Source organism: Methylorubrum salsuginis, assembly GCF_900114375.1.
In the GTDB taxonomy this organism is placed as follows: Bacteria; Pseudomonadota; Alphaproteobacteria; order Rhizobiales; family Beijerinckiaceae; genus Methylobacterium; species Methylobacterium salsuginis.
In genome coordinates this window covers 1-55,602 of sequence record NZ_FOSV01000008.1, presented here as the reverse complement: position 1 = coordinate 55,602, position 55,602 = coordinate 1, and the positions used below count along the sequence as shown (strand labels likewise).

Annotated in this window: 52 protein-coding genes and 1 tRNA gene (1 of these 53 only partly in view); 26 read left to right on the top strand and 27 right to left on the bottom strand. The window is 70.7% G+C overall.

Going from position 1 to position 55,602, the window contains the following annotated elements; all coding sequences use genetic code 11:
• A protein-coding gene (locus tag BM140_RS11605) for an FAD-binding oxidoreductase (protein ID WP_207549453.1) crosses the window boundary here: on the top strand, positions 1–567 show its end. Its footprint begins 951 nt before the window's first position; only the last 567 of its 1,518 coding nucleotides appear in the window; its start codon lies beyond the left edge, outside the window; its stop codon occupies positions 565–567.
• On the opposite strand, the gene BM140_RS11600 is transcribed toward BM140_RS11605, so the two are convergent.
• Both BM140_RS11600 and BM140_RS11595 read right to left on the bottom strand, forming a co-directional pair.
• A complete protein-coding gene (locus BM140_RS11600; protein ID WP_091945885.1) occupies positions 517–966 on the bottom strand; it encodes a response regulator in 450 nt (149 codons plus the stop codon). The two genes, BM140_RS11605 and BM140_RS11600, sit on opposite strands and share 51 nt — an antisense overlap.
• Before the next feature lie 85 nt (positions 967–1,051).
• A complete protein-coding gene (locus BM140_RS11595; protein ID WP_091945882.1) occupies positions 1,052–2,155 on the bottom strand; it encodes a PAS domain-containing protein in 1,104 nt (367 codons plus the stop codon).
• Between the two features lie 466 nt (positions 2,156–2,621).
• Here BM140_RS11595 and BM140_RS11590 point away from each other — a divergent pair, with 466 nt between their 5' ends.
• Together BM140_RS11590 and BM140_RS11585 are read left to right on the top strand one after the other, a co-directional pair.
• On the top strand, positions 2,622–4,037 hold the full coding sequence (locus BM140_RS11590) for an AmpG family muropeptide MFS transporter (RefSeq protein ID WP_091945881.1): 1,416 nt from the start codon (positions 2,622–2,624) through the stop codon (positions 4,035–4,037).
• Positions 4,034–4,960, top strand: coding sequence for an EcsC family protein (locus BM140_RS11585; RefSeq protein WP_091945878.1), 927 nt, complete (start codon positions 4,034–4,036; stop codon positions 4,958–4,960). Before BM140_RS11590 ends, BM140_RS11585 begins: the two co-directional genes overlap by 4 nt.
• A gap of 4 nt (positions 4,961–4,964) precedes the next feature.
• On the opposite strand, the gene BM140_RS11580 is transcribed toward BM140_RS11585, so the two are convergent.
• Positions 4,965–5,276: a cupin domain-containing protein gene (locus BM140_RS11580; RefSeq protein WP_091945875.1), complete on the bottom strand. Its 312-nt coding sequence runs from the start codon at positions 5,274–5,276 to the stop codon at positions 4,965–4,967.
• 41 nt (positions 5,277–5,317) lie between these two features.
• Entirely contained in the window at positions 5,318–6,541 is a 1,224-nt protein-coding gene (locus BM140_RS11575) for a hypothetical protein (protein ID WP_091945872.1), read from the bottom strand.
• 79 nt (positions 6,542–6,620) lie between these two features.
• Here BM140_RS11575 and BM140_RS11570 point away from each other — a divergent pair, with 79 nt between their 5' ends.
• The 3 genes from BM140_RS11570 (at position 6,621) to der (ending at position 9,594) form a co-directional block, all read left to right on the top strand.
• On the top strand, positions 6,621–7,226 hold the full coding sequence (locus BM140_RS11570) for an NnrU family protein (protein ID WP_091945869.1): 606 nt from the start codon (positions 6,621–6,623) through the stop codon (positions 7,224–7,226).
• 189 nt (positions 7,227–7,415) lie between these two features.
• Complete coding sequence (locus BM140_RS11565; RefSeq protein WP_091945866.1) at positions 7,416–8,129, top strand: tetratricopeptide repeat protein; 714 nt, start codon at positions 7,416–7,418, stop codon at positions 8,127–8,129.
• 121 nt (positions 8,130–8,250) lie between these two features.
• Positions 8,251–9,594, top strand: a complete 1,344-nt coding sequence (gene der, locus BM140_RS11560) for a ribosome biogenesis GTPase Der (protein WP_091945864.1) — start codon at positions 8,251–8,253, stop codon at positions 9,592–9,594.
• Positions 9,595–9,696: 102 nt separating this feature from the next.
• Here der and BM140_RS11555 read toward each other — a convergent pair whose 3' ends face one another.
• From BM140_RS11555 to BM140_RS11545, 3 genes are all read right to left on the bottom strand, one after another.
• Positions 9,697–10,308, bottom strand: coding sequence for a phosphatase PAP2 family protein (locus tag BM140_RS11555; protein WP_091945861.1), 612 nt, complete (start codon positions 10,306–10,308; stop codon positions 9,697–9,699).
• Positions 10,309–10,361: 53 nt separating this feature from the next.
• The gene (locus tag BM140_RS11550; protein ID WP_091946157.1) at positions 10,362–11,417 is read right to left on the bottom strand and encodes an asparaginase; all 1,056 of its coding nucleotides are present in this window, start codon (positions 11,415–11,417) and stop codon (positions 10,362–10,364) included.
• Between the two features lie 190 nt (positions 11,418–11,607).
• A complete protein-coding gene (locus BM140_RS11545; RefSeq protein ID WP_165616439.1) occupies positions 11,608–12,405 on the bottom strand; it encodes an endonuclease/exonuclease/phosphatase family protein in 798 nt (265 codons plus the stop codon).
• Positions 12,406–12,575: 170 nt separating this feature from the next.
• Here BM140_RS11545 and BM140_RS11540 point away from each other — a divergent pair, with 170 nt between their 5' ends.
• The 6 genes from BM140_RS11540 to BM140_RS11520 all read left to right on the top strand — a co-directional run bounded on the left by BM140_RS11540 (position 12,576) and on the right by BM140_RS11520 (position 17,705).
• Positions 12,576–13,463 (top strand): N-acetylmuramic acid 6-phosphate etherase, encoded by an 888-nt coding sequence (locus tag BM140_RS11540; RefSeq protein WP_091945856.1) that lies wholly within the window; start codon positions 12,576–12,578, stop codon positions 13,461–13,463.
• On the top strand, positions 13,460–14,476 hold the full coding sequence (locus BM140_RS11535) for an SIS domain-containing protein (protein ID WP_091945851.1): 1,017 nt from the start codon (positions 13,460–13,462) through the stop codon (positions 14,474–14,476). The genes BM140_RS11540 and BM140_RS11535 overlap by 4 nt, the downstream gene beginning before the upstream one ends.
• Positions 14,473–15,648 (top strand): N-acetylglucosamine-6-phosphate deacetylase, encoded by a 1,176-nt coding sequence (gene nagA / locus BM140_RS11530; protein WP_091945848.1) that lies wholly within the window; start codon positions 14,473–14,475, stop codon positions 15,646–15,648. Before BM140_RS11535 ends, nagA begins: the two co-directional genes overlap by 4 nt.
• A gap of 181 nt (positions 15,649–15,829) precedes the next feature.
• Positions 15,830–16,042: a hypothetical protein gene (locus BM140_RS11525; protein WP_091945845.1), complete on the top strand. Its 213-nt coding sequence runs from the start codon at positions 15,830–15,832 to the stop codon at positions 16,040–16,042.
• Between the two features lie 400 nt (positions 16,043–16,442).
• Positions 16,443–16,571, top strand: coding sequence for a hypothetical protein (locus BM140_RS26575; protein WP_280142587.1), 129 nt, complete (start codon positions 16,443–16,445; stop codon positions 16,569–16,571).
• Positions 16,572–16,886: 315 nt separating this feature from the next.
• Positions 16,887–17,705 (top strand): Crp/Fnr family transcriptional regulator, encoded by an 819-nt coding sequence (locus BM140_RS11520; RefSeq protein WP_091945841.1) that lies wholly within the window; start codon positions 16,887–16,889, stop codon positions 17,703–17,705.
• Positions 17,706–17,753: 48 nt separating this feature from the next.
• Here BM140_RS11520 and BM140_RS11515 read toward each other — a convergent pair whose 3' ends face one another.
• The 5 genes from BM140_RS11515 to BM140_RS11495 form a co-directional block, all read right to left on the bottom strand.
• Positions 17,754–18,572: a DUF1194 domain-containing protein gene (locus BM140_RS11515; RefSeq protein ID WP_091945838.1), complete on the bottom strand. Its 819-nt coding sequence runs from the start codon at positions 18,570–18,572 to the stop codon at positions 17,754–17,756.
• 180 nt (positions 18,573–18,752) lie between these two features.
• The gene (locus BM140_RS11510) at positions 18,753–19,733 is read right to left on the bottom strand and encodes an FAD:protein FMN transferase (RefSeq protein WP_091945835.1); all 981 of its coding nucleotides are present in this window, start codon (positions 19,731–19,733) and stop codon (positions 18,753–18,755) included.
• 5 nt (positions 19,734–19,738) lie between these two features.
• On the bottom strand, positions 19,739–21,811 hold the full coding sequence (locus tag BM140_RS11505) for a 4Fe-4S binding protein (protein ID WP_091946154.1): 2,073 nt from the start codon (positions 21,809–21,811) through the stop codon (positions 19,739–19,741).
• 62 nt (positions 21,812–21,873) lie between these two features.
• A complete protein-coding gene (locus BM140_RS11500; protein WP_091945833.1) occupies positions 21,874–22,869 on the bottom strand; it encodes a YVTN family beta-propeller repeat protein in 996 nt (331 codons plus the stop codon).
• On the bottom strand, positions 22,866–24,110 hold the full coding sequence (locus BM140_RS11495) for an ABC transporter substrate-binding protein (protein WP_091945830.1): 1,245 nt from the start codon (positions 24,108–24,110) through the stop codon (positions 22,866–22,868). Before BM140_RS11495 ends, BM140_RS11500 begins: the two co-directional genes overlap by 4 nt.
• A gap of 233 nt (positions 24,111–24,343) precedes the next feature.
• On the opposite strand from BM140_RS11495, the gene pedF reads away from it, so the two are divergent.
• From pedF to BM140_RS11480, 3 genes are all read left to right on the top strand, one after another.
• Positions 24,344–24,763 carry a cytochrome c-550 PedF gene (gene pedF, locus BM140_RS11490; RefSeq protein WP_091945827.1) on the top strand — a complete coding sequence of 140 codons (420 nt, stop codon included), beginning with the start codon at positions 24,344–24,346 and terminating at the stop codon, positions 24,761–24,763.
• A 2-nt stretch (positions 24,764–24,765) separates the two neighbouring features.
• Entirely contained in the window at positions 24,766–25,632 is an 867-nt protein-coding gene (locus BM140_RS11485) for a substrate-binding periplasmic protein (RefSeq protein ID WP_114435991.1), read from the top strand.
• 321 nt (positions 25,633–25,953) lie between these two features.
• The gene (locus BM140_RS11480; RefSeq protein WP_091945823.1) at positions 25,954–27,741 is read left to right on the top strand and encodes a PQQ-dependent methanol/ethanol family dehydrogenase; all 1,788 of its coding nucleotides are present in this window, start codon (positions 25,954–25,956) and stop codon (positions 27,739–27,741) included.
• A gap of 152 nt (positions 27,742–27,893) precedes the next feature.
• Here the strand turns inward: BM140_RS11480 and BM140_RS11475 are convergent, their stop codons facing one another.
• The 3 genes from BM140_RS11475 to BM140_RS11465 all read right to left on the bottom strand — a co-directional run bounded on the left by BM140_RS11475 (position 27,894) and on the right by BM140_RS11465 (position 30,430).
• Positions 27,894–28,547 carry a pyridoxamine 5'-phosphate oxidase family protein gene (locus BM140_RS11475; protein WP_091945819.1) on the bottom strand — a complete coding sequence of 218 codons (654 nt, stop codon included), beginning with the start codon at positions 28,545–28,547 and terminating at the stop codon, positions 27,894–27,896.
• A gap of 186 nt (positions 28,548–28,733) precedes the next feature.
• Entirely contained in the window at positions 28,734–29,753 is a 1,020-nt protein-coding gene (gene ilvC, locus BM140_RS11470; RefSeq protein ID WP_091945816.1) for a ketol-acid reductoisomerase, read from the bottom strand.
• 32 nt (positions 29,754–29,785) lie between these two features.
• Positions 29,786–30,430, bottom strand: coding sequence for a TetR/AcrR family transcriptional regulator C-terminal domain-containing protein (locus BM140_RS11465; protein ID WP_091945814.1), 645 nt, complete (start codon positions 30,428–30,430; stop codon positions 29,786–29,788).
• 206 nt (positions 30,431–30,636) lie between these two features.
• On the opposite strand from BM140_RS11465, the gene BM140_RS11460 reads away from it, so the two are divergent.
• From BM140_RS11460 to BM140_RS26260, 3 genes are all read left to right on the top strand, one after another.
• Positions 30,637–30,711 (top strand) — tRNA-Val (locus BM140_RS11460).
• A 110-nt stretch (positions 30,712–30,821) separates the two neighbouring features.
• Positions 30,822–31,376 carry a tellurite resistance TerB family protein gene (locus BM140_RS11455; protein ID WP_091945811.1) on the top strand — a complete coding sequence of 185 codons (555 nt, stop codon included), beginning with the start codon at positions 30,822–30,824 and terminating at the stop codon, positions 31,374–31,376.
• A 78-nt stretch (positions 31,377–31,454) separates the two neighbouring features.
• The gene (locus BM140_RS26260) at positions 31,455–31,793 is read left to right on the top strand and encodes a hypothetical protein (RefSeq protein ID WP_244535394.1); all 339 of its coding nucleotides are present in this window, start codon (positions 31,455–31,457) and stop codon (positions 31,791–31,793) included.
• Positions 31,794–31,996: 203 nt separating this feature from the next.
• On the opposite strand, the gene BM140_RS11445 is transcribed toward BM140_RS26260, so the two are convergent.
• Positions 31,997–33,529, bottom strand: coding sequence for an acyl-CoA carboxylase subunit beta (locus tag BM140_RS11445; protein ID WP_091945808.1), 1,533 nt, complete (start codon positions 33,527–33,529; stop codon positions 31,997–31,999).
• Positions 33,530–33,878: 349 nt separating this feature from the next.
• Here BM140_RS11445 and BM140_RS11440 point away from each other — a divergent pair, with 349 nt between their 5' ends.
• The gene (locus tag BM140_RS11440) at positions 33,879–35,036 is read left to right on the top strand and encodes a 2OG-Fe(II) oxygenase (protein ID WP_091945805.1); all 1,158 of its coding nucleotides are present in this window, start codon (positions 33,879–33,881) and stop codon (positions 35,034–35,036) included.
• Positions 35,037–35,235: 199 nt separating this feature from the next.
• Here BM140_RS11440 and BM140_RS11435 read toward each other — a convergent pair whose 3' ends face one another.
• From BM140_RS11435 to BM140_RS11405, 7 genes are all read right to left on the bottom strand, one after another.
• Entirely contained in the window at positions 35,236–37,578 is a 2,343-nt protein-coding gene (locus tag BM140_RS11435) for a PAS domain-containing protein (RefSeq protein ID WP_091945802.1), read from the bottom strand.
• A gap of 177 nt (positions 37,579–37,755) precedes the next feature.
• Complete coding sequence (locus tag BM140_RS11430; RefSeq protein WP_091945799.1) at positions 37,756–38,568, bottom strand: ATP12 family chaperone protein; 813 nt, start codon at positions 38,566–38,568, stop codon at positions 37,756–37,758.
• A gap of 50 nt (positions 38,569–38,618) precedes the next feature.
• Entirely contained in the window at positions 38,619–39,320 is a 702-nt protein-coding gene (locus tag BM140_RS11425; RefSeq protein ID WP_091945796.1) for an HAD-IA family hydrolase, read from the bottom strand.
• Positions 39,321–39,336: 16 nt separating this feature from the next.
• On the bottom strand, positions 39,337–39,684 hold the full coding sequence (locus BM140_RS11420) for a hypothetical protein (protein ID WP_091945793.1): 348 nt from the start codon (positions 39,682–39,684) through the stop codon (positions 39,337–39,339).
• 213 nt (positions 39,685–39,897) lie between these two features.
• On the bottom strand, positions 39,898–41,283 hold the full coding sequence (locus BM140_RS11415; RefSeq protein WP_091945791.1) for an RluA family pseudouridine synthase: 1,386 nt from the start codon (positions 41,281–41,283) through the stop codon (positions 39,898–39,900).
• Positions 41,284–41,441: 158 nt separating this feature from the next.
• Positions 41,442–42,686 carry an Hsp70 family protein gene (locus BM140_RS11410; protein ID WP_091945788.1) on the bottom strand — a complete coding sequence of 415 codons (1,245 nt, stop codon included), beginning with the start codon at positions 42,684–42,686 and terminating at the stop codon, positions 41,442–41,444.
• Positions 42,687–42,801: 115 nt separating this feature from the next.
• Positions 42,802–43,032 carry a hypothetical protein gene (locus tag BM140_RS11405; RefSeq protein ID WP_091945785.1) on the bottom strand — a complete coding sequence of 77 codons (231 nt, stop codon included), beginning with the start codon at positions 43,030–43,032 and terminating at the stop codon, positions 42,802–42,804.
• A gap of 287 nt (positions 43,033–43,319) precedes the next feature.
• Here BM140_RS11405 and BM140_RS11400 point away from each other — a divergent pair, with 287 nt between their 5' ends.
• Positions 43,320–43,574: a hypothetical protein gene (locus BM140_RS11400; protein WP_091945782.1), complete on the top strand. Its 255-nt coding sequence runs from the start codon at positions 43,320–43,322 to the stop codon at positions 43,572–43,574.
• Positions 43,575–43,580: 6 nt separating this feature from the next.
• On the opposite strand, the gene BM140_RS11395 is transcribed toward BM140_RS11400, so the two are convergent.
• Positions 43,581–44,204 carry a DNA-3-methyladenine glycosylase family protein gene (locus BM140_RS11395; RefSeq protein ID WP_091945778.1) on the bottom strand — a complete coding sequence of 208 codons (624 nt, stop codon included), beginning with the start codon at positions 44,202–44,204 and terminating at the stop codon, positions 43,581–43,583.
• 296 nt (positions 44,205–44,500) lie between these two features.
• Between BM140_RS11395 and BM140_RS11390 the strand changes: the two genes are divergently transcribed.
• Positions 44,501–46,198, top strand: a complete 1,698-nt coding sequence (locus BM140_RS11390; RefSeq protein WP_091945775.1) for a methyl-accepting chemotaxis protein — start codon at positions 44,501–44,503, stop codon at positions 46,196–46,198.
• A gap of 77 nt (positions 46,199–46,275) precedes the next feature.
• On the opposite strand, the gene BM140_RS11385 is transcribed toward BM140_RS11390, so the two are convergent.
• Genes BM140_RS11385 through BM140_RS11375 form a run of 3 tightly spaced genes read right to left on the bottom strand, consistent with a single transcriptional unit; the run spans position 46,276 to position 48,724 of the window.
• Positions 46,276–46,929: a hypothetical protein gene (locus BM140_RS11385; protein WP_131803797.1), complete on the bottom strand. Its 654-nt coding sequence runs from the start codon at positions 46,927–46,929 to the stop codon at positions 46,276–46,278.
• Positions 46,926–47,423 carry a CinA family protein gene (locus BM140_RS11380; RefSeq protein WP_091945770.1) on the bottom strand — a complete coding sequence of 166 codons (498 nt, stop codon included), beginning with the start codon at positions 47,421–47,423 and terminating at the stop codon, positions 46,926–46,928. The genes BM140_RS11385 and BM140_RS11380 overlap by 4 nt, the downstream gene beginning before the upstream one ends.
• Positions 47,420–48,724 carry a bifunctional 2-C-methyl-D-erythritol 4-phosphate cytidylyltransferase/2-C-methyl-D-erythritol 2,4-cyclodiphosphate synthase gene (locus BM140_RS11375; RefSeq protein ID WP_091945767.1) on the bottom strand — a complete coding sequence of 435 codons (1,305 nt, stop codon included), beginning with the start codon at positions 48,722–48,724 and terminating at the stop codon, positions 47,420–47,422. Before BM140_RS11375 ends, BM140_RS11380 begins: the two co-directional genes overlap by 4 nt.
• A gap of 126 nt (positions 48,725–48,850) precedes the next feature.
• On the opposite strand from BM140_RS11375, the gene dusB reads away from it, so the two are divergent.
• The 5 genes from dusB to BM140_RS11350 all read left to right on the top strand — a co-directional run bounded on the left by dusB (position 48,851) and on the right by BM140_RS11350 (position 55,297).
• Entirely contained in the window at positions 48,851–49,897 is a 1,047-nt protein-coding gene (gene dusB / locus BM140_RS11370) for a tRNA dihydrouridine synthase DusB (protein WP_091945764.1), read from the top strand.
• An 8-nt stretch (positions 49,898–49,905) separates the two neighbouring features.
• On the top strand, positions 49,906–51,042 hold the full coding sequence (locus BM140_RS11365; protein WP_091946145.1) for a two-component system sensor histidine kinase NtrB: 1,137 nt from the start codon (positions 49,906–49,908) through the stop codon (positions 51,040–51,042).
• 10 nt (positions 51,043–51,052) lie between these two features.
• Positions 51,053–52,516, top strand: coding sequence for a nitrogen regulation protein NR(I) (ntrC, locus tag BM140_RS11360; RefSeq protein ID WP_091945762.1), 1,464 nt, complete (start codon positions 51,053–51,055; stop codon positions 52,514–52,516).
• 155 nt (positions 52,517–52,671) lie between these two features.
• Positions 52,672–54,825, top strand: a complete 2,154-nt coding sequence (locus BM140_RS11355) for a methyl-accepting chemotaxis protein (RefSeq protein WP_091945758.1) — start codon at positions 52,672–52,674, stop codon at positions 54,823–54,825.
• A 205-nt stretch (positions 54,826–55,030) separates the two neighbouring features.
• Complete coding sequence (locus BM140_RS11350; protein WP_091945755.1) at positions 55,031–55,297, top strand: hypothetical protein; 267 nt, start codon at positions 55,031–55,033, stop codon at positions 55,295–55,297.
• Positions 55,298–55,602: the final 305 nt, after the last annotated feature.

Genomic DNA, 55,602 nt, shown 5'->3' with positions numbered 1-55,602 from the left:
TTCCTGACCGAGACGACGTTCCCGTACTACTATCAGGAGAAGTCGAGCTACATGCGCGCCGCTTCCATCGGCGACGAGGCCATCGCGGCGATGTTCGATTGGGCGGAGAAAATGCCCGCCACCTCGATGCCGGTGTGCTTCAAGTTCTTTCAGGTCGGCGGCGCCATCGATCGCGTCGGCCGGACCGACACCGCTTACGTGCATCGCGGGGCCGACTGGCTGTTCACCGTCGAGGCCAATTGGTGGAGCCCGACCGATTCCACGCTTCAGGTCGCGCAGGCGCTCGACTGGCAGCAGCGCTTCTACGACGACGTCAACCGCCGAACCGGGGCGGTGGGCGCCTTCCAGAATTTCTCCGATCCGTCGCTGGCCGACTGGCAGGGCGCCTATTACGGCGAAAACCTCGCCCGGCTCTCCGAGGTGAAGCGGGCGGTCGATCCGGGGATGCTGTTCACCTTCGCCCAGGCGATCCGCCCGGCCGAGACGGCCCGTATCGGCCGCAACCCGTCTCCGGCCCTACCCGGCGGCGCCCGGCGCGAGGCAGAAGCCGTCGAGCGTCTCCCCTGACGGCCCGTGTCCCGAGCGGCAGCGGGCGACGTAGTCCAGCGCGCTCGCCACGGTACGCTCGGAATAGGGCTTGGCGATCACCCCGACGGCGCCGGCGAAATCCGGCGGGATGCGCTTGGCGTTGGCCGTCATGAACACGACCGTGGTGCGCGGGTCGGCGCTGAGCGCGCGGGCCACCTCCACGCCGGTCGGGCCGTCGATCAGGTGGATATCGACCAGCGCCACGTCCGGCGCCGTGCTGCGCCCGAGCGCGATGGCCTCGGCGGAAGCCGAGGCGACGCCGACGCTGACATGGCCGAGGTCTTCCAGCAGGCATTCGAGTTCGAGGGCGATCAGCACCTCGTCCTCGACCACGAGGATGCGCAGGGCCTCGCCCGATGCCGGCCTCACCTCCGGCATCCCGCCTCTCCTTCCCCGTGTCGCCGCGGCACCGTTCCGCCTCCGGGAGGACATGGCACGAAGCGGTGCCCCGCGGAAAGGCCGGTCACGGCGCGGCCTCCGCCGGAAGGGGCACACGGATCGCGGCGCGGGTGCCGGGCGCGGCCTCCGACCACGCGATGGTGCCGCGCAACTGGCGCACCACCATCTCGACCAGCATCCGCCCGAAACCCGTCGGGTTGGGGACGCCCGCCGACAGGCCGATCCCGTCATCCTCGACGACGAGTTCCATTCCGGCGCCATCGCGCCGCGCGCTCACCCGCACCCGGCCGGCCCGCCCGCCGGGGAAGGCATGGCGGAAGGCGTTGCCGGCGAGTTCGTGCAGCATCAGGGCGAGCGGCGCCGCCATGGCGGCGGGCAGGGCCAGCGGCTCCACCTCGGTCTCGACCCGCGCGGCGCACGCCTCGTGCGCGGCGGCGAGGTCCGCGATCAGGTCGTCGGCGAAGGCGCTGACATCGAAGCGGGCGGCGTCGCCTTCCGAGTAGAGCATGCGGTGGGCGGTCGAGAGGGCACCGATGCGCTCGGCCATCGCCTGGAGCGCGTCGCGCGCCTCGCCCGGCGGCGTGCGGCGCGCCTTCAGCAGCATCAGCGAGGAGATGACCTGCAGGTTGTTCTTGACCCGGTGATCGACCTCGTGGAGCAGCGCGGTCTTCTGCTCCAAGGCGAAGCGCAGGTCGGCGGTGCGCTCGCCCACCTCCCGCTCCAGCGCGCCGTTCGTGTCGCGCATGGCGGCTTCCAGGCGGTGCTTGTGGGTCATGTCGGCCTGGGCCGAGAAGAAGTAGAGGATCGCGCCGTCCGCATCCCGCACCGGGTTGACCGTCATCCCGTTCCAGAACGGCGTGCCGTCCTTGCGGTAATTGAGCAATTCGCATTCGAACGCGCGGCCTTGCGCAATCGCCTCGCGCAGGGCCGCCAGCGTCGCCCGGTCGGTCGCCGGGCCCTGGAGCCGGCGGCAATTGTGGCCGTAGAGTTCGTCGCGCCCGTAGCCCGTCAGGCCCAGGAAGGCGCCGTTGGCCCAGACGATCGGGTTGTCGTCCCGGCGCGGATCGGTGACGACCATCGGGGTCGGGCTCGCCTCGAAGGCCGCCGCGAACACGTCGACGGTGAAACCGGGCGGGAACGCCGTCGCCTCTGTGGGAAAACCCGTCATTCCTACGCCGACGCGAAGCCTGCCGCTTCGCGAAGCGACAGGCGAACCAACGAATTCCGAAGCCTCCCGCAGGCGACCGGTTCCCCCCAACGGGGTTCGGTCGCTCCCGTTCCGGAGTGGACTTCACGCTTCCGTCAAGCTTGCCTTACCCTTAAGCCGGCAAGGGTTGGAAAAGCGTTTCGAAGGCCAGGGTCCCAAAGTCCGGCGCCGGTCGCAAGGGGGGGCAGGGCAGCGGGCCGTGGCCGGCGGCCCCGAGGCCGCCGCGATGGCCATCGAGGAGCGGCGGGAATACGCGCCGGCCGGCGAAAGCGTGGCGCCCGCGACCGGGCTGCGGGCCCGGAAGGGGCTGGCGGGCGTGACGTCGCCATGTTTTGTGCCGAGTCTCAACGAATGCGCAGGCGCCGGCCCGCGTTCAGGATGCATCGAACTCGGCCACCCACTGCGGGGCCGCAGGGAGTGTCACGCCATGGCGGCGGATTCAACGGCTTCGACGACGCAACGGCGCAAGCTGCGCCTGCGGGATCTCACCGAAGACCGGCGCGTGGCGCAGATGCTGGCGCTCGGCTTCTCGTCGGGCCTGCCGCTGCTCCTCGTGCTCGGCACCTTCACCTTGCGGCTCGCCGATTCGGGCATCGACATCAAGACGATCGGCCTGTTCAGCTACGTCGCGCTTCCCTATTCGCTGAAGTTCCTCTGGGCCCCCTCGATCGACCGGGTCGACGTGCCGTTCCTGGCCCCGCGGCTCGGGCGCAAGCGCGCCTGGATGGTGACGACCCAGATCGCCACGGCCCTGGCGCTGGTCCTGATGGCCTTTGCCGACCCGAAGGAGCAGCTTGCCCTGCTCGGCGTCGGCGCCTTCCTCGTCGCCTTCTGCGCCGCCACGCAGGACGTGGTGATCGACGGCTGGCGCATCGAGGCCGCGGGCACCGACCTGCAGGGCATCATGGCGGCGACCTCGAACCTCGGTTACCGGTTCGGTCTGATCCTGGCCGGGGCCGGCGCCCTCTACGTCGCGGCCTATGGCGGCTGGACGCTCGCCTACCTGTCGATGGCCGCGCTGATGAGCGTGGGCTTCGTCGCGGCGCTGCTGGCCACGCCCTACGACCGGCCGCGCGAGGCGGCGACCGGCCGGCGCGACCTGCCGGCCGCCATGCGCCGCGCCGTGCTGGAGCCGCTGACCGACCTGCATGCCCGCATGGGCAACGCCCTGTTCGCGGTGCTGGCCCTCGTCGCGCTCTACCGGATGCCGGACTTCGTCTCCGGCGTGATGGCGAACCCGCTCTACATCAAGCTCGGCTACGGCAAGGCGGAGATCGCCACCATCGTCAAGCTGTTCGGGATCTGGGTCGGGATCGCGGGCGGCTTCCTCGGCGGCTGGTCGATCGCCCGCCTCGGCATGTTCGTGACGCTGATCATCGGCGCTTTCATCGCCGCCGCCTCGCACCTGTCGCTGGCGTGGCTCGCGCTGGGCGAGCCCGAGCAGTGGCGCCTCGCCGTCGCGGTCTCGATCGAGAGCCTGTGCGGCTCTTTCGCCGGCATCGCCCTGATCGCCTACATGTCGAGCCTGACCACGCCGGGCTTCGCCGCCACGCAATATGCCCTGTTCTCCTCGCTCTACGCCCTGCCGGGCAAGCTGGTGGCCGGCACCTCCGGCTTCGTCGTCGCGGCCTACGGCTTCCCGACCTTCTTCGCGATGACGGCGGCGGTCGGCATCCCGGTGGTCGCCCTTTGCTTCGCGGTCGGTCGCATCCCGCAGCAGACGGCGCCCGAACGGACCGCCGAACCGGCGCCGGAGACGGGGAACCCGATTCCTCCCGTCGGTCTTGCTTCCCCCGAAGCGGAGCCCGATCTTCCGACCAAAGCCGCGAGGGCGCAGACGTGACCGACCTTGCCGTCACCGGACAGACACTTCCCATCCCGATCGAGGGCGCGACCCTTCCGCCGCTCTCCGAGGCCGACCGCGCCGCGCTCCGCCGCGCCGTGGACGTGCTGGAGCGGCCGGGGCTCGCGGCGCGCCTGTCGGCGGCGGCGGGCGCCCCGCTCGACCTGATCGGCCGGGCGCTGCCGGCCCCCGTCACCGAGGCGGTCGGCCGCTCGACCGAAGCCGCGATGCGCACGGCGCTCCGGATCGCGCTCGCCACCCTGCCGGACAAGGCAGTGAAGCCGTCGGGCTCGGCGGTGGAGCGGATCGAGGAGGGCGCGGGCGCGCGGCTCGGCCGCCTCGTGGGCTCCAGCGAGACCCGCCACAAGGCGCTCGCCGCCGTCTCCGGGGCGCTGGGCGGCGCCTTCGGGCTGGCCACCGTGGCGATCGAGCTGCCGCTCTCGACCACGATCATGCTGCGTTCCATCGCCGAGATCGCTCGCGAGGAGGGCGAGGATCTGAGCGACCCGGAAGGGGCGCTGGCCTGCGTTCAGGTCTTCGCGCTCGGCGGTCGCAACGGACCCGAGACGGCGCTCACCGAGAGCGGCTACTTCGCCGTGCGGGCGGCGCTGGCCAAGACGATGGCGGAGGCGACCCGTTACGCCGCGAACCGCTCGCTGCTCGATGCGGGCGCCCCGCCCCTGGTCCGCCTCACCGCGCAGATCGCCTCGCGCTTCGGGCTCGTGGTCTCGCAGAAGGTCGCCGCGCAGGCCGTACCGGTGATCGGCGCGCTCGGAGGCGCTGCGGTCAACACCGCTTTCATGGATCATTTCCAGGGCATGGCGCGGGCCCACTTCACCGTGCGCCGGTTGGAGCGGGCCTACAGCAAGGAGGCCGTGCGGGCGGCCTATCTGGAGGAGAAGACGGCGCTCGGCATCGCCTGACGCCTCAACCCGGCAGGTTGGTCTCGACCAGCACCGTCGCGGTGTCGAACGAGGCCGCGTGCCACGTGCCGGCCGGGAAATGGAACAGGCTGCCGGCCGCGAAGGCCACGCGCCCCTGCTCGGTCTCCAGAATGCCCGAGCCCTCGATCACCTGCACGAACTGCTCGTGGTCGTGGCTGTGGCGCGGCGCCTCGGTCCCGGCCGGAATCGCCACCCGCACGAGGCTTGCGCCGTTCCCTTCCAAGCTGCGCTTTCCCACGCCGGAAGGCGCGCGCGTCTCCGGCAGATCGGTCCAGGGCAGGCAGTGGCGGGTCATCGTGGGCTCCGAGCGCGACTGCGAAGTAGGCGGAACGTGCCTCAGGGCCAGACCTTGATCGCCACCGGGCGCCGCACGAGGTCGCGATCCGAGGTGATCGTGCAGCCCTCCACCTTGAGCGTCGCGTAGGTGAGGAGCGCCCGCTCGCCGACATCGTCGAAGTTGCGGCCCGCGGCCTCCGGATCGAGGAGCGACGGGTAGGCGATGAGGCGCGCGCCGGCCTTGCTCTCCACCTTGCCACCCACCTTGCACGGATCGTCGTAGAGCGTGGCGCCGGCCATCAAGAGGCGCGGCGCGTCCCAGGTCAGGAGATCGCGCGAGGCGGTCCAGTAGAAGCCGGATTCGGCGAAAGCGCCGCCCTCGAACGCCCCGCCCTTGGCCGCCATGAACACCGCGATCCACGCCCCCGTGCCGCGCTGGCGCACCAGCGCCCCGACCGGGCCGGGAAACGGCCCGACCGGGCGGCAGGTGTCGGGCCGCTTCACCGCCTTGCGATAGGGGTCCGGGAAGGCCGCGGTGAAGCCGGTGCCGGTCCAGGCGCGCCAGCGGGTGGGGTCGGCGGGGTCGTCCGAGCGGAACAGGCAGACGCCCGCGGGCTGGTCGCTGCCGGGCCGGTCCCAGCCGGTGGTCGAGGCCAGAAAAAGGCGCCAGCGCCCGTCGCCGACGATGTTGGAGGGGTTGAAGAAGCCGCGATGCCGGCCCTGCTCCTCCTCCTGCCGGAACGGCGCCCCGGCCACCACCGCGGGCGGGTGCGTCCGCGCGAAGGTCGCGCCGCCGTCGCGGGACTCCGCCGCCGTGATCGTGTTGTACCAGCACTCCATATACACCTTGGAGCGGCAGCGGCCCTCGTGCTCGTTGGCCTGGAACTCGTGATGGACGAGGGCCGCGACGCGGGCACCGTCCTCGGTCCAGGTGGCGGTGATCCACGAGCGGTCGTCGTAGAGCGCCGGATCGCCCTTGCCCCCGGAATCGAGCACGACGCGGCAATCGATCTTGAGCCGGTCGAAATCGGGCCCGCGCAGGGCCCGGTTGCGGTAGTGCAGGCCGAACAGCGCGATGCCGCCCGTCGCATCGCGGAACGCGCGGGCGGGGGCGTCCGGCACGTCGGCCCCGTCGCAGGCGTCGCGGGTCGCCGAGAAGATCAGGCGCTCGGGGCCCGTCACGGTGAGGGCCGAGAGCGGCGGCTCGGCGGCATGGCTCCGAAGCGGCACGAGGCCGCACAGGAGCGCGAGCGCCGCGAGGGCAGGGCGGGGCAGCCTGGACATCCCATCAGGATTGCGTTTTGAACCGTTACAGGAAGCTTGTCCGGATCGTCCGGCGCAGGCGCCGTCCACAGGCCGCCCCATGCTCGTTCTGATCCTCGGCCTCGTGCTGTTCCTCGGCACCCACGCCTTCTCCATGGCGCGGGGGAAGCGCGCCGAGGTGATCGGGCGCGTGGGCGAGCCGCGCTACAAGCTCGGCTACGCCCTGCTCTCGGGGCTCGGCCTCGCGCTCACGGCCTACGGCTACGGGCTGTACCGGCAGGAGGGGATGATCCCGGTCTGGTCGCCGCCCACCTTCACCCGCCATCTCGCGGTGCTGCTGACGCTGTTCGCCTTCATCAGCCTGGCCGCCACCTACCTGCCCGGCCATCTCCGCACCCGGCTGAAGCACCCGATGCTGCTCGCCGTGAAGATCTGGGCCACCGCGCATCTCTTGGCCAACGGCGATCTCGGCTCGATGCTGCTGTTCGGGTCCTTCCTGGCCTGGGCGGTCGCCGCCCGCATCAGCGCCAAGCGCCGGGCGCTCACGGCGGGGCAGGTCGCCGCGCAGCACGGCGGACAGGCCGCGCCCGCCGGCTGGCGCAACGACGCCATCGCGGTGGTGGTCGGCCTCGTGGCGTGGTTCATGTTCGGAAAGTACCTGCACCCGCTGCTGATCGGTGTCGCGGCCTGGCCGGGGCAGGCGTGAGGCCCGCGTTGTAGGCGCTCGATTTCCGAGCAGGTCGCCTCGGCCCCCGCCTCGCAATGACGGGGAGGGTGCGGACAGCGACACCGCAAAAAACCAAAAAATTTCGCCAAACCGGAGGCTCTGTGCTAGGCGCGGGCCGGACGACGACAGGCGAGGCGAGCGCGGCCCGCGAGGGACGCACGGATTGAAATGGCCGAGAACAACGAGTTCATCCGCGAGGTCGACGAGGATTATCGCCGCGACCAGTTCATCAAGATCTGGAAGCGCTATAACGCGCTGATCATCGCGAGCGCGATCCTGCTGGTCGCCGGCGTCGGCGGCTGGAACTACTGGCGCCATGCCCAACTCGTGCGGGCCGAGGCGACCTCGGAGCGGTTCGACAAGGCCAGCCGCCTCGCCAAGGACGGCAACACGGCGCAGGCCGAACGCGACTTCGCCGCGATCCAGGCCGAGGGCCCGGCGGGCTACGCCCTGCTCGCCCGCTTCCGCAATGCCGCCGAGACGGGCAAGCGCGACGCCGCCGCCGGCGCCGCCGCCTACGACGCGCTCGCCGCCGACAAGGACGCGGGCGATGCCCTGCGCGATCTCGCTCGGCTCCGCGCCGCCCTGCTGCGCCTCGACGGGGCGGAGGCCGACGCCGCGCTCACCCAGCTCCAGGGCCTCGCCACGCCCACCGGCACCTTCCGCCACACCGCCCGCGAGATGCTGGGCCTGACGGCGCTCCGCAAGGGCGACATCGAGGGCGCCGGCCGCTGGTTCGACCAGATCGCGGGCGACAACGACACGCCTCAGGGCCTGCGCCAGCGCGTCGAGATCTACGCCGCCCTGGTGGCGGGCGGCCCGGTCACGGTCACCGAGGCCAAGCCCGAGAACGCCGCGCCCCCGCCGCCGATCACCCGCTGACACCCGCCGCCTCGCGATGACGGAGGTGCATCCGGAGCGATATCCGCCCGCTCCGGGATGTCCTATCCTTGCACGATGACCCGCGCGGGCCCGTTCCGGCCGCGCCGAGAGACTAAAGATCATGGACCTGCCGACCGTCGCGATCGTCGGACGCCCGAACGTCGGCAAATCGACCCTGTTCAACCGGCTCGTCGGGCGCAAGCTCGCGCTCGTCGATGACCGCCCCGGCGTGACCCGCGACCGGCGCGAGGGCGACGGCTCGATCGGCGACGTCGCCTTCCGCATCATCGACACCGCCGGGCTCGAGGAGGCGGACGCCGACTCGCTGCTCGGCCGCATGCGCGCCCAGACCGAGGCCGCGATCCTCGAATCCGACGCGGTGCTGTTCGTCATCGACGCCCGCGCCGGCGTGCTGCCCGCCGACCGGCCCTTCGCCGAACTGGTGCGCCGGGCCGGCATTCCGGTCATCCTCATCGCCAACAAGGCCGAGGGCGGGGCCGGCATGGCCGGCGCCTACGAGGCGTTCTCGCTGGGCTTAGGCGATCCGATCCCGTTCTCCGCCGAGCACGGCGAGGGCCTCGGCTCGCTGCAGGATGCCCTGCGCGACGTGCTGCCCGAGCCCGACGAGGACGAGGAGGACGACGGCGAGGGCGGCAAGGGCCTGCGCGTGGCCATCGTCGGCCGCCCCAACGCCGGCAAGTCGACGCTGATCAACCGGATGATCGGCGAGGATCGGCTGCTCGTTGGCCCCGAGGCCGGCATCACCCGCGATTCGATCTCCCTCGACTGGGAGTGGCGCGGCCGCAAGATCAAGCTGCACGACACCGCCGGCATGCGGCGGCGCGCCCGCATCGACGACAAGCTCGAAAAGCTCGCGGTCTCGGACGGGTTGCGCGCCGTGCGCTTCGCCGAGGTGGTGGTGGTGCTCCTCGACGCGACGATTCCCTTCGAGAAGCAGGATCTTACCATCGTCGATCTCGTCGAGAGCGAGGGCCGCTCCCTCGTGATCGGCCTCAACAAGTGGGACCTCGTGGCCGACCAGCCCGGCTTGCTCAAGACGCTGCGCGAGGACTGCACCCGCCTGCTGCCGCAGGTGCGCGGCGTCTCGGTGGTGTCGCTGTCGGGGCTGGGCGGCGAGGGCATCGACAAGTTGATGCAGGCGGTGGTCGATGCCTCCGAGGTGTGGAGCCGCCGCGTCTCGACCGCGCGGATCAATGCGTGGCTCACCGACGCGCTCCAGCGCAACCCGCCGCCCGCGGTGTCGGGCCGGCGCATCAAGATCCGCTACGGCACCCAGGTGAAGAGCCGCCCGCCGCACTTCGCCCTGTTCGGCAACCAGCTCGACGCCCTGCCGAAATCCTATACCCGCTACCTCGTCAACGGCATCCGCGAGGCTTTCGACCTGCCCGGCACGCCGATCCGGCTGTCGCTGCGCACGACCAAGAACCCGTTCGAGAAGGGCTGATACGGTTTCGAGCGGGGACCGTATCGGCAAGCCCGCGCGGCCCTTGAGCGAAGCCCAAATCCGCCATCCCGAAGGGATCAACCGGATTTGGCATGAGCCCCCTCACGCCTCCCGCGTCTGCCATTCCGTGATCGCCCGGTCCGTCACCGCCTCGGCGGCCACGCCGATCGCCGCGCCCACCGCGACATCGACGGGGAAATGGGCGCCGCGCACGAGCTGCACCGCGATGACGCCCGCGGCGGTCGCGTAGGCCGCCCCCGCCAGTTCCGGCCGGGAGCGGGCCACGGCGCGGGCGACCGCGGTGCTGAGGGCGGCATGGCCCGAGGGGAAGGATTGCCACGGGCCGTCGTTCGGCCCCATCGGCCCGCGCACGTAGCGGCCGGTATCCATCAGGACGTTGGGCCTCGTGCGGTGGAGCGTGCGCTTCAGGCTGGTCTTGACGAGGCTCGCCAGCATGCCCGCGGCGAGCATCCGCCCCCCGGTCTCGGCGAGCGCCCGGTCGCGGGTGACGAGCCCCCAGGCCAACGTGCCGACGGACATCGCCAGCAGCGCCTCCCAGCTCCCGACCTCGCCCGCGGCGATGACCGTGGGCATCGCCGGGTGGTCCTTGGCCCCGGCGAGCGCGACCCCGGCACGGACATCCGCGGCCTCGATCGCGCCGACGGATTCCACCGCCCGTTCGGTTGCCGTGGTGATGTCGTCGCGCGCAAGCATGGCCCTCAACGCGCGAACCGCCTGGATCGATGCTGAGCCGTATCGATCCGTGGTTACCGGTCGAACAGCGCCTGCAACGCCGCGCGGTCCTTCGTGCCCGGCAGGGCGATCAAGGTCAGGATGCGGGCCTTGTCCGGGGTCAGGTCGCCCGCGAACACGGCGCCGGCCTTGCGCAGGGTGTTGCCGCCGCCCTTGAAGCCGTAGACTGGCAGCGCGCGCCCGTCATGGACCTTGGTGGCCACGATCACCGGCACGCCCTCGGCGATGACCTCGGCGATGGCGTCGTGCATCTCGGCGTTGACGTTGCCCCAGCCATAGGCCTCGACCACGATGGCCTCGGCGCCGCTCTCGGCGGCGTGGCGCACCTGGGAGCCGTCGGCGCCGGCATACATGGCGACGAGATCGACCCGCGGCATCCGCTCCGGCAGCGGCAGCGTCTGGCGGCGCAGGGACTTGCGGCTGAACACGACACGGTCCTCGTCGACGTAGCCGAGGATGCCGGCGTCCCCCGAATCGAAAGTCTCGACGTTGCTCGTGTGGGTCTTGCGCACCTCGCGCGCGGCGTTGATGCGGTGGTTGAGCGTCACCGTCACGCCCATCTCGGCGGCGCCGTCCGCCAAGATCTGCCGGGCGGCGTTGAGGAGGTTGCGCGGGCCGTCGGCGTCGGCGTCCGAGGCGTTGCGCTGCGCGCCCACCAGCACGACGGGTTTTTGGCTCGTCAGCGTCAGGTCGAGGAAATAGGCGGTCTGGTCGAGGGTGTCGGTGCCGTGTAGGACGATGGCGCCGCGGATGTCCGGATCGGCCAGGATCGCATCGATCCGGCGGGCGAGCGCGGGCCAGCGGTCCGGCCCCATATAGTCGCTCGGCACATTGCTGAACTCTGTCACCTGGATCGTGGCGATGTCCTTCAGCTTCGGCACCGCCGAGACGAGGTCCTCGCCCGAGAGCGCGGGGACCGGCGCGTGGGTCTGCGGATCGAGCTTCATCGCGATGGTGCCGCCGGTGGCGACGACCGCGATCTTGGGGGGCTCGGCGGCGGCGGGCCCGCCCCCGAGGGTGGCGGCGGCCATCAGGCCGAACGCGGTCAGGTTGCCGATCGTCTTGGTCATCGTCGGATCGCCGTCTTCGCTGCTGGTCCCGTCCGGACCGTCCTGCCGATTATAGCGCACCGGCAAGAATCCGGGTTTCGAAAGGACGAGTCCTTTCGTGGGTCCAGGGCAAAGCCCTGGTTTGGAGGGGAAACCGGGGCTCTGCCCCGGTGCCCCGCCAAAGGGATGATCCCTTTGGAATCTCCGCGACTTAGCTCTTCGACAACCGGATGTCGGCGAGCACCGGCAGATGGTCGGAGGCACGGCGGGGCAGAGGGCCGTCCACGACCGCGAGGCGCTCGACCGTCACGCCCGCGCCGACGAAGACGCGGTCGAGGCGCAGCAGGGGAAAGCGGCTCGGGAAGCTCGCGCGGCCCTCGATCCGCGCGGCGACGCGGTGCGCATCGGTGAGGTGGCGGGCGAGGCGGCGATAGGCGCGCGTCCAGCCGGTGGCGTTGAAGTCGCCGACGAGCACGGTCGGGGCGCGGCAGGCGGGGTCGGCGAGCCAGTCGGGGCCCAGCAGCGCCTCGGCTTGCGCGATGCGCTCCGCGCCGAGCAGGCCGAGATGGGTATTGAGCACCTGAAGCCGTGCGGCGCCGATCTCGATCTCGGCCCAGAGCGCACCGCGGGGCTCCAATTTCGGCCGCCGGACGAGGCCGGGCAGGGGGCCGGCGCGCCGCAGCCGCGAGGGCAGGCGGGTGAGGATCGCGTCGCCGTAGCGTTCCTCTTCGATGTGCAAGGCCGGGTGGAAATGCGGCGTCATGCCGAGAAGCCGGGCGAGCTCGTCGGCCTGATCGAGACCGTCGGTGCGGGCGCGCCCGACATCGACCTCTTGGAGCGCGACGATGTCGGCCCCGGTCGCGGCGATGACCGCGGCGATGCGCTCCGGCGCGACCCGGCCGTCGGTCCCGCGGCAATGGCGGATGTTGTAGGTCAGGAGGCGGACCCGGCCGACTCCGCGCTCCGGCGCGAGGACGGCGCCCCCTCCTGCGACTGCCCCCTGATCCACGCTCCCTCCCCGCCGGCTGCCGCGAACCGAACGCCGCGCGGGGCGAACCGATCCCTGCGACGCCCCTCGCGCCTTCCCCGCATCGCACCATATCGGGGCCTAGCGGGATCGCGATGCGCCGCCGCGACTTGTTGCGACGAGAGGGACGGACGGCCGGAGATGACGGGCGAATGAGGACCGAGGACGCCAGCGCCCGCTATGCCGACCTCGACGCCTGGGGCGGCGGCGACATCCTTCAGGCCCTGTGGGAGGGCCAGCTCGCCGCCGTCGCGGCGGTGGGTCCGGCGCTCCCCGCGATCCAGGCGGCGGCCCTGGCCGCGGAAGCGGGGTTGAGGGCCGGCGGGCGGCTCTCCTATGTCGGGGCGGGCACCTCGGCGCGCATCGGCGTGCAGGACGGGGCCGAGTTGCCGCCGACCTTCGACTGGCCGGGCGAGCGGCTGGCCTTCGCCATCGCCGGCGGCGAGGGCGCCTTGCTGCAAGCCGTGGAGGATGCCGAGGATTCGGGGGCGGAGGGCGCCGCCTGGGTGACGCGCAACGGGATCGGCCCCGGCGACGTGGTGGTGGGCTTGGCCGCCAGCGGGACCACGCCCTACACCCTGGCCGCCTTGCGCGAATCCCGCGCCCGCGGGGCGGTCACGGTCGGCATCGCCAACAATCCCGGCACGCCGATCCTGGAGACCGCCGAGCACGGCATCCTCGCGGCCACCGGGGCCGAGGTGCTGGCGGGCTCGACCCGGCTGAAGGCCGGCACGGCGCAGAAGGTGATCCTCAACCTGTTCTCGACGCTGCTGATGATCCGCCTCGGCCGGGTCTATCGCGGGCGCATGGTGGCGATGCGCCCGACCAACCGGAAGCTGCGCGCCCGCGGCATCGCCATGGTGGCCGAACTCGCCGCCTGCGACGCGAGCACCGCCGAGCGGGCCGCGGCGGAGGCGGGGGGCGACGTGAAGCTCGGCGTGCTGATCGCCACGGGGGCGAGCCGCGAGGAGGCCGAGCGGCGTCTCGCGCGCCACGACGGCAACCTGCGCCGGGCGCTCACGGAAGGGGACGGACGATGACTGCGACGCCCACCAGCATGGCGCGCGAGATTGCGGAGATCCCGCAGGCCGCCGAACGGCTGCTCGCTGCGGGCGAGGCGGCGCGCATCGCCGAGGCCCTGAATCCAAAAGACATTCCGTTCGTGGTTCTGTGCGGGCGGGGCAGTTCGGGCCATGCCGGCGTGGCCCTGCGCTACCTGATCGAGACGCGGCTCGGCCTGCCGGTCTCGGCCTCGGCGCCCTCCGTCGTGACCGGTTACGACCGTTCGCCGCGGGTCGCGGGCGCGTTGTTCGTCGTCGTCTCGCAATCCGGCCGCTCGCCCGATCTCGTGGCGGCGACGCAAGCCGCCCGCGCGGGCGGCGCGCTGACGCTGGCGCTCGTCAACGATCCCGACTCGCCCGCCGCGAAGGCGAGCGACCTCGTCCTGCCCATCCTCGCCGGCCCCGAGCGGGCGGTCGCCGCGACCAAGACGGTGACGAACTCGATGATCGCGGGCGCCGCGCTGGTGGCCGCCTGGGCGGGCGACCGGGATCTCGCGGACGGGCTCGCAGCCCTGCCCGGACGTCTCACGCAAGCACTTGCCCTCGATTGGTCGGCCTGGGGCGCCGACCTCGACGGCGCCCCCGCCGCCTTCGTGACGGGGCGCGGGCACGGGCTCGGCACCGTGCGCGAGATCGCCCTGAAGCTCGCCGAGACCCTTCGGCTGCCCGCGCTCGGCTATTCCGCGGCCGAGCTGCGCCACGGGCCGCGGGCCTCCGTCTCGGCAGGCACGCCCGTGCTCGCCCTGCGGCAGGCCGATGCGGTGGCCGACGGCATCGACGGGCTCGTACGCGACCTCCGCCGCGACGGCGTGCGGGTGCAGGCCTGCGGCGGACCGGCGGGCACGCTGCCCTGGCTCGGCGACGGGCATCCGGCCTGCGACCCCATCGCCATGCTGGTGCCGGCCTACCGCGCCATCGAGGCGGAATCCCGCCGCCGCGGCCTCGACCCGGACGCGCCCGCGGGGCTGACCAAGGTCACGGAGACCCTGTGACGGCACCGCCGGACCATGCCATCGCCGCCTCGCGCGTCTTCGACGGCGAGGTCTTTTTGCGCGATCGCGCCGTGCTGCTGCGAGGCGGCCGCATCGCCGACATCACCGAAGAGCCGCCGCCGGGCGTCTCCGTGACGCGCCTGCCCCCGGACGGGATCCTGGCGCCGGGCTTCATCGACGTTCAGGTCAATGGCGGCGGCGGGGTGCTGCTCAACGACGATTGCAGCGTGGAGGGCCTCCGGCGCATCGCCGCCGCGCACCGGTCCGGCGGCACCACCGGCCTCCTGGCGACGCTCATCACCGACACGCGCCCCGCCATCGCCCGCGCCATCGCGGGCGTCGCGGAAGCGATGGCGGCGGGCGTGCCGGGCCTTCTCGGCATCCATCTCGAAGGGCCGTTCCTCAGCCCCAAGCGGATCGGCATCCACGATCCCACCCGCCTCGCCACCTTCGGCGAGGGCGACGCGGCCCTGCTCACGGGCCTCGGCGACCGCGGGATCACCCTGGTGACGCTCGCCCCCGAAGAGGTGCCGCCCGGCGCGGTGGCCGATCTCGTGGCCCGCGGTGCTCGCGTCTGCGCCGGCCACACCGCCGACGACGGCACGGCGATCCGGCGGGCGTTTGCGGAGGGGCTCACCGGCTTCACCCATCTGTTCAACGCCATGTCGCAGATCGGCCCGCGCGAACCCGGCGCCGTGGGCGTCGCCCTCGCCGAGGCGGACAGCTTCGCCGGCATCATCGCCGACGGCCATCATGTCGGCGACCTCCAGCTCCGGCTGGCGCTGCGCCTCAAGGGGTGCGGGCGCCTGATGCTGGTCTCCGACGCGATGTCCCCCGTGGGCGATCCCGAAGCGCGCGAGACCTTCACCCTGTTCGGCCGCCGCATCCGCCGCGAGGGCGACCGGCTGACCGGCGCGGACGGGACGCTCGCGGGCGCGGCGATCACCATGGCCGAGGCGGTGCGCCACATGAGCGGGCGCGGCGGCGCCACCCTGGCGGAGGCGCTGACGATGGCCTCGCTGACGCCGGCCCGCTTCCTCGGCCTCGACGGCCGCCTCGGCCGGATCGCCCCGGGTTTCGCGGCCGACCTCGTCGCGCTGAGGCCGGACCTCTCGATCCACGCGTCCTGGATCGGCGGCAGGGACGGCCGGTCGGGGACGGGTCGATCGTGACTCGCGGCGCCCGCCTGAACCGGAGCGATCGCCCCGGCGGGTGATCCTTGGCCAGCCTCGGATTGCCCGCCGGGGCCGATCCGGAGCCACGGACATCGGGGCGCCCCTCGCCTTGCGCTGGATCAAGGCCGGTCACCCCGGCCCTCGTCACCATGGCCTCCGTTCAATCGGAGAGACGACGATGACGACGGTCGCGCGAACGATGTCGGGGATGACGGTGCAGGCCGTGCGCAGGCCTCGGGGGACCGGCCGCTGGGCGCCCCCGAGGGCGGCGAACGCGGAGGGCAAAATCGAGAACGGATTCCGGCATTGCACCATCGGCAGCCTGCAGGCGCTCGGCCTCGCCGTCACCGCGGCGATCCTGCTCACCGGCCTCATCTGGGTCGCCCTCTGATCCTAGAGCATCGTCCCGGATATCGGATCCGGGACGATGCTCTATGCTATTGTTTTGCATCGTCTTTTTCCGAAAGCCGGTGCCCACCTTTCGGGACGATGCTCGAGGCGCGGAGCCACGCCACGCGGTCCCGAATCCGCCGGATCAGCCTTCGTGGAATCCAGTGGCTGCCGGCTCGCCCCTCGAAGGCGTGCGGCCGGCGGGACACCGCGCCGACGCGTTCCGAGGCCGGCGGCATTGACCTGGATCAAGGCGTGGCCCGTGGGGCGATCCATGCTCCCTCTCGTCGCCCGGATGCCGGAGGCGGCGGCAAACGGGACGGCGACGGCGACCGGGGGGCTTCGTGGATCTCAAGGCTCACATTCAGGCCGCGCGCCGTACAGCGTGGCCGGACACCCCGATGGGCGTCTTCGCGCTCGACGGCGGGATCGGCGAGGGCCGCCGCCGGAACGTCACGCGGTCGGCGGGCCTCACCTTGGCCGTCTTGGGCTCGGCGGCGACGCTGACGCTGCTCTGGCTGGCGCTCTGACGCCCGTCGGCCGGGGGCCGATCGAGCGGGCGGGCGAGGACCGACAGGACTCCATGCCGGCACGCGATGGTGGCGCCGGATGTCCTGCCTTTCGTCCCGACCGGCACCGGCATGGGACGGCCGGCGGCCCGCTCCTTGCCTCGATGCGACCTGCGGCACCCGCTTCGGCCGTCGGGCCTACCGGCAGGCCGGCGCGTCCCGCCGCTTGCCCGGAGCCGTACCGGTTTTGATCCATCGCAAAGTCGAAAAGGCCCGCCGGCCTCACCCTGCGCCTCGCGCCCGGGTTGCCCCGAGGGTGGTTCCCAGGAAGACCCCATGCAGGTTCACGCGCAGGCCATGCTCGCCTGGCTCGTCCGACGTCTCGACGCGGCGGAGGTTCTCGACGCCGCCGCGCGCCGAGCCCTTCTCGCCCTGCCCGTGCAAGCGCGTCTCGTCGGCGCGCGCTCGCGCCTCGCCGATGGCGACGAGCCGAGCGGCGGCCATCTGATCGTGAGCGGCATCGCCTATCGCTACGAGATCCTGCCCGATGGCGCCCGGCGCATCCTCGCCCTCTACTTCCCCGGTGACCTCTGCTTTTCGCGCCTGCCCGCTCCCACCGGTTCGCCGGGCATCGTCGAAGCCCTGGGCGACGGGATGGTGGCCGACCTGCCGGCGCGCATGCTCCAGCCTCTGATCCACGCTCATCCGGCCATCGAGCGCGCCTTGTGGTGGCTGACGGCGGTCGAACTCGCCATCGTGCGCCGGTGGCTGGTTGTCGCCGGGCGCCTCGGCGAACCGCGGATGGCCCATCTGATCTGCGAGATCCTGGTGCGGTCGGGCGCCGTCGGCGGGGGCCGGACGGACCGATTGCCGAGCCGGGTGCGGCAGGGGCTCCTCGCCGACATCACGGCACTCTCGACCGTGCATGTGAGCCGGGTGCTGCAGGGGCTCAAGACGTCCGGCTTGATCGGCCTCGAGAAGGGCAGCATCGTGGTGCGGGACTACGCCGGCCTCGCGATCCTGGCGGATTTCGATCCGGCCTACCTGGGCCTTCCCGGATCGACGGTCGAGGACGGATGCGAGCCTGCCGCCGGGACGAACGTCCCCGTCGTCGTCCCCCTCTGCCGCGCCGAGGCGGGGGACGGATCGGGGTGAGGCCGAGCCGCGGACGAGAGCGGCCGATCGAACCGGAGAGATCGCTCCTCACCGTCCGGCGCGGTCGCCCGCATCGCTGACTTCCATCACGAACTTTCGCCGCAAGGCGCGCGAGAAGTCCCCGTAACCCGCCGCCACGAGGAGGAAGGCGCCGGGGCCGCCCAGAACGTGGTCGCGGTACCATTGCGCGAGGCCCGTGCGCTCCTGGGGAAGCGGCGTCGCGCGCAGGCCGTAACCGGGCGACCGGTAGGCGCCGGCGCCGACGACGTCGTTCTCGCCCGGTACGAGGATCGGCAGGCCGTTGATCGTGGCCTCGGTGGCGAGAAGCGCGTTGCGCTCGGCCTCCAGGCTGTCCGGATCGGTGCAGTTGTCGATCCCGTCCCCGGAGACGTCGACGACGATCCGCTGTGCCGGCGCCGGCATCGCCGGGATCACGCTGGCCGCAACCGTCCGGAACATCTGCCCAAGGCAGGTGAACTCACCCGATTGTCGGGGCGTGGCACGGACCTGCGCCGCGGCGGCGAGGGCGTCGGAACGGCTGGCGATGCGGCGCCAGTTCAGGGCGACGCTGGCACGATCGGCCCAGGTCACCATCGTGAACAGCGTGCCCCCCGGCCGCTGCGTCATCGTCGCGACAACCTCCGGATCCTCCAGCGCGGCGGCGATCCCTTCGAGCTGCAGCGTGAAGCGCCGGTCATCGACGGATTGCGAGACATCGACGGCGACGACGAGCGCGACGGAGGGCGTCGCTTCCGCGCCCGCAGCCACGGCGGTGGCGAGGCCACACAGCGCCGCCAGCACGAGCGGAATGCGGCCGCGCAGGCGGACGCGCGCCCGGCTCGCGGCAGAGCGGCGGCGCTCCCCCATCCCGGCGCCGATCTCCGCGCCCGGTGTCGGGCTGCAGCCTTCTGGAGCGTCGTCCTGGATATCGGATCCAGGACGACGCTCTCCGTTATTGTGCCGCATCGGCTTTTTTCCGAAGGCCGCTCCGCACCTTTCGGGCCGATGCTCTGGTCGCGGGAACCGCATGTCCGTGTCCCCGCCGCCTCAAGCCTTGCCGATGAAGTGGGTCGTGCAGCCGGGAAAGCCGGCCACGAGGTCGCGGCCCCGCGCCGCGCCGAGCACCATGCAGGCGGTGGATAGACCGTCCGCCAGGAGCCCTGATTCGGCGGTGACGGTCACCGACGAGAGGTCCCGCGGAGAACGCCCGGTGGCGGGGTCGAAGATGTGGTGGTCGGCCCGGTCCGCCGAGAAGCACATCTGATAGTCTCCCGACGTCGCGGCGAAGCCCGTGAATGGGGCGATCACGGCGGCCAGCGTCTCGGTTCGGCGCGGGTCGGCGATGCCAAGGCGCCAGGGCGTCCCATCCGCGTGCGTTCCCCGCGCCCCGAACTCGCCGGTATCGACGAAGGCGTCCTCGATCCCCCGGGCCCGCAGCGCCGCCATCACCCGGTCGGCGGCATGGCCCTGGATCAGCGCATTGAGGGTCAGCGCGGTGCCGGGCTCCATCGCGATGCGCTCCGGCGTGAGACGGACGCGGCGCCAGCCGATGCGGGCCACCACGGCACGAAGCGCTGCCGCCTCGGGCTTCTCGCCCCGGGCGGAGGCCTCCGACCAGAGCGGCCAGAGCGGTTGCACGGTCGGGTCGAAGGCCCCGTCCGTCCGCCGCGCGAGGTCGAGCGCGAAGGCCAGCATCGCCGTCAGGTCGGCGGGCGGCGCGTCGAGATATCCCGCGCGGTTGAGGCGCGAGAGCGCGCTGTCGGGCCGCAGCAGGCTCGCGGCGGCCTCGACCGCGCGGATCGCCGCGAACCCGTCGTCCAGGGCGGCATCGAGTGCCGGTTCGTCGGGCCCGGCAACCGTGAGCGCCGCCACGGTGCCGAAGGCGAGCCCCGCCCGGGTGCGGGTCGCGAGGCCGCGCCGGCTCGCCAGGGCGCGGAACGCGGCGGTCCCGCCGAGGGCGGTCGCCGCGGCGAGACCGGCAGCGCCGAGAAGGACGCGCCGCCGGGCCGGGCGAGGAGGGCTCCGCATCGTACTCACTCCGCCGCGACCGGCCGCGGCACGATCCGCCGTCCGCGTCGCCGCGCCACCACCTGCGGCACGCATTGCGCGGGGTCGTGGATGATCGTGACGCAGTCCATGCACTGGAAGCATTCGGGATAATCGATCCTGCCCGACGGCTCGATCGCGCCGTAGCGGCAGCGCACCTTGCAGAGCTGGCACGGCGAGCCGCACTCGGTACGCCGCGGGATCCAGTCGAGCAGGCGCAGGCGCCCGGCCAGCGCGAGGCTCGCCCCGAGCGGGCAGAGGTAGCGGCAGAAGCCCTTGTAGACGAAGAGGTTGAGGACGAGCAGACCGACCGCGTAGAGCACGAACGGCCACGACCGGGCGAAATAGAGCGTGATCGCCGTCTTGAACGGCTCGACCTCGGAGACGGTGTCGGCGAGCGGCGAGCCCAAAGCCGCAGCGAGCAGGATCGCGGCGAGCACGGCGTATTTCACCTGACGCAGGGCCCGGTCGAGGCGGGGCGGCACGGTGACCTGGCGGATGCGCAGGGGCTTGGCGAGGAACGCGCAAAACTCCTGCAGCGCGCCGAACGGGCAGAGCCAGCCGCAGAAGGTGCCCCGGCCCCAGACCACGAGCGTCACCAGCACGAAGCCCCAGATCAGGAGCGAAGGCGGATCGTAGAGGAGGAAGCCGAAATCGCCGGTGTGGATCAGCGCGCGCACCGTACCGACGAGGGTGACGATGGAGAGCTGCGCCTGCGCGGTCCAGCCGACGAAGCCGAGGGTGAAGGCGAGGAAGCCGAGGCGGAACAGCCCGAACGGGCGGGACTTCGCCACCAGTGCGTCGTGCCGGGCGAGCACCGGCACGAGCAGGGCGAGAGCCGCCGCGATGATCCCGAGTTCGGAGGCGCGGGCGCGCCAGGAATCGGTCCAGCTCGGGCCCTCGTCCGGCACCGCGCGGGTGAACAGGTCCGGCGGCAGGCGGTATTCGGTGGCGATCTCGCGGGCGATCTTTTCCGGAAAAATCTGGCCGCGCTCGCGGGTGACTTTCACCGAGAGCGACCAGGGAGCGGACGGGTCGAAGCCCGCGGCGTCGCCGATCTTCAGGAGGGTCCAGGGGCCGGCGGGGAGATCGGGGGCGAGGTCGCGTCGCTCCCAGGCGGCGTCGCGGGCATTCACGGTGAGGCCGCCCTGCTGGATCGTCAGACGGTCGGGCACAGAGCCCAGCACGAAGTCGTCCGGGAGCGGGCTCCAATGGCCGGAACTCACCACCATCACGGCATGGGCCCCCGGCCCGATCTCGCGCATCAGCCGGGCGTAGGCCGCCTCGCCGAGGATCGCGCGGCCGATGGTGGGCACGTTGAGATAGGCGATGGTCAAGTCCGAAAAGGGCTCGTCCGGCGCGCCCGGATCGGGATCGGCGAGGCCGGTGCCGGCGAAGGCCGCATCGACTTCCGCCGGGGTCATGCGCCACCGCTTCACCCAGCCGCGCCGTTCCAGTTCGGCGAGGCCCAGCGGCGCATAGTCGGGCTTGGCCTCGACGCGCAGGCCGGTGTTGACTGCGCCGAAGCCGAGCTTTTCCCGCGCGACGGCGAGGGAGGCGGCGAGCATCGTCTCGTTGATGACGCGGGTCGAGGCGGTGGCCATCGAGATCCCGTCGACGGTGGTGGCGGGCGCGGCCCCGGCGGCCCGCGCGTTCGGCCGCCCGACCCGGATCGGCTGGCGGGCCGAGAGCCCGACATATTGCTCGACGAAGGCGAAGAGGGGTTCCGACCCCAGCCCTTCGAGGAAGACCGGCTCGTGGTGCGCGATCACCTTGGCGTCGCGAAACGTGCCGTCGGGCGCGAGCGCGATCAGGAGATCGGGTGCCGTGCCGCCGAAGCCCGGGATGCGGGCGAAGTCGATCGATTCGAACGCGTAGGCGATGATCTCGTAGGCACCGGCCTCCTGCTTGAGGATCGGCCAGACCGGAATGCGGTCGTCGCGCTCGCCGACGACGAGGGGCGGGGGGAAGTGTTTTTCCAGGCCGGCGCGGCCCAGGGTGCCGGCGTGCGCGGGGAGGGCGAGAAAAACAAGAAGGATTGCAACAAGATGGCACAGCAGCGCGTGCGCATCCCTCCCCCCTCTGCGGGGGGAGGGTGGGGTGAGGCGGCTCGCCTCGTGAGTCACTCCGCCGCCCCTGCCGAGCGCACGCCCGCCACCGGCCGCACCGCGGCGCCCCAGGGATAGCGGCCGACCTTGATGCTGCGGATCGCCTTGAGGCTTCCCGCATCGATCACCGTCACGTCCCCCGACACGCCGTTCGTCGTCACCAGCCGCTCGCCGCCGGGCAACGCCGCGACGTGCCAGACCCGGCGACCGACGAGGATGTACGCCTTCACCTTGAAGCTCTCGGTATCGACCACCGCGACCCGATCCGAAGGCCCCAGCGCCACGAAGGCGCTGCGCCCGTCCTCCGCGAGCGCGATGCCGACCGGCTGGATGCGGTCGCCGGAAATCCCCTTGATCTCGAACCCGATGGTCTCGATCACCCGACGGGTCGCGACGTCGATCACCGCCACCGTGCCGCCGATCTCGGAGGAGACCCAGAGCCGCCTGCCGTCGCGGGTGAACTCGGCGTGGCGCGGGCGCTGGCCGACGGGCGTCGCGTCGGTGGCCTGGAGCGTTCCGGTGTCGATCCAGTGGACCATGTTGGTGGTCTCGGAGGTCGTCACCGCGAGCTTGCCGTCGGGGCTCACCGCCATGCCCTCGGGCTCGATGCCGACATCGATCTGCGCCAGCACCTTGCGGGTGTCGGCATCGACGACCGTCGTGGTGGCGTTGTTCTCGTTGGCGATGAAGAGGGTTTTTCCATCGGGCGCCAGCGAGAACTGCTCCGGGTCCTCCCCCGAGGGCAGGTCGTGCAGCAGCTTGCCGGTATCGGGATCGATCACCTGCACGGCGTCGGAATCGCTGGCGCAAACGAACAGGCGCCGGCCGTCCTTCGAGAAGGTGAGACCGCGCGGGCGGCGGCCGACCGGGAAGGTGCGGGTCACCTCCCAAGTCGCGGAATCGATCACCGAGACGGTGTTGTCGCGCTCGTTCGAGACGTAGACCTCGTGCGCCTGCGCGCCGAGCGGCATCAGCAGCGCCACACCGACAAAAAATCGCAAAAAAATCATCCGTTGCCTCCGAAGGCGCGGCAGGCGCTCTCGGGCTCGTCGAGCCCGAGGGTGTCGAGTTCGGTGCGCCGGTGCAGAAACCCCTCGACCGGGGCGGCGGCGACCACGGCGCCGGGCCAGAGCACGAAGACCGGCTGGCGCAATTGCCCGTTCCAGGGGCGGAAGCTGAGCGCCCGCCCCTTGAAACCGCCGACCTCGAATTTTTTCGAGAGAAGCAGGTCGCGGATGGCGGCCGGGTCGCTCGACTTGAGCTGGGTGGCGGCCTCGGTCACCGCGTGCACCGCCATCCAGCCGGCCCAGTCGATGGCCCCCATCGGGCGGGAGGCCAACTTGGCGAAGCGCCCCTGCAACTGCACCGCCGCCCAGGCCTCGACCGGGCGGCCCCAGGCAGTCGGGGTCAGCCCCTGCGTGCCGACGACGGGGCGGGGGGAGGCGGTGTTGTAGACGAGGTTGGCGCCGAACTCGGCCCGCTCGTCGGCCACCGCCACCACGTCGTGCTCGGGGCCGCGGGTGATGAGGGCGAATTCCTTGAGGGCGGAATCGCGGAGATCCGCGCCGCGGGCGTCGAAGCTCGCCTCGGCGACGATCCGGGCGCCGAATTTCTTCGCGCTTTTTCGGAGAGCGTCCGCGTAGAGGGCGTCGTCCGCACCGGGGCCGGAGACCAGCAGCAGGCGGTTCCAGCGCTTGTAGAGCAGGAGTTGCGCCAGCGCGTCGGTGAGCATGTCGCGCGAGGGCAGCACATGGAGGAGCCGGGCCCGGCAATCGCGGTCGCGCAGCCGCACATCCGGGGCGCCGACATTGAGCGTCACCGCCTCGCGCGTCTCGGGGGCGTCGGCGATGGCCAGGAGGTCGTCGGCGGGCGCGTTGACGACGAGGAAGCGCAAGGGACCGCTCTCGCGGGCCAGGGCGGCCAGCGCCGCTTGCAGGTCGGCGCCGGGTTCGATCACCGTCGGCTTGAGGGCGAACGAGAGGCCGACGAAGCGGCCGGTGGCGTTGCCGTCCCGCAGTCCCAGTTCGGCTCCGCGAAGCCCCTCGTCGTCGGGGATCGGCGGCTCGTTGTTGAGCGGCGTCGGGCGCTCGACCCTGCGCTCGACGTAGTGGATCGTCAGGGTGGGGGACGCGGGCGGAGCCGCCTGAACGGAGGATGCCGACAGGACAACGAACGCCAGCAGGAGGGCCGGCAGGACATGCCTGCCGAAAGCCCCTCGGCCGCCCTCGGTGAGATCGGCGCGTTTCGGCATCCTGCCCCGAACGGTTCCACCCTGGATTTTGGGGGAAGCATAGGCGGCGGTCGAACGGCACCGATATTGGACCAAGGTCGCAACCGGGGCGCCGGCTGCGTCGTACCAAAGCACAATGGGTCCCCTCGGGCCGGCTTGATACCGTGGCCCACAATCGAGGAGCGCGGGCGTCAAGCTTATCCGCCTCCCGCACAACATGCCGCCTCTCGGGGCCGGCAGGGAGCGAGACCGACATGACCTCACGGATTCGGCTGGCCGGCGGGCTTCTGCTCGGGCTGGTGCTCGCGGGCGGTGCGCTCGCCCATGGCGACGTGCAGCCCCAGCCGGTCAACACCGACGGGCTCGAAGCGCTCGGCACCGAGTGGAAGGCGGAAAACCCCTATCGCGGCAACGAGAAGGCGGTCGCGATCGGCGATTCCGGCTACAACCAGAACTGCGCCCGCTGCCACGGCCTGCAGATGATCTCCGGCGGCCTCGCCCCGGACCTGCGCTACCTGCCGACCGGCAAGGAGGGCGACGAGTACTTCGTCGAGCGGATGAAGCACGGCGCCGTCATCAACGGCGTGACCAAGATGCCGGCCTTCGACGGCGTCCTCTCCCAAGAGGCGATGTGGGCGATCCGCACCTACCTCGAATCCAAGCACGAAGAGTAGCCGTGTCGCGCACCCTCACCCGGCGCGGCGCGCTGTCGGCATTCGCGGGCCTCGCGGCTCTGGCCGCGCGCCCCGGTTTCGCCCGCCCCCTCGACGAGGTGAGTGCGGACGGCACCCTGCGGGTCGCCCTCTACGCCGAGAACGCGCCGTTCTCGGAGATGCGCGACGGGAAACCCGTCGGCATCGACGTGGACGTGGCGCATGCGCTCGCCGAGGCGCTGAAGCTCAAGCTCGACCTGCGCCTCGTGGACGCCGGCGAGAACGTCGACGGCGATTTCCGCCTCAACCTGTGGAAGGGCGACCTCGCCGGCTCGAAGCTCGCCGACCTGATGCTGCACGTGCCGAACGACAAGCTGCTCGGCATCCGCAACGAGCAGGTCTTTCTGGTCCGTCCCTATTTCGAGCAGCGCCTCGCCTTCGCCTGGGCGCGCGACAGGATGGAGGGCTTTTCGAGCTTTCCCGACATCGAGGAGCATCAAATCGCAGTGGAGGGCGCCAGCGCCTCAGACCTGCAGATTCTGATGGCCGAGAACGGGCGCTACCGGAACAACCTCAAGCATTTCCGCAACTTCGAGGAGGCCGCCAAGGCGTTTCTCGCGGGCGAGACCGCGATCCTGGCCGGCACGCGCCCGGCGATCGAGGCGGCCTTGTTCGAAGCCAAAGCCGGGCCGGACCGCTTCCCCGTGGTCGAGATCGCACTCGGCGGGCTCGTGAAGACGAACTGGGAGCTCGGCGGGGCGGTGCGCTCCGATTCGCGCGACCTCGGCTACGCGGTGGGCGAGACGCTCGGGGCGATGACGGAGGACGGGCGGCTGAAGGCGATCTGCGCGCGCTACGGGGTGAGCTACGCGGCGCCGAAGGGATTTTGAGAGCGGCTGCGTCCGAGGCGACCGGCCGGAAAGCTCACGACGCCGCTTCGATTGCGGAAGCCGCGAAGAATCGAAAAAGCTTCGGGCTGCGCTCCGCGCGTGGTTCGAGGCTTTTTCGCGTCCGGCGCTCGCGGCATCGACTGTAGAGATCGACAGAATCTCTTTCTCCGAATTGATTTGCTGCGCCGCAAAAATCTTATCTTGGACTTATGGCCAATAACCACGCCGCCCGCGCGTGGATAGCTTGCCGATCATGGGAGGCCGTTCGAGAGATCGAGACAAGGTCCGCCGGCAGCCCGTCCAAGATCAGGAGGAAGTGCGATGAAGGTGCGTGACCGGTTCCTCGCGGCCGTGGGGGCGGCGGCGCTCCTCGCGGGCGCGTCGCAGGCGCTCGCGGCCCCCGAGGCCAACAAGGCGTCGGGCGGCGTCAGCAACGAGGCGATCCTCAACGACGCCAAGACCCCCGACGACGTCGTCACCTACGGCCTCGGCCTCCAGGCGCAGCGCTACTCGCCGCTGAAGGCCATCAACAAGGAGACGATCCAGGGCCTCGTCCCGGCCTATTCCTTCTCCTTCGGCGGCGAGAAGCAGCGCGGCCAGGAAAGCCAGGCGCTGGTCAAGGACGGCGTGATCTACGTCACCGGCTCGTATTCGCGCATGTACGCGGTCGATTCCCGCACCGGCGAGAAGCTGTGGGAGTACAACGCCCGCCTGCCCGAGGGCATCCTGCCCTGCTGCGACGTGGTGAACCGCGGTGCGGCGCTCTACAAGGACAAGGTCTATTTCGGCACGCTCGACGCCAAGCTCGTCGCCCTCGACGCCAAGACCGGCAAGGTGGTGTGGCGCAAGGACATCGACGACTTCAAGGCCGGCTACAGCTACACCGCTGCGCCCTTGATCGTGAACGGCAAGATCATCACCGGCGTGTCGGGCGGCGAGTTCGGCATCGTCGGCCGGGTCGAGGCCCGCGACGCCGAGACCGGCGAGATCATCTGGAAGCGCCCCGTCATCGAGGGCCATATGGGCGAGCTGAACGGCAAGCCCTCGACCATGACCGGCAAGGTCAACGAGACCTGGCCGGGCGACATGTGGAAGTACGGCGGCGGCGCGACCTGGCTCGGCGGTACCTACGACGCCGAGACCAACCTCCTGTACTTCGGCACCGGCAACCCCGGCCCGTGGAACTCGGCCCTGCGCCCCGGCGACAACAAGTGGTCGGCCTCGCGCATCGCGCTCAACCCCGACAACGGCGAGATCGTGTGGGGCTTCCAGACCACCCCGCATGACGGCTGGGACTTCGACGGCGTGAACGAGTTCGTGCCGTTCGACCTCCAGAAGGACGGCAAGACCGTCAAGGCCGGCGCCACCGCCGACCGCAACGGCTTCTTCTACGTTCTGGATCGCACCAACGGAAAGTTCATCTCGGCCTCGCCGTTCGTCGAGAAGATCAACTGGGCCAAGGGCATCGATAAGGACGGCCGCCCGATCTACGACGATGCGTTCCGCCCCGGCGATCCGTCGAAGTCCGAGGACGGCAAGAAGGGCAAGTCCGTGTTCGCGGTGCCGAGCTTCCTCGGCGGCAAGAACTGGATGCCGATCGGCTACAGCCCCGACACCAAGCTGTTCTACGTCCCCTCTAACGAGTGGGGCATGGACATCTGGAACGAGCCGGTGAACTACAAGAAGGGCGCCGCCTATCTCGGCGCCGGCTTCACCATCAAGCCGGTCTTCGAGGACCATATCGGCTCGCTGAAGGCGATCGACCCGGCCACCGGCAAGGTGGTGTGGAACTACAAGAACAAGGCTCCGCTCTGGGGCGGCGTGCTCACCACCGGCGGCAACCTCGTCTTCACCGGCACGCCGGAGGGCTTCCTGAAAGCCTTCGACGCCAAGACCGGCGACGAGGTGTGGAAGTTCCAGGTCGGCACCGGTGTGGTCTCCTCGCCGATCACCTGGGAGCAGGACGGCGAGCAATGGATCGGCGTCGCGGCCGGTTGGGGCGGCGCGGTCCCGCTCTGGGGCGGCGAGGTGGCCAAGTCCACCGCGGGCATCAACCAGGGCGGCAGCTTCTGGGCCTTCAAGCTGCCCAAGAAGATGGCGGCGCGCTGAGGCAGACGCTGGCCGGGGCTCCATGGCCCCGGCCGGAACAGGATTTCGGACCCTGCCCGGGATCGGACACCGGCGGACAGACGGGGCATGCCCCGTCTCGATCCCGCCGGTGATCGGTCCCTTTTCGGCGAGCCGATCGGCGGACGAAGCGGTCAGCCCTCGCCCTGCATCACCTTGGCGCCGTAGGCGTCGAGGTCCAGCACACCTTCCTGGGCGACCCGGGCCTTGTCCGCGTCGCTGATGACCTCCTGCACGATGTCGAGGCGCTTCCACTGGGCCAGCGGGGTCTCGGCATCGGGCTTCGGCACGTAGCGGCTCTGCTCGACCTTGGCGTGCTTGTGGATGTAGCGCGGGCAGTTGACCCAGGCCTTCGTGACATCGACCCGCACGACGTATTTCGCCTCCGCCCACTCGGAGAGCAGGGGGTCGTCGCGCACGATCCGGGCGGTACCCTGGACGCGCAGGCGGTGCGGCGTCTCGAAATCGATGAACAGCAGGCCGACCTTGCCCTGGCCGGCGACGTTGCCCATCGACAGGAACATGCCGTTGCCGTCGAAACCGGGGAAGGCGAGTTCGTTCGGGCCCAGCACCTTCACCACGCCGGTCGGGCCGCCCTTGTAGGAGACCGTCGGATTGCCGTCCGGATCGACGGTGGAGAGGAAGAACATGTCGCGGCTCTCGATGAACGCGCGCTCCATCTCGCCGATCGCCGGTTGGACATGGTGCTTGTCGAGGAAGTCGGCGAGCTTGCGGGTGTCGAAGGCGTCCTGGAGCGCGCGGTGCTCCTCGCTGTAGAGCGATTCCATTCTCGTCCTCCCGTTCCTTATCGTCCGGCCCGTCTCGCGCGGGCGCGGCCCTTGTGGCACGTCGGCGGCCGACCGTCGAAGGGCAAAATGCCCGCGATGCCGAAGTGAAAAGGCCGGCGCCGCTTTCGCGACGCCGGCCCTGGCGGAACGGTCAGGCCGAGCGAAGCACGGCCTGAAACGGACAAATCAATTCTTGGACTTGTCGACGAGGGCCTTCTCGGAGATCCACGGCATCATGCCGCGGAGCTTGGCGCCGACCTCCTCGATCGGGTGGGCGGCGAGCTTGGCGCGGGTGGCCTTGAACGAGGTCTGGCCGACCTTGTTCTCCAGCATCCAGTTGCGGGTGAAGATGCCCGACTGGATGTCGTTGAGGACGCGCTTCATCTCGGCCTTGGTCTCCGGCGTGACGATGCGCGGGCCGGTGACGTACTCGCCGTACTCGGCGGTGTTCGAGATCGAGTAGTTCATGTTGGCGATGCCGCCCTCGTAGATGAGGTCGACGATCAGCTTCACCTCGTGCAGGCACTCGAAATAGGCCATCTCGGGAGCGTAGCCCGCCTCGACGAGCGTCTCGAAGCCGGCCTTGATCAGCTCGACGAGGCCGCCGCAGAGCACGGCCTGCTCGCCGAACAGGTCGGTCTCGCACTCCTCCTTGAAGGTCGTCTCGATGATGCCGGCGCGACCGCCGCCATTGGCCGAGGCGTAGGACAGGCCGAGATCGTGGGCGTTGCCCGAGGCGTCCTGGGCGATGGCGATGAGCGTCGGCACGCCGCCGCCCTTGAGGTACTCGCCGCGCACGGTGTGGCCGGGGCCCTTCGGGGCGACCATGAGCACGTCGAGATCCTTGCGGGGCTCGATCAGGTTGAAGTGGACGTTGAGGCCGTGGGCGAACAGGAGGGCGGCGCCCTGCTTCAGGTTGCCTTCCAGCGACTCCTTGTAGATGTCGCCCTGCAGCTCGTCGGGGGTGAGCATCATCACCACGTCGCCCCACTTGGCGGCGTCGGCGACGTTCATCACCTTGAAGCCCTCGGCCTCGGCCTTCTTGGCGGTGGCGGAGCCCTCGCGCAGGGCGATGACGATGTTCTTCACGCCGGAATCGCGCAGGTTGAGCGCGTGGGCGTGGCCCTGGCTGCCGTAGCCGACGATGACGACGTTCTTGCCCTTGATCAGGTTCAGGTCGGCATCACGATCGTAATAGACGCGCATGGGGGTGTCCTCTCTTCTTCGGGGTTCAAGGTTCAGGGTGTCGCCCGGCCATAGAGGGCCAGGAACTGCGCGACGGCGTGCGCCGCCTCGCGTCCGATGTCGGCGGCGTCGAGGGGGAGCGCGTCGCCGAGCAGGAGTCGGATCTGGATATCGCGGCCGACCAGACCGAAGAAGGTCCGGAACGCGGCCTCGGTGTCGTCGAACGCCAGGAGCCCCGCGGCGCGACCGGCCTCCAGCACGGGCTTGACCCGCTCGCCGATGGCGAAGCGGCCGTTGGCCAGCACGATGGCGCCGAGGTTGCTCTTGCGCGAGCCCGCATGGGCCACCGCGATCCGGTTGAGCGCCACCGAGGTCGGGCTCGCGATCACCGAGAGCCAGGATTCGGCGAAGTCGCGCAGGTTCTTCCGGAGCGTCGCGGCGTCGAGAGCGTCGATCTCGGTGCGGCCCGCATGGACCCGCGAGGCCTGCCAGCGCACGGTGGCGGTGAGCAGCCCGTCGCGGTCGCCGAACCACTTGTAGAGCGTCTCCTTGGAGCAGCTCGCACGCCGCGCCACCGCATCCATCGTCAGCGGATCGCCGCCCTCGACGATCAGGGACAGCACCGCATCGAGCACCGCCTGCTGACGCAGGGAGGGCGTCTCCGATGGGGTGTCGAGGATGGCGGCGCTGGCGGACATGGACCGTGGGGCTAAGCCGTACTGTACGGTACGGTTCGGCTCACTAGTCCGATTCGGCGGGCCGGGCAAGGCGAACGGGCGGACAAAACGGACGAGCCGCATTCCGGCGAACAAGGCGCTTTACGAGCGCCTCGACCCGACGTATACGGCCCTCACGCCGCGTTTGCGGCGCCCTTGCCGCCTTTCCCGAGCGGCATGCGGGGCTCGGGTGCGTAGCTCAGCGGGAGAGCATTCGCTTCACACGCGAAGGGTCACAGGTTCGATCCCTGTCGCGCCCACCACGCCCTCTTCTTCTCCTCATCTTCGTTCGGGCGCAGCGGTTTGACCGTGCGCTCCCGGCTATGCTGGATTTGCGCCCGATTCGCCCGTCCCGGGCGCGCGGAGGTGCCGTTTGCCCGTCCTCATCATCGCGATCACCGTCCTGGCCGGCATCCTGTTCTGGATCCTGAGGGTCCATGGCACCGTGAAGCAGATCCAGGAGGTCGATCGGGACACCAAGGGTCTTCAGCGGCGGGCGAAATCGGCGATCCACGGACTGATCGGCACACCGCTCGAACGGGTGAACGACGTGCGGCTCGCCGCCGTGATCCTGATGATCCAGATCGTGCGCACCGGCAGCCCGGTCACGGCCTCGGAGAAGACCCGCATCCTGGAGTTGATGGAGAACCCGCTCCGGATCGACACGATCTCGGCGACCTTCGAGCGGGCGTGGCGCTACACGGAAGCGCGCCGACCGTTCTCGCTGGTGGCCGACCCGCTGGTGCCGCTGTTGCGGGAGCGGCTGACCGAGGACGAGCGGCGGCACTTCATCGAGATGCTGACCCAGGTCGCCTCGGCCCATTCGGCCCCCAGCGAGTTGCAGCGCGAGGCCCTGGTGCGCCTCAAGCGCCGTCTCACGGGTGCGGCCCCGGCCCTGGCGGCCCACCGGGCGGGCAATTTTGGCTGACCGATTGCCATTGACCCGGCTTCCGCCGCGCGCGGAAATGGTCGGCTCCCCACTTCCGGGGGCCGATCAGGATCGCCGATGCCGACCACCCGCGCCCGAACCCCGATGGTTTTCGCCACCGCTCGCCCGCGCCGAACCGGCGCGCTGGTTCTGGCCTGCACCCTGCTGGGCGGCCTGACGGGCGCCGCGGAGGCGCGGCTGTCGGTGACCGACAAGCTCAGCACCTATCGCCGCGCGTCGAGCGAGGACCGGATCGACCTCGCCAATCGGTTGGCCAAGTCGTTCTCGGCGCTGTCGCCGCGGCTCGACCGCGACTACTTCATCCGCTGCCTGGAAGAGACCGTGAATATCGGCGACCCGCGCGACCTCGAACTCGACGCGGCGGTACGGCTGTGCGTGGCGGCGGTGCCGGAGTAGCACGCCAAGACGCGCTCAGCGGTTCGGTTCGGCCTCGGCGAGCGCCAGCATCGCTGCCTCGATGTCGAGACGCCGCAGCTCTGCTTCGCGATCGTACTGAAAACCCATCGTCGTCACGGATGCTCCCGCTCGCGCAGGGGAGGGCGGCGCAACGCAGAAGCGCAGAGCCCGGCACTCGGCCGGGCTCCCGTCGAACAGCCCGCTTACAGCGGGATGTTGTCGTGCTTCTTCCAGGGCTGCTCCATTTCCTTGGTGCGCAGCATCCCGAGGGCGCGGGCGATGCGCTTGCGGGTGGAGTGGGGCATGATCACCTCGTCGATATAGCCGCGCTCGGCCGCGACGAAGGGCGAGAGGAAGCGGTCCTCGTACTCCTTGGTCCGCTCGGCGATCTTCTCCTGATCGCCGAGTTCGCTGCGGAAGATGATTTCGACCGCGCCCTTGGCGCCCATCACCGCGATCTGCGCCGTCGGCCATGCGTAGTTGATGTCGGCGCCGACATGCTTGGAGGCCATGACGTCGTAGGCGCCGCCGAAGGCCTTGCGGGTGATGATGGTGACGAGCGGCACCGTCGCCTGGGTGTAGGCGAACAAGAGCTTGGCGCCGTGCTTGATCAGGCCGCCATATTCCTGCGCGGTTCCCGGCAGGAAGCCCGGCACATCGACGAAGGTGACGATCGGGATCGAGAACGAGTCGCAGAAGCGCACGAAGCGAGCGGCCTTGCGGGAGGCGTCCGAATCGAGCACGCCCGCCAGAACCAGCGGCTGGTTGGCCACGAAGCCGACCGTGCGGCCCTCGATGCGGCCGAAGCCGGTGATGATGTTGCGCGCGTAAGCGGCCTGGATCTCGAAGAAATCGCCCTCGTCGACGACCCGGCGGATCAGCTCGCCCATGTCGTAGGGCTTGTTCGGGTTGTCCGGGATCAGGGTGTCGAGCGACTTGTCGAGGCGCTCGACGTCGTCGAAGCTCTCGATCTCCGGCACGCCCTCGATGTTGTTGGCGGGCAGGAAGTCGAGCAGGCGGCGGATCTGCAGGATCGCCTCGACGTCGTTCTCGAACGAGCCGTCGGCGATGGAGGATTTCGAGGTGTGGACCTTGGCGCCGCCGAGTTCCTCCGCGGTCACGACCTCGTTGGTGACGGTCTTCACCACGTCCGGGCCGGTGACGAACATGTAGCTCGTGTCGCGGACCATGAAGATGAAGTCGGTCATGGCCGGCGAGTAGACGTCGCCGCCCGCGCACGGGCCCATGATCACCGAGATCTGCGGGATGACGCCAGACGCCATCACGTTGCGGCGGAAGACCTCGCCGTAGCCGCCGAGCGCGGCCACGCCCTCCTGGATGCGGGCGCCGCCGGCGTCGAAGATGCCGATGATCGGGGCGCGCATCTTGAGCGCCATGTCCTGCACCTTGACCATCTTGGCCGCGTGCGCTTCCGAGAGCGAGCCGCCGAAGACCGTGAAGTCCTTCGAGAACAGGAAGACGGTGCGGCCGTTGACGGTGCCCCAGCCGGTGACGACGCCGTCACCGGAGATCTTCTGCTTCTCCATGCCGAAATCGGTGGAGCGGTGCTGCACGAACATGTCGAACTCTTCGAACGACCCGTGGTCGAGCAGGAGTTCGATGCGCTCGCGCGCGGTGAGCTTGCCGCGCTTGTGCTGGGCCTCGAGCCGCTTCTCACCGCCACCGAGGCGGGCCTGGGCGCGACGCTCCTCCAGCTTCTCGAGAATGTCCTTCATGGTCCTGAGGAGCCTCCCTGCGGGCAGTTTGTCTTTTGAATGCAAAGTAAGCCGATGAGCTTGACCTTGCCTCGCTGAATCGCCCTTAGCACGTGACCCTGTCGGCGGAAACGGGGCTTTGCGGGGGGATCGCCGCGGCGATCCCCGCGAATTCCTTGCCCGGCTTCGAACAGCGGCGACGACCTTCGCGGGGATCCGAGATCTCTCGGGCTTTCCGCTCCGCGACGGCGGTCCGGGAAGCGGCGGAGCCGCGGCTTGGCGAGCACCGGCGCGGCGTGCGATGTTTCCGGGGCATGCGCCCGAGGGTGGTGCGACGGTTTGCGAACGAGAGCCGCCCGAGAAAGCCCCCATGAGCGCGTCCGCCGAGCCCAAGATGTCCTACGTCGTGCTGTCGCCGGGCGATCCGGCGCCGTGGTTCGCGCAAGCCAGCACCGGCAACCCGCGCTACACGTTCGACACGGCCGCGGGCCGCTACGTGGTGCTGGGCTTCTACGGCTCGGCCGGCAGCGAGGCCGGGGCGGCGGCGCTCGCCGCCGTCGAGCGCAACCGCACCCTGTTCGACGACGAGCGCATCGCCTTCTTCGGCGTCAGCCTCGACCCCACCGACCGCAGCGAGGCGCGCATCCGCGACGAGTTGCCGGGCATCCGCCACTTCCTCGATTTCGACTGGCAGGTGTCGCGCCTCTACGGCGCCGTCCCGCGGGAGGCGCAGGCCGGCTCCGCGGTCGAGATCCGGCCGTTCTGGCTCGTGCTCGATCCGACGCTCCGGGTGATCGCCCGCATCCCCTTCACCCGCGACGGCAGCGACCGCGAGACCCTGTTTTCCGAACTCGCCCGCCTGCCGCCGCCCGACCGTTACGCCGGCTTCGAGGTGCCGCCGCCGATCCTCGTGCTGCCGAACGTGTTCGAGCCCGCGCTCTGCCGCGAGCTGATCGCCCTCTACGAGCGCCAGGGCGGCGAGGAATCGGGCTTCATGCGCGAGGTCGACGGCAGGACCACGCTGGTCCACGACCACGCGCACAAGCGCCGCCGCGACGTGACCGTGGAGGATCCGCAGTTGGTCGGCGCGATCCAGGCCCGCATCCGGCGGCGCGTGGCGCACGAGATCAAGAAAATTTTCCACTTCGACGCGACGCGGATGGAGCGCTACATCGTCTCCTGCTACGCGGCCGAGGATGGCGGCCATTTCCGGGCGCACCGCGACAACACCACCCGCGGCACGGCGCATCGACGCTTCGCCGTCTCGATCAACCTCAATGCCGAATTCGAGGGCGGCGAGGTCAGCTTTCCGGAATACGGCAAGCGCAGCTTCAAGGCCCCGCCGGGCGGCGCGGTGATCTTTCCCTGCGCGCTGCTCCATGCGGTCTCGCGGGTGACGTCGGGCCGCCGCTTCGCCTTCCTGCCCTTCCTCTACGACGAAGCGGCGGCGAAGCTGCGCGAGGCGAATTCGGGCTACCTCAGCGACGGCGGCGGATACCGGGCGGACACGCGCGCGCCGGCGGCCTGATTCTCTACATTTGTATGCCGCATCGTCTTTGCCGAAAGCCGGAAACCACCTTTCGGGACGAGGCTCTGGTTTTGTGTGCCGCATCGTCTTTTGCCGAAAGCCGGAAACCGCCTTTCGGGACGAGGCTCTGGTTTTGTGTGCCGCATCGTCTTTGCCGAAAGCCGGAAACCGCCTTTCGGGACGAGGCTCCGGCCGACACTCAGAGTTGGCCGACGGCCTCGACGAGGGTGCGGAACGGCAACGGCTTCTGCAGCCGCACGATGTCGGTCAGATCCTCGGGGATCACGTCGGGATCGTAACCGGTGAGGAAGACGAAGGGGATGCCGCGCGCCTTGAGCAGGCGCGCGATCTCGAAGCGCGGTCCGCCACCGTCCAGGTTGAGATCGACCACGGCGTGCGTCGGCAGGGCGTCCGCGAGGAGATCCTGCGTCGCCTCGGCACTCGGGCAGGGGCCGAGCACCGCGGCCCCCGCGCCACGCAGGGCCGCCGCCGCATCGCTGGCCATGTAGTAATCGTCCTCGACCACGAGGACGGTGCGGCCGGTGAGGTCGCGCGCGCCGGTCATGTCGAGGTCTCCTCCGAAGACGGTCGCAGGCTGGGGGGCATCGGTTTCCAGAACGCTTGCGCGGTCGCTCAAGGGAAGTTCCAGGGAGCACTGCGCGCCCTGTGGGCCGATGGCGAGGCTGCCTCGGCCGCCGAGTTCGTAGGGGATGCGCGCCTCGATCAGCTCGCTGCCAAAGCCCCGACGGGTCGCGGGTTCCCGCGGCGGAGCGCCCCGCTCGGTCCAGACGAGTTCCAGCCACGGCACGGCCCGCCGCTGGGTCACGGTCCAGCTCACCGTGAGGCGTCCCTCCGGCACCGACAGCGCCCCGTACTTGACCGCGTTCGTCGCCAGTTCGTGGAAGGCGAGGCTCAACACCTCGACGGCCTTGGGCGAGAGGTGGAGGTCGGCGCCGCGAAGATCGAGCTGCCCCGGATGGTGGGCCTGGGGGCCGACCTCGCTCTCGATGATGCCGCGCAGCGACCCGCCGGCATTGGCCCCCCGCGTCAGCAGGACCTGGACCCGGGTGAGCGCCAGGAGCCGTCCCTCCATCAGGACGCGGTACGCCTCGACGCTGCCGGCCCCCGGCGCGGCGCGGTTCGCCATGGAGCGGATGAGGCCCATGATGTTGCGCACCCGGTGCTGCAGCTCGGCCAGCAGCACGCCGCGGTGGACGGCGAGCTGCCGCCGCTCCGTGATGTCCTCGGTGATGCCGCCGATGCCGTCGTCGCCCAGGGGGAAGTCGGTGCTGCGAATCCAGCGGAAGCTTCCGTCGTCCGGTCGCTGGATGCGGAACTCGTGGGCCACCGTCTCGCCGCCGCAGGCCGCGTCCAGCCGTTCGAGGGCAGCGTCGCGATCCTCGGGAACGATCGTCGCGGCCCAGCGCCGCACGTCGCCGAGCAGGGCGTCCGGCTCGACTCCGTAGATCGCGGCGAGGGCCGGGCTGGCGTATTCGAGATCGCGGGTCTGCGCGTTCCGGATCCAGAGGGCGGACGCCGAGGCGGAAGCGAACTGCCGGAAGCGCGCCTCGCTCGCCGTCAGGGCCGCCTCGGCCCGGGCGCGTTCGAGGGCCGACCATGTCCGTTCGGCGACGTCTTCGATCAGGGCCACCTCGCTGGCGGTCCAACGGCGCGGCACCCTGTTCTGGACGTAGAAGGTGGCGACCCACACGCCGCCCTTCACCAGTTGCGCCGCGACGCTGGACGTCACGTGGCCGGCGGCTTCGAACCCCGCCTCGCTGCCCCGGCTGCGCAGGTCGGCGAACGCATTCTCGACGACGACGGTCTCGCCGCGCCGATGCTGCTGGACCATGGCGGTGCCGAAGCTCTCGAGGGGCCAGACGCCCCGAAGGCTCTCCATGACGCCGTCGGTCCAGTCCCGCTCGACCACGAAATCCACGTAGGGCGCCGGCACCTCGCCGTAACCGCACCGGCCGACGCCGAGATGGCGCCCGACCCGCTCGCTCACCGTCGCCATGATCTCGGCCGGCACCGCGAGGGTGCGCACGGCGTCGCTCAGCCCGAGGAGGAAGGCCTGCCGCTCCTCGCTCTCGCGCAGGGCCCGCTCCGCCACGACCCGCGCGGTGGTCTCCCGCAGGGTCCAGAGAACGCCGGCCACGGCGTCGGTCTCATCGCGCAGGGGGGCGTAGTCCACGTCGAACCACGCCTCCTCGACACGGCCGTGTCGCAGCACCGGGTAGGGCTGCCCCAGTCGTCGGGCCGACCCGCCGGCCATGCCGGCCGCGAGGTCGTCCGCGAAGACCTCACGGGAACGGGCGAAGGTTTCGTAGGCCGAGCGCCCGAGGGCGTCGGCGTCCTGCTCCCGGAGCAATTCGGCAAATCCATCGTTGTAGAGATGGATCGCGTCCGGCCCCCACACGAGGCACATCGTGCCGGGCGAGGCGAGCATCAGATCGACGACGGTGCGAAGGCTCTGCGGCCATCGCGCGATCGGTCCGAGCGGGGTGGCGTCCCAGGCGAAGGCGCGGATGCGCGCGGCCATCCCGTCGTCGCCGACCGGCCATGGCGTGCATGTCGGGATCATGGGCGGACAGAGACAGGCTCGACGGGTCCGGTCAACCGCCTGCGCGGGGCGTCGCTGAATTTAACATACGATCTGATGGATTTTTGAAAATCGAAGGGCGCGAAGCCGACCGCCCGACGCCGAACGGCTTCGCGTTCACCTCGCTGCCGCCGCCTTGGCCGCCACCTTGGCCGCCGCCTCGAACTCCGTCCGGCGATGGGCCAGCCGCGCCTCGGCCTCCGCATCCGGCCCCCAGACATCCGCCTGATAGGTCTCGTCCACATGGGCCGCCGCCCAGGCGTCCTCGGGCGAGAGGCGCCCGTGGAGGACGGCGAGACCGATCACCAGCGAGCCGGTGAGCGTCGTCAGCGTGTGGAGCGCGGCGAGACGAAACGGGTCGTCCACGGCTCGAACCGCCGCACGCAGGGCCGCGACCGAACCTTCGGGCTGCTCGACATGCATCACCCCCTCGGCCAGGAACAGGCGCGCCCCCAGGGTCTCGCCGGCCCAGGCGACCAGCGGGTCCCAGGCGGCGGATTGTTCGGCGACGAGCCGCTCGGGCGAGCCGGCGCGGTAGGCGATGAGGTCGGTGGCGGCGAAGGCCGCGAGATCGGCGGCGACCTCGGGCATGCGCTCCGCGACGCCGTCGATCGCCGTGTTGACCAGGCGGGTCAGCGGCATCGTGCGCGGGTCGATGGACTCGCCTTGCGCGCCCCACTCGGCGGCGAGCGCCTCACCGAGGGTGAGCGAGGGCACGGCGAGCGGTCGGCGACCGGGGGTGTTGGCGCCGCGCCCGTCGAGGACGAGGCGGTAGCCGGGCTCCGTCCGCTGAAGGCCGGCTTCCTTGTAGAAGCGCTTCGGCAGGGTCGGCGTGGTGCTGGCGCGGGCGGCGCGCAGGGGATCGGGGCGCGGGGTGTCGCCGGGCTCGCCGAGCCAATCACGGGTCACGTCGTCGTCGGTGCTGCTCATGCGCCGCAGATAGGGGTTTTGCGGCCCGTACGCGAGCCTCGCGCGAGCCTTCAGCGAATTCCGAGACGCTCCGTCACCGGGGCCGTTTCCGATTCGTCGAGGGGGCCGGAAAACAGGTCGCCGAGCGCTTCCGCCGTCTCGACCACGGTGACCGCCCCCGCGCCGAACAGGGCGCCCGGCGCGTGGTAGCCCCAGGCGACGCCGACGGCCGCCGCGCCCGCGTCGCGCGCCATCAGCATGTCGAAGGTGGTGTCGCCGATCATCACGGTCATGCTGGACTCGGCGCCGGCCTCGGCCATGGCTTGGCGCAGCATGGTCGGATCGGGCTTGGAGGGGGCGTCGTCGGCGGTCTGGATCGTGGCAAACCAGCCGTCCCAGCCATGGGCGTCGACGAGATGGTCGACGCCGCGGCGCGACTTGCCGGTGGCGATGCCGAGTTGCACGTCCGGGCGGGTGCGCAGGCGCGCGATCAGCTCGGCCATGCCGGGAAACAGCGGCTCCTCGTAGTTCGGATCGATCCGCAGGGCCTGGAAGGCCCGGCGATAGCTCATGGACAGCGCCTCGATCGGCCCCGCCTCGCCGACGAGGCGGCGGAACGCGTCGGGCAGCGACAGGCCGACAACCGACAGGGCCTCCTTGCGCGGCGGCGGCACCAGCCCGTGCTCCGTGAAGGCGCGCCGCTGCGCCTCGACGATGAGGTGCTGACTGTCGACGAGGGTGCCGTCGACGTCGAAGACGACGAGCTTCACCACGGCGGGGCGCTTCCCCTCACGGCCGGCGCGCCGGCGCGGTGGGGCCGGGGCGCCGCTCGTAGCCGAGGCGGCAGCGGATGAGGAACCGGCGGCGCGGGCCGCCATAGAGGTTGCGCCGATGCGATTCGCGATTGCAGGCGGCGTAGGACATCCGGCGGCGGCGCTCACCCGACCGGGCCGCGGGCGGCGCGCCCGGAGCGGGGGCCGTGGCGGCACCGGAGGCGGGCGGCGTCCGCTCAGGGGCCGCCCTCTGCTCGGCAGGACTCCGCTCGGCAGGACTCCGTTCGGGCGCCGCGAGAGCCGGCACGGCGGCGCCCGCGAGCGCGACGGCGAGCGCGAGGGACATCAGCGTGGGCAGCCTCATGCGTTCCTGACCTCGATGAGCCGCGGCCGGCGGCACGGACGGGCGGGGGAGGGCGCGCCTTCCCTCGAACCCCGTTCGAGGGAATACAATCATCTCGCCGCGCACCCGTCCACGCGGCATCGGCGACGTTTCGCACCGTCTGTCCCGGGCAACGCGTCGCGCGCCGCCCAGACTTGGGGCGGCGCTCCGGCTTTCCAAGGCTGGCGACGGGGCTCAGGCCTCCGGCGCTTCCACGATCGGGTCGTAGCGGGCGGCGTCGAAACCCAAAAGATTCCAGCTTTGCGCCATGTGCGGCGGCAGCGGCGCGCTGACATCGACGGGCTGGCCGGTGCGCGGATGCGGGATCACGATCCGGCGGGCCAGCAGGTGCAGCCGATTCTGGATGCCGCCGGGCAGCTCCCAGTTCTCGACCTCGAAATATTTCGGATCGCCGACGATCGGGTGACCGATATGGGCGGCGTGCGCGCGCAGCTGGTGGGTGCGGCCGGTCACGGGCTTGAGCGAGAGCCAAGCCAGCTTCTGCGCCGCCTGATCGACGGTGGCGTAATAGGTCAGTGCGTGGCTCGCGCCCTCGTCGCCGTGCTTGGCCACCCGCATGCGGGCGTCGGCGTCGGTCGGCTCGTCCTTGGCGAGGTAGGTCGAGACCCGGCCCTGGCGCGTGCGCGGCACGCCGGCCACCAGCGCCCAGTAGATCTTCCGCGCCGCCCGCGAGCGGAAGCTCTTGGCCAGCGTCGCGGCGGCCAGGCGCGTCTTGGCGACGATGAGGCAGCCCGCCGTGTCCTTGTCGAGGCGGTGGACGAGGCGCGGGCGCTGCCCGTCCGGCCCGGTCAGCGCCTCCAACAGGCCGTCGACGTGGCGCACAGTGCCGGAACCGCCCTGCACCGCGAGGCCGAACGGCTTGTTGAGGATCATCATCTCCGCGTCCTCGTAGAGGATCAGCGAGCGGAGGAACTCGGCGTCGTTCGCGGCCTTCGTCGGGCTGCGCGGACGCTCGGCCTGTGCATCGAGCTTCAGAGGCGGCACCCGCACCGCCGAGCCCGGCTCCAGCCGGTCGGCGGCCTTGGCGCGCTTGCCGTCCACGCGAAGCTCGCCCTTGCGCACGAGACTCTGGACGCGGGTGAAGGGAAGCTGGGGAAACCGCACGCTGAGGAAGCGGTCGATCCGCATCCCGGCCTCGTCGGGGGTGACGGTCAGCGTCTGCACGCCGCTCGCCAGCGTCGCCGAGGCGGCGGCGCGCTGCTCGCGCCGGGTCGGACCGGCGGGGGGCGCCTCCCGTTCGGGGGAGGGCGCCCTGGCGACGGCGGCCTTGGCGGGCGATGCCTTCGGTGCCGGGCGGCGCGGCGGGGGGGCCTCGGCCTGAGCCGGTGCCGGCTTGCGGGTGCGAGGCGGACGGGGAGCCGGAGCCGCGTCGTCCTCGCCCCAGGGCGCGCGCTCCCCCGCATCCTCGCCCCGGTTGCGAGCCGCGCGCTTGGCGGCCTCGAGGGCGGAGGTGCGCGGGCCGGTGCCCGGCCGCGCGGCGAAGCCGGGCTTGCCAGGGGGGCGCTTGCCGCCCGGAGAGCCTTTGCCGCCGGAGCCGCGATGTGGAGGACGTCCCTTCATGACCCGCTGCTATCATCCTGGGATGACGGCGCAAAGCGGGGCGCACGCGGACGGCGGGTGTCTCGGGCGCCGATGGCCGGATCGGCGCCCGGTTCGCGCTCGCCTTCTCCTCGAGAGGACGCGCGTCGCGCCCGAATCACTTGTCGTCCGAAACAGGATCAGGCGAGGCGGGCCGCCTCCAGGGTGAGCCCGAGCCCGACCGAGCCGAAGGTGTCGCCGTCCACCACCCGGGCGTCCGGCACGGTCGCGGTCAGCGCGGCCCGGACATGCGGCAGGCCGGTCGAGCCGCCGGTGAGGAACAGGGCGTCGATGCGGCCGGCGGACAGCCCCGCCTGATCGAGGCAGCGGCCGATGCGCTCGGCCATGCGGCGGGCGAGGTCGTCGGTGTGGGAGGCCAGCCGCGGGCGATCGACACTTGCTTCGAGGGCCGGCTCGACCCAGCCGAGATCGACCGTGCCGTGGCCCTGGTCGGAGGTCGCGATCTTGGCGCCCTCCACCGCCATGGCGAGGGAATGCCCGCGCTCGGCCTCGACCACCCGGCGCAGCCGCGTGACGAGCTCGGGCCGGGCGGCGTCGCGCACCACCTCGTCGATCTCCCGCAGCGTCTTCGGATTGTAGAGCCGGTTGATGCTCGACCACGTGGCGAGGTCGTGGAAATAGGCGTTCGGCACGGCCAGATCGCCCCGCTTCATCGGGCTGCCGAGGCCGAGCAGCGGCATCACCGCGCCGAGGCTGAGGGTGCGGTCGAAATCGGTGCCGCCGATGCGCACGCCGTCATTGGCCAGGATGTCCTCGGCCCGCTCGTCCCGGCGGTGCCGCTCGGGCGAGAGGCGGACGATGGAAAAGTCCGAGGTGCCGCCGCCGATATCGGCGATCAGCGCGATCTCCTCGCTTCCCACCGTACGCTCGTAATCGAGGGCGGCGGCGATGGGCTCGTACTGGAAGCGCACATGACGGAAGCCGATGCTCTCGGCGATCTGGCGCAGCGTGTCCTCGGCCTTGCGGTCGGCGGCCGGGTCGTCGTCGACGAAGTGGACCGGGCGGCCATGCACCACCGCGTCGAGGCTCACGCCCGTCTCGGCCTCGGCGCGCGCCTTCACCGCGGTGAGGTAGCGGGCGATGACGTCGCGGAAGCGGATGCGCTCGCGTCCGACCGGGGTCGATTCCTCGACGAGCGAGGAGCCGAGCACGGATTTGAGCGCCCGCATCAGCCGGCCCGGCGTGCCCTCGACGTAGGATTCGATGGCGGCGCGGCCGATCTGCGCCTCGCGGCCGGGGGCGAAGAAGATCGCACTCGGCAGGGTGCGGTGCGTGCCCTCCAGCGGCACCAGGGACGGGGCGCCGTCGATGCCGATTCCGAGGGTGGTGTTGGACGTGCCGAAATCGAGGCCGCAGGCCGCCATGGGATCGGGATCGCTTCTCGTCTGCCGGGAGGGCGGCCCCGTTAAGGCGCCGCGGCGCGAAGCGCAATCCAAAAAGCAGGCCGGCGGCGGTTCCCCGCTGCCGGCCGGATCGTCTCTAACCCGGCACCTTCCTGGCGGGCGGGGCCTTCAGCGGGGCGGCGGTCGCGAGTTCGGCCGGGCGTTCCGCCTCCTGCGTCACCCCGGAGAGGGCGATGGCGTGGAGGGCCAGCACGGGCACGAACACGAGCGCCATCATCAGCGCCACGACGAGACCCGCCGGGCGGCTGCGCTTGGGGCGGGCCGCACGGGTGCGGGCACGCCGGGTGGTTACGGTGGAGTCAGTCATGGCTCACCTCCGGTCGGACCAGCCGCCAAAGGCCGGTCGCGGGGCGAGCCAGATCGGGACGATCAGGCGCGGATCACACGAAGGCCAGAGGCGGCGTGGTCGATCGACTACTGTCGTCGGGCATGGGGTTCGGTCGTTCCTATGGAGCCGGGCAACGGGCACACGGCGCATCGCACGGACAACGCGCCGATGCCCGACTCGTTCGCGCGCGTCAAGCGCATGCGGAACACAAACGGCATTCCGATTGTGCAACGCGAACGGACCCGCCACGGCGGCATTGTGGGACCATGGCTTCCTCTCCCATCGCCTGGACCCAAGCCCGCTCGGCGGGCGTGCCGATGCAACGCTTCACCGGCCATGTCGGCGCGGTCGAGGTCGGTCTCGTCGAATATGACGGCTCGAACCGGCTATGGACGTGGTGGAGTCCGCTCGCCGAAGCCGCCTGGGGCCACGCGCAGGACGCCGAGGGCGCGCAACGCGGCTTCGAGGCGTGGCTGCGCGAGTGGCTGGAGAACTTCCGGCCGTTCTTCGAGCCCGCCTGAGGCCGGTCAGGCCGCCGCGACGGCAGGTGCCGCGGCGTCGCGGCTGCGCCAGAGATAGCGGGCGAGGATCGAGCGGTAGGGCGCGAACCGGGCGGCCACCGCCTCGGTGTCGTCGCGTCCCGTGAGCCTGCGCAGCACGCCGACCGCCGCCACGTCGCCCGCGGGCCAGATATCCGGATCGAGGAAGTGGAAGATGCCGACCATGTCGGCGGTCCAGGGCCCGACGCCGCGGATGCCGCACAGGATCGCGGAACGCTCCGCGTGCGGCATCAGGCCGAGATCGGCCCCGAGCAGGCCCCGCGCCTCGGCCTCGCGGACGGCGTGGAGCGCCCGCACCTTGTTGGCCGAGACGCCGCAGCCGCGCAGAACCGCCTCGAAGCCCGGCACGAACAGGTCGCGCAGCTTCATTCCTCGCGACTGCGCGGCGGCCTCGATCCGCGACCCGATCGCGAAGGCGGCCTTGGTCGAGAGTTGCTGGTTGACGATCTCGACGAACAGCCGCTCGGCTACACTCGCATGGAGCGGCGGCGCGACGGCGATGGGGCCGATCGCGGCAATCGCGGCGTGCAAGGCCGGGCTCGTCGCCTCCGCTTCGCTCAGGAGACGGTGATAGATCTCGGGATCGAGCATGCAGCCTCCTGGCTCACGCGATTCGAATATGTTTGTTCATTACCGTACAAATCGCCGATCTCGACCCGCATCTTGATCGAAAATCGGCACCCAGCACCGCTGCCTAGTCGCAACATTTGTTATGGGTATTGTGAAGCGCGAGCGCAGCGCTACCGAAATAACATAAATGATCTAGCCATTTACCCAGCGCCCCCAAAAACCATCATTTCCTGTTAACTTCGGCAGATCAACAATCCGTGATCCGCTTCGGTTCAGGGCGCCGTGCGGATCACGGCATCGTCCCCTGGCCATCGACCATGAGCTGGTTCCTCAACCTCCGCCTGCTGGGAAAACTGGCGGTTCCGGCGGCCCTCGCCGCCCTCGTCGCCATCGGCATCGTCGCGATGGCACGCGGCAAGATCGAAACGCTCGCGGGCGTCGCGCAGGAGGTGGTGGACGTGCGCGCCGCCCGCGCCATCGACGCGCTGCAGGTGGCGGCGGCGGTGGACGAGGCGATCATCGCCGAGAAGAACATCATCCTCGAGACCGAGGATGCCGTGATGAAGGTGCAGCTGGAGCATTACGAGGCCTCCAAGGGAAAGGCCGAGGGCGCCATGGATCACCTCGTCAGGCTCGCCGACACGCCGCAGCGACGCACGATGCTGGAAGGCATCCGCCGGGACCTCGACGCGGTGTTCGTGGCCGCCGGGCGCTCGGTGGCGCTCGGGCTGAAGAACGAGGCCGAGGCGGCCTCCAAGATTTCCTACGACCAAGTCCGCCCGGCCCGCCTGCGGCTGATGCAGGCCATCGACGGACGGATCACGGCGAACCTGCACGATCTCGGCCAGGCCCGCGACGCGGCGACGGCGCTCGCGGCCTCTGCCTCGCTGTCGATGACGGTGATCGCGGCGCTCGGGCTCGCCCTCGCCTTCGGCCTGCTCGGGCTGATCGTGGTGGCGGGCGTCACCCGGCCCATGGGCCGGCTGGTGGCGGTGCTGCAGCGGATGGCTCGCGGCGAGACCGAGGCCGACATCGCCGAGGCGCGCCGCGGCGACGAGATCGGAGCGGTCGGCCGCGCGGTCGAGGGCATCAAGGCGATGGTGGCGCAGAAGGCCGCCGAGCAGGCCGAAATCAAGCGCATCGCCGACGAGGCCGCCGCCCGCGAGCGCCGCCGCACGATGATCGAACTCGCCGACGGCTTCGAGCGGACCATCGGCCGCGTCGTCGGGATGGTTTCGGCCTCGGCCACCGAATTGCAGGCCACGGCCGCGTCGATGACGGCGACCGCCACGCAGACCGCTGCCCAGTCCACCGCCGTCGCGGCGGCGGCGGAGGAGGCCGCCTCCAACGTCGGCACGGTGGCGGCGGCGGCGGAAGAACTCGGCGCCTCGGTCCACGAGATCGGCCGGCAGGTCGGGAGTTCGGCGGACATCGCCGGGATCGCCGTCGGCGAGGCCGACCGGAGCGCGGTGCTCGTGAACGAGTTGAGCCAAGCCGCCACCCGGATCGGCGATGTCGTCAGCCTGATCTCCTCGATCGCGGCGCAGACCAATCTCCTGGCGCTCAACGCGACCATCGAGGCGGCGCGGGCTGGCGAGGCGGGCCGCGGCTTCGCGGTGGTGGCCTCCGAGGTGAAGGAACTCGCCAGCCAGACCGCGCGGGCCACCGACGAGATCGCAGGCCAGATCGGCCGGATCCAGGGGGCGACCGGTCAGGCGGTCTCGGCCATCGGCGGCATCACCGGCCGCATCCGCGAGATCGACGCGGTGACGACCACGATCGCGGCCGCGGTCGAGGAGCAGGGCGCGGCCACGCAGGAGATCGTGCGCAACGTGAGCCAAGCGGCGACCGGCGCGGGCGAGGTGACGGCCAACATCGCGGGCGTCGCCCAAGCCTCGGAGGAGACCGGCGCGGCGGCTGCCCAGGTACTCGCCTCCGCCTCCGAATTGTCGCGCCAATCCGAGCACCTCAACGCCGAGGTGAACCGGTTTTTGGCCGGGGTGCGGGCGGCCTGAGGGCTGAGGGCGGCTCGTGCCGGGCTTCGCTTCGCGATGACGGGATGGGTCGGCGAGCGAGGATTATGCAACGCCGACTATTCGGGCGCCTGACAGGTCGCTGGCAGGCCGCCATAAGAAAAACCGGTTGAGATCGTTTGCCGATATGACGTGCGGACGAGCTTCTCTGATGAAGTCGTTCGGATCATCACGTCCGATAGGTGGATGTGATAGGTCGTCCTGTCGAAAAACTGGTAGCTGAAACCGGTCTCCTCCATGCTGGGAGGTCGGAAGACAGGCTCGTTCCGGCTTCTCACGAAGATCGGCGATCCATCGACGAGCGAATGCATCTCGCCGAAGCGACCGGTCTGGAGGATGAGAGCGGCGGCGCCCCCTGCCGGATCGCGCACCCAGGACACGAGGATCGGATTGTCGGGATCGTTGCCTTTCAGCCGGATCAGCACGGCTGGCCCCGCAACGCCGCGTTTTTTCGCAATGAGCGTCGCCTGCTCCTGTATGAACCGAGCGGCGGCACGCTGTTTCACTGGAAGATTGTCGATCGCGATCGGCTCCTGATCGTCGAGACGCAGGCAGCGGATCGGCGTGTCGGCCAAGGCCGCAACCGGCATGCTTGAGCTGACGGCCAGCAACACAGCGAGGACGGCACGCTTGACGAGCCGGTTCGACCCGTCTTCGGTCTCGCAACCTTCCGGCGAACCGGGCGGCCGTCGATGGGGGAGGCTCCACATCAAGCCGCGATCACACTTTCCAAGAGCGCCAGAGCCTGCTCCACCGACAGCCGCCGGATTTCCCCCCGATCCAGGGCGCCGAAGCGGCGCTCGACAGGACGCGTCGGGGCGCCGTCCATGGCTAAGGCGAAGTGGACGAGACCGACCGGCTTGTCCGGGCTGCCGCCGCCAGGGCCAGCCACGCCCGTCACAGAAACCGCAACGTTCGCCAGCGACCGGTCGAGCGCCCCCTCCGCCATGGCGCGGGCCACCGGCTCGCTCACCGCGCCATGGGCGGCGATGAGGGCGGCCGGCACGCCGACGAGATCGGTCTTGGCCTCGTTCGAGTAGGTGACGAAACCGCGATCCACCACCGCCGAGGAGCCGGGCACGGCGGTCAGAAGCCCGGCGACGAGGCCGCCGGTGCAGGATTCGGCGGTCGCGATTTTCTTGTTCGACGCCGCGTAGGCCCGCACCAGCGCCTCGGCGCGGGCGAGCAGGGCGGCGTCTTCGATCACGCCCGGCGCTCGGCGGTCTCGGTGCCGGTGTCCACCTCGACCTCGGGCAGGCGCACGGTGGCGGCGGCCTGCGCGGCGAGCCCCTCGGCGCGGCCGACGAAGCCGAGCTTTTCCGTGGTCGTCGCCTTGATCGAGACGGCGGTGAGCGGCACGCCCGCGATCTCGGCGATGCGCGCCCGGATCGCCTCGCGATGCGCGCCGATGCGCGGGGCCTCCGCCAGCACGGTGATGTCGAGATGGTCGATCTTGCCGCCCTGCGCCCGCACGAGGGAGCAGGCATGGGCGAGGAACTGGTCGGAGGAGGCGCCGCGCCACTTCTCGTCGGAGGGCGGGAAGTGGGTGCCGATATCGCCGTCGGCGATGGCGCCGAGCAGCGCGTCGGTCAGCGCGTGGAGCGCCACGTCGCCGTCGGAATGGGCGAGCACGCCCCGGTCGGCGGGGATCTTGATGCCGCCGAGCCAGACATGGTCGCCCTCGGTGAAGGCGTGGACGTCGAAGCCGGTGCCGAGGCGAGTCACGTAAGTGGTCATGGGGGCCTCAGATATCGCGGGCGGGCTGTCAGCGAAAGTCTGACCGGAGAAAGCTCGATCCGCCTCGATCAGGTCCGCGGCCTGGGTGATCTTGCGGTTCCGGGCGTCGCCCTCGAACACCACGACCCCGAGCCCGGCCCATTCGGCGAGCGCGCCGTCATCGGTGAAACCGTCGCGATTCTCTGCGACCGCACGGCGATGGGCATCGAGGAGCGGGCCGAAGCGGAAGCTCTGCGGGGTCTGCACGGCGCGGAGATTCTCGCGGGCCGGCGTCTCGTGGACGCGGCCGATGCCGGGCGCGATTTCTTCCACGAGCTTGATGGTATCGGAAACGGTGATCCCCGGCACCGCCGCGCCGTGCTCCGCGCCTGCCGCGACCGCACGGGCGATCAGCCCCTCGTCGACGAAGGGGCGGGCGGCATCGTGCACCAGCACGAGATCGGGCGCGCCCGCGCGGACCAGCCCTTCGAGGCCGGCGGCGACCGATTGCTGGCGCGTCGCCCCACCGGGCACCGGCTCGACGAGTTTTTCGCGATGCGCGGGTTCGAGATCGGCCACGCACTCGAAGAAGAAGTCGGCGGCATCCGGAGCGATCACCGGCTGGATGCGGGCGATGCGGGGCGATTGCGCCAGAGCCGCGAGCGTGCGGGTGAGGACGGCACGCCCGCCGACGCGGCGATACTGCTTGGGCAAGTCGCCGCCGACGCGCAGCCCCTTGCCCGCCGCCACCACGACAGCGGCCACTTCAAGCTGCGCGGCGCTGTCGGACATGATCGAGCCTCGATGGATTTCGGTTGGGGAAAGCCGGGGATGCAGGGCTCTTATGCGTCGGAATGTCCGAAGGCAAACGCAGGCGGCGCTTGCGTCCGGCCCGGCTTTGGCTACTTATTGAGCAGAATGAGCCCTGACCATTATTTGAGCGCCCTGCGCTCCGAGGAAGGCCGGCGCGCGGGTCCGCCGCCGGCGCTGCTCGCGCCGCTGTCGGGCGTCACCGACCTCCACATGCGCCGCATCGCGCAAGCCTTCGGGGCCAGCGCCGTCGTCTCCGAGATGGTGGCGGCGGCCGAACTCGCCCGCGGCGATGCCGAATCGCAGGTGCGGGCGGAAGGGCAGGGCGTCAGCCCCCATGTGGTGCAGCTCGCCGGCTGTGCCGAGGCACCGATGGCGGAGGCCGCCCGCATCGCGGTCGCCAACGGCGCCGACGCCATCGACATCAATATGGGCTGCCCGGCCAAGACCGTGACCGGCGGCGCGGCGGGCTCGGCGCTGATGCGCGACCTCGACCACGCCGCGCGGCTGCTGGCCGCCGTGCGGGACGCGGTGGCCGTACCGGTCACGGTGAAGATGCGCCTCGGCTGGGACCATGCGAGCCTGAACGCGCCGGAGCTGGCACGCCGCGCCGAGGCCCTGGGCCTGAACGGCATCACCGTCCACGGCCGCACCCGGCAGCAATTCTATAAGGGGAATGCCGATTGGTCGGCGATCCGCGCGGTGGTCGAGGCGACCCGCCTGCCGGTGATCGCCAACGGCGACGTGACCGGTCTGGAAGAGGCCCGCGCCTGCCTCACGGCTTCGGGGGCAGCCGGCGTCATGGTCGGGCGCGCGGCGGTCGGCCGCCCCTGGCTCGTCGGCGCGATCGCCGCGGGACTGGCCGGGCGCACGGTCGCTCCGCTCTCCGCCGGGGCGCGGGCGGCGGCCGCCACCGAGCATTACGAGGGGCTGATCGCCCTCTACGGGCCGGCGATGGGCGTGCGCCACGCCCGCAAGCATCTGGCAGCCTATGCCGACGCCGCCGGCCCCGGCGCGCTCAACCCGGCGGATCGGCGCCGTCTCGTCACCACGAGCGAGCCCGCCGAGGCCCTGACCTTGCTTCAAAAGGCCTTTCTCGACCCGGCCGGCCTCGAAGAGGCATCCGCCGGCACGACGATCGACGAGGCCGCATGAGCCACACCATGAGCTTTTCCGGCGACGAGCCCGATCCCGCCTCCCTGCCGGCGGCGGAGGCGGTGCTCAACGCCCTGCCGCTGCCGGTGCTCACCATCGGCCCGGACGAGCGCATCCTGCGGGTCAACCACGCCGCCGAACTGTTCTTCGACGCCTCCGCCAAGGTGATGCAGCGGGGGCGCCTGCGCGACATCATCCCCTTCGCCTCGCCGATCATCGCGCTCGTGGCGGAGGTGCGCCGCCGCCGCTCCTCGGTCGCCGAGTACCGCGTCGAGCTGATCCAGCCGCGCTCCGGGGCCGAGCGCAGCGTCGATGTCTTCGCCACGCCTCTGCGGGACGAGGACGACTCGGTGGTGCTGATGCTGCAGGAGCGCACCATCGCCGACAAGATGAACCGCCAGTTCACCCATCGCGGCGCCGCCCGCTCGATGATCGCGCTCGGCGCGATGCTGGCCCACGAGATCAAGAACCCGCTCGCCGGCATCCGCGGCGCGGCGCAGCTGCTGGAACTGGACCGCGAGGACGAGGATCGGGTGCTGACCCGCCTGATCTGCGACGAGTCGGACCGCATCGTGCGCATCGTCGAGCGGATGGAGCTGTTCGGCGAGGAGCGCCCGGTGGAGCGCGGGCCGGTCAACGTCCACGGCGTGCTCGATCAGGTGAAGCGCTCGGCGCAGAGCGGCTTTGCCCGTCACATCCGCTTCATCGAGAACTACGATCCCTCGTTGCCGCCGGTGCTCGGCAACCGCGATCAGCTCATCCAGGTGATCCTCAACCTCGTGAAGAACGCCGCGGAAGCCATCGGCACCGACACGGTGGAGGGCGAGATCACCCTGTCGACCGCCTTCCGCACCGGCCTTCGCCTGCAGGTTCCGGGCTCGCGCGAGCGCGTCAGCCTGCCGATCGAGGTGGCGGTGCGCGACAACGGGCCGGGCATCCCCCCCGACATGCTCTCCGACCTGTTCGACCCCTTCGTCACCACCAAAGCCCAAGGGTCCGGCCTCGGACTTGCATTGGTGGCCAAGATCGTCGGCGACCACGGGGGGATCGTCGAGTGCGATCCCGTTCCCCGCCGCACTGCCTTCCGGATCCTTCTGCCTATGTCGAGCGCCCGTGACGGGCGCGAATCGGCCGCGGAGCGCTGAGTCGAGAGTCATGCCCAACGGCCACATCATCGTCGCGGACGACGACGCAGCGATCCGCACCGTGCTCAACCAAGCCCTGTCGCGGGCGGGCTACGAGGTGCGCACCACCTCGAACTGCGCCACGCTCTGGCGCTGGGTGGCGCAAGGGGAGGGCGATCTCGTCATCACCGACGTGGTGATGCCCGACGAGAACGTGTTCGACCTGCTGCCCCGCATCAAGCGGGTGCGGCCCGAACTGCCGATCATCGTCATGAGCGCGCAGAACACTTTCATGACGGCAATCCGCGCTTCCGAGCGGGGCGCCTACGAGTATCTGCCCAAGCCCTTCGACCTGAAGGAACTGACGGCCATCGTCGGTCGCGCACTCTCCCGTCCGCGCGGGACGCCCGCGCCCGGGGCAGGGCCGGAGAACGAGGACATCCCGCTGGTCGGCCGCTCGCCGGCCATGCAGGAGATCTACCGCGCGCTTGCGCGCCTGATGCCGACCGACCTCACCGTGATGATCACGGGCGAGTCCGGCACCGGCAAGGAACTGGTCGCCCGCGCGCTCCACGATTACGGCCGCCGCCGCACCGGGCCGTTCGTGCCCGTCAACATGGCGGCGATCCCGCGCGACCTCATCGAATCCGAACTATTCGGCCACGAGAAGGGCGCCTTCACCGGCGCGCTGTCGCGCTCCGCCGGCCGGTTCGAGCAGGCCGAGGGCGGCACGCTGTTCCTCGACGAGATCGGCGACATGCCGATGGAGGCGCAGACCCGGCTGCTGCGCGTGCTCCAGCAGGGCGAGTACACCACCGTCGGCGGGCGCGTGCCGATCAAGACCAATGTCCGCATCATCGCGGCCACCAACAAGGATCTGCGGGTCTCGATCCAGCAGGGGATCTTTCGCGAAGATCTCTTCTTCCGCCTCAACGTGGTGCCGCTGCGCCTGCCGGCCCTGCGCGAGCGCGCCGAGGACGTGCCCGACCTGATCCGCCACTTCTTCGTCCTGGTCGAGCGCGAGGGCCTGACCCGCAAGACGCTCGACGGCGACGCCATGGAACGGCTGAAGCGCTACCGTTGGCCCGGCAACGTGCGTGAACTCGAGAACCTCGTGCGCCGGCTGGCCGCCCTCTATCCGCAGGAGACCATCACCGGCCCGGTCATCGAGGCCGAGCTCGACACCCTGCCGCTGGCCCAGCCCGCCGCCGCCAACGGCGCGCCGCGCAAGAACGGCGCGTCCGACAACGAGACGCTGTCGGGCGCCGTCGAGCGGCATCTCGCCGATTATTTCTCCGGCTACCGCGACACGCTGCCCCCGCCCGGCCTGTATCATCGCATCCTGCGGGAGATCGAAGGCCCGCTGATCGGCGCGGCGCTCGCCGCCACCCGCGGCAACCAGATCCGGGCGGCGGAATTATTGGGCGTGAACCGCAACACCCTGCGCAAGAAAGTTCGCGACCTCGATCTGCAGGTGTTCCGCACCTCACGCTGACAACGGTCTAAGCCGAAAGATCGAAGCGGCTGGCTCCAATTGCAGCACACCTCATCTGACATAGCCCGCATGTGCGGACACGTGAGCGGAGTTTAGTTCTTATTAAAATTTCCGAATGTATCAAACGTAAGGACCATTTCACCCCCGGGCTTTCCATGCTTTCCCTGTCGAAACTCAGCGCACGCCTGCCCGCAGCCATGATCGGGCTGGCGCTCCTCAGCGCGACGGCGATGGGCGGTTTCAGCTGGTCTTCCGCCAAGGACGGCCTGTTCGATGCGGCGCGCGAACGCCTGCAGCTCGCCGCGTCCCTGCGCAAGGACAGCGTCGAGCTGACGGCCGACCGCCTGATGACGGATTTCGAGGTCGCGGCCGCCAATCCGCAGATCGCCTCGAACTTCGTCGATCTCGTCGAAAACCTCGATCCGGCCAAGCCCGAGACCGACAAGCTGCTCCAGGCGATCCGCGATCTGCCGAACGCCGAGGCGCGCCTCGCCTTCGACGGCGGCGCCACGGGCACCATGTACGGGCGGCGCCACGTCAAGGTTCAGGAAGCCGCCCGCAAGATCGTGTCCCATGACGGCTACGCCGATCTTCTGTTCGTCGATGGCCAGGGCCGCATCGTCTACACGACCCGCAAGGAAGGGGACTTCGCCCAGTCGCTGGCCGAGCCGCCGTTCAAGGAGACCGGCCTCGCTCGCCTGATCGAGCGCCTGAAGGCGAACGAGGCGGGTGACGCGCTGTTCGAGGACTTCGCCGCCTATCCGGCGGGGGAGGGGCCGTCGGCCTTCATCGGCCGCCCGGTGACTCGCCGCGCCAACGTCGCCATGGGGACGGCCCAGGCCTCCGAACGCGTCGGTTTCATCGTCATGCGCGTCACGCCGGCCCTGTTCGACCGCTCGCTGATGAAGCGCGACGGCCTCGGCCAGACCGGACAGGTCGTCGCCGCCGGCCGCGACGGGCTCCTGCGCAGCACGCCGCTGATCGGCGGGATCAAGGCCGGGGCACCGCTTTCCGCGCTCGGCATCGACAAGGCACAGATCGAGCAGGGAAAGAGCTTCGACTTCACCGGTCCGGACGGACGCACCATGGCGGCGGTCGCCTCGGTTTCGGTGCTGGGCACGCCGTGGAACGTCATCGCCGAGCAGACCGAGGCGGAGGCCGTCGCCGCTGTCCGCTCGCTGTCGGTGACCCTCGCCGTGATCGGCCTGATCGTCCTCCTCGGCACCGCGCTGATCGGGCTGTGGCTCGCCCGCTCGATCGTGCGGCCCCTGGGCGCCCTGACCCGGGCCCTCAACCGGCTCGCCGCGCGCCAGACCGTCGACGAAGTGCCCGGCAGCCGCCGCGCCGACGAGATCGGCGACATCGCCCGGGCCGTCGCGACGATCCGCGACATGTCGCTGGAGGATGCCGCGCAGCAGCTCCAGACCACCGAGGCGCAGCGCCTGCGTGAGGAGCAGGCCCGCCGCGCCATGCTGCGCGACCTCGCCGGCCGGTTCGAATCGACCGTCGGCGGCATCGTCGAGCGCCTGTCTGGTGCCGTCGGCGAGCTTCAGGCCTCGTCCGGCATCATGCGCGGCACCGTCGAGGACACCTCGCGCCGCTCGACCAGCGCGGCGGGCGCCGCCCACCAGACCGCGGGCAACGTCAACGCCGTCGCCTCGGCGGCGGAGGAACTCGGCGCCACCGTCGAGGAGATCGGCCGTCAGGTCGAGCAGGCCGCCGGCCTCTCGGCGCGGGCGGTTCAGGGCGCGGCAAGCACCGAGCAGACCATGACGGCGCTCTCCACCGCCGCATCCCGCATCGGCGACATCGTCGATCTGGTCTCGAGCATCGCGGGCCAGACCAACCTCCTGGCCCTGAACGCCACGATCGAGGCGGCCCGCGCCGGGGAAGCGGGACGGGGCTTCGCGGTGGTCGCGGCGGAAGTGAAGGAACTCGCCAGCCAGACCGCGCGGGCCACCGACGAGATCGCCCAGCAGGTCGGCGCGATCCAGGCCGCGACGCAGGGGACTTCCCAGGCGATCCGGATGATCACCGGGGAGATCGAGGCGATCAACCGCGTCACCAACAGCATCGCCGCAGCCGTGGAAGAGCAGGGCGCCACGACCCAGGAGATCGTCCGCAGCATGGTTCAGGCCTCGACCGGCACCAGCGAGATGACCGCCGACATCGTGGCGGTGGCGCGCGCCGCCGACGAGGCCGGCAACGCCGCCTCCAGCGTCGCCGGGGCCTCCGACCAGCTCGCCCTGCAGTCGCAGCAACTGCGCAGCGAGGTCGAGAGCTTCCTGGCCAACGTCCGCGCCGCCTGACGCCGCACAACCGCCCCCGGAGACGCATCTGCGCCTCCGGGTCTTCCGTTCCCGCCCCCCCGAGAAGACCAGCCCTGAAATGTTCCGCATTGCGGCGTGCGGAGAAACACGTCATGCCGGGATAGCCGCACCCATATCAAGCTCACGCAAGACGAAACGACGCCGGAAAAGCCGGCCTCACCCTGCGAGGAGCTGACAAATCATCATGAAGACTCGTATTGCCGCCGCTTTCACCGCCCTCGCTCTCGGCGTTGCGGCTCCGGCCTCGTCCGCGCTCGCCGTCTACGATGCGCCCACCGGCCGGTTCGTATCGAGCGTGCCCTATGACGTGCCGACGACGGGCTCGATCACGGCTTCCGACGGCCGCCTCTACGATCGCTGCCCGATGAGTTCGGCCGCGGAAGGCAATGCCAATCAGCAGAACTTCCCGACCAAGCAGTACGGCCAGATCGCCGGCGGCAACCGCTGCTAAGACCCGGGAGAGGCCGAGGCCAGATCGTTGCGCCGCCTCGCAGGTGCGCGCAAATCCATGATCGCACCCTCTTCGAACGTCCCGACCGACCGATCGGGGCGTTCGCATTTGCGGGGCTCGGTGAGCCGACGGGATCGAGAACGAGTTCACCCCACCCGGCTCGCCGAAAGCGTCAGGAATGACCGACGCCGGCCCGTGGCGGCGTTTCTCGCACTTTTCTGGATTTTTCGATTGACGTGGGGGTTGGGGGCTCGTAGAAGCACCTCACCGACGGGGCGCCGCGGCCCACCCACTGGGTGGCACGG

What these genes read in the sequence shown, in the direction of transcription:
- BM140_RS11600 (WP_091945885.1), bottom strand. Translation starts at nt 966, where the DNA reads ATGCCGGAGGTGAGGCCGGCATCGGGCGAGGCCCTGCGCATCCTCGTG.
- BM140_RS11595 (WP_091945882.1), bottom strand. Translation starts at nt 2,155, where the DNA reads ATGACGGGTTTTCCCACAGAGGCGACGGCGTTCCCGCCCGGTTTCACC.
- BM140_RS11590 (WP_091945881.1), top strand. Translation starts at nt 2,622, where the DNA reads ATGGCGGCGGATTCAACGGCTTCGACGACGCAACGGCGCAAGCTGCGC.
- BM140_RS11580 (WP_091945875.1), bottom strand. Translation starts at nt 5,276, where the DNA reads ATGACCCGCCACTGCCTGCCCTGGACCGATCTGCCGGAGACGCGCGCG.
- BM140_RS11575 (WP_091945872.1), bottom strand. Translation starts at nt 6,541, where the DNA reads ATGTCCAGGCTGCCCCGCCCTGCCCTCGCGGCGCTCGCGCTCCTGTGC.
- BM140_RS11570 (WP_091945869.1), top strand. Translation starts at nt 6,621, where the DNA reads ATGCTCGTTCTGATCCTCGGCCTCGTGCTGTTCCTCGGCACCCACGCC.
- BM140_RS11565 (WP_091945866.1), top strand. Translation starts at nt 7,416, where the DNA reads ATGGCCGAGAACAACGAGTTCATCCGCGAGGTCGACGAGGATTATCGC.
- der (WP_091945864.1), top strand. Translation starts at nt 8,251, where the DNA reads ATGGACCTGCCGACCGTCGCGATCGTCGGACGCCCGAACGTCGGCAAA.
- BM140_RS11555 (WP_091945861.1), bottom strand. Translation starts at nt 10,308, where the DNA reads ATGCTTGCGCGCGACGACATCACCACGGCAACCGAACGGGCGGTGGAA.
- BM140_RS11550 (WP_091946157.1), bottom strand. Translation starts at nt 11,417, where the DNA reads ATGACCAAGACGATCGGCAACCTGACCGCGTTCGGCCTGATGGCCGCC.
- BM140_RS11540 (WP_091945856.1), top strand. Translation starts at nt 12,576, where the DNA reads ATGAGGACCGAGGACGCCAGCGCCCGCTATGCCGACCTCGACGCCTGG.
- BM140_RS11535 (WP_091945851.1), top strand. Translation starts at nt 13,460, where the DNA reads ATGACTGCGACGCCCACCAGCATGGCGCGCGAGATTGCGGAGATCCCG.
- BM140_RS11525 (WP_091945845.1), top strand. Translation starts at nt 15,830, where the DNA reads ATGACGACGGTCGCGCGAACGATGTCGGGGATGACGGTGCAGGCCGTG.
- BM140_RS26575 (WP_280142587.1), top strand. Translation starts at nt 16,443, where the DNA reads ATGGGCGTCTTCGCGCTCGACGGCGGGATCGGCGAGGGCCGCCGCCGG.
- BM140_RS11520 (WP_091945841.1), top strand. Translation starts at nt 16,887, where the DNA reads ATGCAGGTTCACGCGCAGGCCATGCTCGCCTGGCTCGTCCGACGTCTC.
- BM140_RS11515 (WP_091945838.1), bottom strand. Translation starts at nt 18,572, where the DNA reads ATGGGGGAGCGCCGCCGCTCTGCCGCGAGCCGGGCGCGCGTCCGCCTG.
- BM140_RS11510 (WP_091945835.1), bottom strand. Translation starts at nt 19,733, where the DNA reads ATGCGGAGCCCTCCTCGCCCGGCCCGGCGGCGCGTCCTTCTCGGCGCT.
- BM140_RS11500 (WP_091945833.1), bottom strand. Translation starts at nt 22,869, where the DNA reads ATGATTTTTTTGCGATTTTTTGTCGGTGTGGCGCTGCTGATGCCGCTC.
- BM140_RS11495 (WP_091945830.1), bottom strand. Translation starts at nt 24,110, where the DNA reads ATGCCGAAACGCGCCGATCTCACCGAGGGCGGCCGAGGGGCTTTCGGC.
- pedF (WP_091945827.1), top strand. Translation starts at nt 24,344, where the DNA reads ATGACCTCACGGATTCGGCTGGCCGGCGGGCTTCTGCTCGGGCTGGTG.
- BM140_RS11480 (WP_091945823.1), top strand. Translation starts at nt 25,954, where the DNA reads ATGAAGGTGCGTGACCGGTTCCTCGCGGCCGTGGGGGCGGCGGCGCTC.
- BM140_RS11475 (WP_091945819.1), bottom strand. Translation starts at nt 28,547, where the DNA reads ATGGAATCGCTCTACAGCGAGGAGCACCGCGCGCTCCAGGACGCCTTC.
- ilvC (WP_091945816.1), bottom strand. Translation starts at nt 29,753, where the DNA reads ATGCGCGTCTATTACGATCGTGATGCCGACCTGAACCTGATCAAGGGC.
- BM140_RS11465 (WP_091945814.1), bottom strand. Translation starts at nt 30,430, where the DNA reads ATGTCCGCCAGCGCCGCCATCCTCGACACCCCATCGGAGACGCCCTCC.
- BM140_RS26260 (WP_244535394.1), top strand. Translation starts at nt 31,455, where the DNA reads ATGCCGACCACCCGCGCCCGAACCCCGATGGTTTTCGCCACCGCTCGC.
- BM140_RS11445 (WP_091945808.1), bottom strand. Translation starts at nt 33,529, where the DNA reads ATGAAGGACATTCTCGAGAAGCTGGAGGAGCGTCGCGCCCAGGCCCGC.
- BM140_RS11440 (WP_091945805.1), top strand. Translation starts at nt 33,879, where the DNA reads ATGAGCGCGTCCGCCGAGCCCAAGATGTCCTACGTCGTGCTGTCGCCG.
- BM140_RS11435 (WP_091945802.1), bottom strand. Translation starts at nt 37,578, where the DNA reads ATGGCCGCGCGCATCCGCGCCTTCGCCTGGGACGCCACCCCGCTCGGA.
- BM140_RS11430 (WP_091945799.1), bottom strand. Translation starts at nt 38,568, where the DNA reads ATGAGCAGCACCGACGACGACGTGACCCGTGATTGGCTCGGCGAGCCC.
- BM140_RS11420 (WP_091945793.1), bottom strand. Translation starts at nt 39,684, where the DNA reads ATGAGGCTGCCCACGCTGATGTCCCTCGCGCTCGCCGTCGCGCTCGCG.
- BM140_RS11415 (WP_091945791.1), bottom strand. Translation starts at nt 41,283, where the DNA reads ATGAAGGGACGTCCTCCACATCGCGGCTCCGGCGGCAAAGGCTCTCCG.
- BM140_RS11410 (WP_091945788.1), bottom strand. Translation starts at nt 42,686, where the DNA reads ATGGCGGCCTGCGGCCTCGATTTCGGCACGTCCAACACCACCCTCGGA.
- BM140_RS11405 (WP_091945785.1), bottom strand. Translation starts at nt 43,032, where the DNA reads ATGACTGACTCCACCGTAACCACCCGGCGTGCCCGCACCCGTGCGGCC.
- BM140_RS11400 (WP_091945782.1), top strand. Translation starts at nt 43,320, where the DNA reads ATGGCTTCCTCTCCCATCGCCTGGACCCAAGCCCGCTCGGCGGGCGTG.
- BM140_RS11395 (WP_091945778.1), bottom strand. Translation starts at nt 44,204, where the DNA reads ATGCTCGATCCCGAGATCTATCACCGTCTCCTGAGCGAAGCGGAGGCG.
- BM140_RS11390 (WP_091945775.1), top strand. Translation starts at nt 44,501, where the DNA reads ATGAGCTGGTTCCTCAACCTCCGCCTGCTGGGAAAACTGGCGGTTCCG.
- BM140_RS11375 (WP_091945767.1), bottom strand. Translation starts at nt 48,724, where the DNA reads ATGTCCGACAGCGCCGCGCAGCTTGAAGTGGCCGCTGTCGTGGTGGCG.
- dusB (WP_091945764.1), top strand. Translation starts at nt 48,851, where the DNA reads ATGAGCCCTGACCATTATTTGAGCGCCCTGCGCTCCGAGGAAGGCCGG.
- BM140_RS11365 (WP_091946145.1), top strand. Translation starts at nt 49,906, where the DNA reads ATGAGCTTTTCCGGCGACGAGCCCGATCCCGCCTCCCTGCCGGCGGCG.
- ntrC (WP_091945762.1), top strand. Translation starts at nt 51,053, where the DNA reads ATGCCCAACGGCCACATCATCGTCGCGGACGACGACGCAGCGATCCGC.
- BM140_RS11355 (WP_091945758.1), top strand. Translation starts at nt 52,672, where the DNA reads ATGCTTTCCCTGTCGAAACTCAGCGCACGCCTGCCCGCAGCCATGATC.
- BM140_RS11350 (WP_091945755.1), top strand. Translation starts at nt 55,031, where the DNA reads ATGAAGACTCGTATTGCCGCCGCTTTCACCGCCCTCGCTCTCGGCGTT.